Below are 54,008 nucleotides of genomic sequence, written 5' to 3' on the forward strand. Positions count from 1 at the left end.
CGCTTCGCCATCCGCGAAGGCGGCCGCACCGTCGGCGCGGGCGTCGTGTCGAAAATCATCAAGTGATCGCATGTAGGATGGGCAATATTGCCCATCCTACGGGGCCGCCCTTCGTGGCGGCCCTTTTGCGTTCCCCGCGAGATTGACGATTCGCCGGGTGCGGTCCAAGATCGCCCCTCGCACTGTCATCCGATGGGGAGAGCGGACCATGTGCCAGATCTTTGCCGGGCAGAACCCCGCCCGCTACGCATCCGAAACCCGCCGTCTGCGGCTGAACGGTCAATCGACCTCGATCCGGCTGGAACGCGCCTTCTGGCGCATCCTCGACGACATCGCCGCGAAAGAGGGGCTGTCCACGCCCGCCTTCATCTCCCGGCTGCATTCCGAGGTGCTTGAGCTTCATGGCGAGGCGCCGAACTTCACCTCGCTTCTGCGCTGCGCCTGCACCATCCACCTTGGCGAGTATGAGATGGAAGAGGGTGCGCGGCTTGCGGCCGAATAGCGGGGCGAATATCGCGCTGTAGTATCCCGCTACTACCACGCCGCCGAATTGGTCATCTAACCTTACCAGATCAGACAGATTTGGAGGGCCGATGGCCAAGATGATCCATTCGATGATCCGTGTTCTCGATGAGGCGCGATCGGTCGATTTCTATTCCCGTGCCTTCGGGCTCAATGTCGCCGACAGGCTCGACTTTGACGGCTTCACGCTGATCTATCTGTCGAATGCCGACAGCACGTTCGAGCTTGAGCTGACCGTCAACAAGGGCCGGAGCGAACCCTATGACCTTGGCGATGGCTACGGCCATCTTGCCGTCTCGGTCGCGGATGTGGACACACTCCACGCCCGGCTTGAGGGCGAGGGCCTTGGCCCCCGCAAGCTCGTCGATTTCCGCAATGGCGATACGCTCGTCGCGCGGTTTTTCTTCATCGCCGACCCCGACGGTTACCAGATCGAGGTCATCCAGCGTGGCGGCCGCTTCCTCTGAAGCGCCGCCATCCATCGTTTCAGGGAGGAGAAGATGGAAAGACTGAACAAGACGGGGCTGACCCGGCGCGCGCTTCTGTCGCGCGCGGTGGCGGCCGGCGCGCTGTGCGTCACGGGGGCGGGCTTTATCGCCGCGCCCGATGCCGCCTGGGCGCTTGAGGTGACCACGATCACCGAGCATGAGATGGCGACGCTGGTGCAGATGGCGCGCGACATCTACCCGCATGACCGGCTGGTGGACCAGTATTACGTCACCGCCGTCAAGGGCTATGACGCGGAGGACAAGAAGCAGATGGTGGCCGAAGGCATCGCCGCGCTTGATGCCGCCGCGAAAGAGGCGGGCTTTGCCGATTATGCCTCGGTCGGCTGGGAAGAGGACCGGGTGAAGCTCTTGCAGGCGATGGAGGACACGCCCTTCTTCCAGACGGTGCGGGGCGGTCTTGTGACCGGCCTCTATAACCAGAAGGAGATCTGGCCGCTTTTTGGCTATGAGGGGGAGTCCTTTTCCAAGGGCGGTTACATCGACCGCGGCTTCAATGACATCGACTGGCTGTGAGGGGGGAACGTCATGGCTGAGGCAGCGAAATTCGATCTGAACGACGACTCGGTGGTCGTCATCGTGGGCACCGGCGCCGGTGGCGGGGTGCTGGCCAACGAACTGGCGCAGAAGGGGGTCAAGGTCGTGGCCCTTGAGGCGGGCGGGCGCTATCTGCCCGAGGATTACATCAACGACGAATGGGAAAGCTTCGGGCAGCTTGCCTGGACCGATCCCCGGACGACGTCGGGCGACTGGCGCGTCGCAAAGGACTTTTCCGGCCTTCCGGCCTGGATCGTCAAGGCCGTGGGCGGCACCTCGATCCACTGGGCGGGCGCGTCGCTGCGGTTTCAGGATCATGAGTGGAAGGCGCTGACGAATTATGGCGCGGTCGAGGGGGCGAACCTGCTCGACTGGCCGATCGACGCCGCCGAGATGGCGCCCTGGTACGACAGGGCCGAGGCCAAGCTGGGCGTCGCCGGTGTCGGCGGGCGGCCGCGCCTGCCCGGCAATAACAACTACAAGGTCTTCGAGGCGGGCGCCCATGCGCTTGGTTACAAGGAAGTCCATACCGGCAACATGGCGATCAACAGCGTCGACTATGACGGCCGGATTTCCTGCCAGCAGACCGGCTTTTGCTTCCAGGGTTGCAAATGGGGCGCCAAGTGGTCCTCGGCCTATACCGACATCCCGCGCGGCGAGGCGACCGGCAACCTTGAGGTGCGCGATCACGCCCATGCGGCGCGCATCCTGCATGACGACAGCGGCAAGGTGACGGGGGTCGAATATTTCGACAAGGACGGCAACCTTCAGATGCAGAAGGCGCGCGTGGTCTGCGTCGCGGGCAACTCGTTCGAAAGCCCGCGCCTGCTGCTGAACTCCGCCTCCGCGATGTTCCCTGACGGGCTGGCGAACTCCTCCGGTCAGGTCGGGCGCAACTACATGCGGCATATGACCGGCTCGGTCTATGCGACCTTCGAGAAGCCGGTGAAGATGTGGCGCGGCACCACCATGGCCGGGATCGTCCGGGATGAGGCGCGCCACGACCCCGCGCGTGGCTTCGTCGGCGGGTATGAGCTTGAGACGCTGAGCCTTGGTCTCCCGTTCATGGCGGCCTTCCTCAACCCCGGCGGCTGGGGGCGCAGCTTTACCACCGCGCTTGATGCCTATGAGAACATGGCAGGCATGTGGATCGTGGGTGAGGATATGCCGCAGGAGACGAACCGCGTGACGCTGTCCGAGGTGAAGGACCAGTGGGGCCTGCCAGTGGCGAACGTCAATTTCTCCGACCATGCCAACGACATCGCCATGCGCAGCCATGCCTATGCGCAGGGGGAGGCGATCTACAAGGCCGTGGGGGCAACCCGCGTCTTTCCGACGCCGCCTTACCCCTCGACCCACAACCTCGGCACCAACCGGATGTCCGAACGGCCCGAGGACGGCGTGGTGAACAAGCATGGCCAAAGCCACGACATCGCCAACCTCTTCGTCTCCGACGGCAGTCAGTTCACCACAGGCGCGGCAGAGAACCCGACGCTGACCATCGTGGCGCTGGCGATCCGTCAGGCCGATTACATCGCCGGGCAGATGACCGCGCAGGCGATCTGAGCCTGATATACGCAGCAGGGAAGGGGCGTTCCGGGCGACCGGGGCGCCCTTTTCCGCTGCGCCGCGCTTCCCCATATTAAGCAAACCACATCGGGAGACGACAGATGAAGATCATCCGCAACGGCAGCCGCCCCTCCTCCACGGGACCGGCGGACTGGTTCACCGGCCGCGTCCGCATCGACCCGCTGGCCGAGGCGACAGAGCCCGCCCGCGCCGCCGCGGCGCTGGTGACGTTCGAACCCGGCGCGCGCACCGCCTGGCACACGCACCCGCTTGGCCAGACGCTGATCGTCACCTCCGGCCTTGGCCGCGCACAGCGCGACGGCGGCCCGGTGGAGGAATTGCGGCCCGGCGACGTGGTCTGGTTCGAGCCGGGCGAACGACATTGGCACGGCGCCGGCCCCGCTACGGGGATGAGCCATATCGCCATCCACGAACGGCTGGACGGCAAGACGGTCGACTGGCTCGACCCCGTGGCGGATGCCGATTACCTGGGTTGAGGCGCCGCGCCTTCCCGCCGCAAAGCCCATGGCCGGGGCGGGATGAATTGATCCGCCCTTGCCGCAAAACCCCGCTTGATTTCGCCGTCGCGGCGTCGTAGGTGACAGTCCGGCCTTAGGGGTATAGCTCAGCTGGTAGAGCGACGGTCTCCAAAACCGTAGGTCGCGGGTTCGAACCCTGCTGCCCCTGCCAGGCCACCTTCCACCAGATCGCCAACGACCCGGCCACGCCGACCCCTATTCGGGATCGGTGCGGAAGATCAGCCGTTCGTCGCAGGGCGCCACGCGCAGGATGTTGGTCGATCCGGTGACGTTGAAGGGCACGCCCGCCGTGACGACGATCTGATCCTTATCGGTCGCGAAGCCATAGACCCGCGCTGCCCGTGCCGCGTTGACGACGGCCATCTTGAAGCGGTCGATGATTTCGGTGGTCAGCACGCAATGGACCCCCCAGCTCAGGCAAAGCCGCCGCACCGTCCGTTCCATCGGCGACAGCGCGATGATCGGGACCGAGGGGCGTTCGCGCGCGACAAGGGCCGCGGTGGTGCCGGAATGGGTAAAGCAGCAGATCGCGTGGATGTCGGTCGCCTCGGCGATCTCGCGCGCGGCGGCGACGATGCCGTCGGCCACGCTCCTGCGGTCCACCTTGCGCGAGCTTTCGATGACCTCGCGATAGGTCGGGTCGCTTTCGACCGACTGGGCGACATTGTCCATCGTCTCGACCGCGGCGACCGGGTAATTGCCCGCCGCACTTTCGGCCGACAGCATCACGGCGTCGGCGCCCTCATAGATCGCGGTGGCAACGTCCGAGACCTCGGCCCGCGTCGGCATCGGGCTTTCGATCATGCTTTCCAGCATCTGGGTCGCGACGATCACCGGCTTGGCCTGCGCCCGCGCAGCGCGCACAAGGCGCTTCTGGATCGGCGGCACCGAATGGACCGGCAGTTCCACCCCCAGATCGCCCCGCGCCACCATGATCCCGTCCGAGGCGTCGAGGATCGCGGCAAAGGCCTTCACCGCCGCGGGCTTCTCGATCTTCGACAGGATCGCGGCGCGTCCGCGCGCAAGCCCGCGCGCCTCGATCACGTCCTCGGGGCGCTGCACGAAGGACAGCGCAAGCCAGTCGACGCCCAGTTCGCAGGCGAATTCCAGATCGCTGCGGTCCTTTTCCGACAGTGCGGCCAGCGGCAGCACCACGTCGGGGACGTTCACGCCCTTGCGGTTGGAAATCGTGCCGCCCGTGGTCACGGTACAGTCGGCGAAATCCTCGCCGCAGCGTTCGACGCGCAGGCGGATCTTGCCGTCATTGACCAGAAGCGCGGCACCGGGTTCCAGCGCCGCGAAAATCTCCGGGTGGGGCAGGTTCACGCGATTGCCGTCGCCCTCGGCAGGGTCGAGGTCGAAGCGGAAGGCATCGCCTTCTTCAAGGTCATGGGCGCCCGCCGCGAAGGTCCCGACCCGCAGCTTCGGCCCCTGAAGGTCGGCAAGGATCGCGATCGGGCGGCCGGTATCGGCCTCGATCTTGCGGATGATCGCATGGCGCGCCGCCTGTTCGGCATGGGTGCCATGGCTCATGTTCAGGCGGAAAACATCCGCCCCGGCCTCGAACAGCGCGCGGATGGTTTCATAATCGCTTGAGGCTGGCCCCAGCGTGGCCACGATCTTCACGTTGCGGAGTCGTCTCATCGGATAGTCCTCGGTTCTCGGGCGCAAGTGGTGTTTGCGCTATCGTGGGTCCCGCGCTGTATGCCGCAATCCGGCGCTTACGACAACTGGCGCTTTCCCCGCGGGTCGTCTAATTGTGGATTTCAACGCCCAAGATCACATTAACATGACAGATCAGCCCTTTCACATTCATCATGGCGACCGCGCCTCGCGCTGGCTCGTCACTTGCGATCATGCCACCAACCGGGTGCCGGATTGCGTCGGCGGCGGGTCCCTTGGCATCGCGCCCACCGACATGGGGCGCCACATCGCCTATGACGTCGGCGCCGCCGGGTTGACGCGGCACCTGGCCGACCGTCTGGGCGCGCCCGCGATCCTGACCGATTTCTCGCGCCTCGTGATCGACCCCAACCGGGGCGAAGATGACCCGACACTGGTGATGAAGCTTTATGACGGCACGGTCATTCCCACCAACCGCCACGTCGATGCGGCCGAGGTCGAACGGCGGCTGAACGCCTTCCACCGGCCCTATCACGACGCGCTTGCAGGGCTGGCCGCGCGGCAGGTCGATACGGTGATCTGCGCCATCCACAGCTTTACCCCCCGGCTCGTCGGGCGGGCCGACCGGCCCTGGCATGTCGGCATCCTCTATTCCCATCTCGATACCCGTCTGGCGCTGCCGCTCCTCGACCTCCTGCGCCGCGAAGCCGGTATCGTGGTGGGGGAGAACGAACCCTATGGCGGCCATCTCGAAGGCGATTCCATCGACCGACATGCGCTTCGCCCCGGCCGTCCCAACGTGCTGATCGAGCTGCGCCACGACCTGATCGCGGCCGAGGACGGGCAGATCGCCTGGGCAGATCGTCTGGCGCCGATCCTTGAAGCAGCGCTTGCCGCCGCCAATCTCTGATCCGAAGGAGGACACCCGATGGACGACCAGACAAGGATAGAGCTTGAGGCCGCCGCCTTTCGCGCGCTGCGCCACCACCTGATCGACAAGCGCCCCGACGTGCAGAACATTGACCTGATGAACCTTGGCGGTTTCTGCCGCAACTGCCTGTCGCGCTGGTATCAGGAGGCCGCGAACGACCGCGGGATCGAGATGTCGAAGGAAGCCGCGCGCGAGGTCTTCTATGGCATGCCCTATGACGACTGGAAGGCAGCCCACCAGACCGAGGCGGACGCCGAAAAGCAGGCGGCGTTCAAGGTCGCCTTCCGCGAGAATGTCGGCGGAAAACCGTAAGCGGGCGGCGGCCCCGGCCCGCCCCCGGTTGTCCCGGCGCGGGCCACGGCCTATCCTGTCCGCCTTCCAAAGACGGGGAATGACATGCGCAGCCTTGCCCGCTGTCTCGGCCTGACGGCCCTGACCCTTGCCCTCGCCGGATGCGTGACCGAACCCGGCCCCCTTGCCGGAACCGTCGCCAGGGACGGGCGCAGCGCCGACCGCGCGGTTCCGGTCTCGGGCGTCGATGCGGAATATGCCTGGCTTGCCGCCAACCGCCCCGGCTGGCACCTCGACCGGCAGGACCTTCAGATCGGGCTTTTCGGCCGCCCCTACACGGTTTTCACCATCAGCCGGGGCGCCGAGGTCCAGAAGGTCTATTTCGATATATCGAGCTTTTACGGCAAACCGGCCTGACCCCGGCCCACACGCATTTGTGTCCCCCCGGAAACGCAGTGTTCACGCTCTTTGCTACTGGTCGGGGCCAAAGCGGTGCTACCATTCCCCATCATGCGGCTTCTTGAGACACGCCACAGCTACACCCGCTCCGAACGGCGTTCGGACGCGGTGATCCATGTCTCGGGCCTTGTCCTTGTCCTGATCGCGGTGCCGGTCCTCATTACGCTGGCCGCGTTCCTCAGGGGCGATTTCACCGCGCTCTTCGGCATCTCGGTCTATGGCGCGGCGCTGGCGGCGATGATCCTCTTCTCGGCGCTTTACAACATGATCCTGCATCCGGGCTGGGCCTGGCTTCTGAAACGGCTCGACCATTCCGCGATCTATGTGAAGATCGCCGGTACCTACACGCCCTTCACGCTGCTGAGCGGGCAGGGCGGCTGGCTTCTCGCCGGGATCTGGGGCGCGGCGCTGACCGGGGTGGGGCTGAAGATCCTTTCCCCCGACCGCTTCCGCTGGCTGACGCTTGCGCTTTATCTCGGCATGGGCTGGGCGGGGCTTCTGGCGGGCGGGGCCTTCTTCGCCACGCTCTCGACGCCGGTGATCGTCCTGATCGCCACCGGCGGCGCGCTCTATACGCTGGGCGTCCTCTTCTACCTCTTCGAGCGGCTGCCCTTCCACTACACGATCTGGCACATCCTCGTGCTGACGGCGAGTGTTGTTTTCTACGCTGCCGTGACGCTGCACCTCGTGCAAACCGCCTGATCGCGCCCGGCTTCTTCGTTGTTGAAATACTCTCCGGGGGTCCGGGGGTGGAAAACCCCCGGCGCGCGCCTCAGACGGCGACCTTGCGGCTTTCCTCGATATAGATCTCGCGCAGCCGCGCTGCGATCGGGCCGGGCTTGCCGGAGCCGAGCGTGGCGCCGTCGATCTCCACCACCGGCATCACGAAGGCCGAGGCGGAGGTGACGAAGGCCTCATCCGCGTCCTTCGCCTCCTCGATGGTGAAGGAGCGTTCCTCCACCTCAAGCTGGGCTTCCTTCGCCATGCGCAGCACGGCGGCGCGGGTGATGCCGTGCAGGATGTCATGGCTCAGCGCGCGGGTGATGATCCTGCGGCCCTTGACGATATAGGCATTGTTCGAGGTGCCTTCCGTCACGAACCCGTCCTCGACCAGCCAGGCATCGTCCACGCCCGCCTTCTTGGCCATCATCTTGCCCAGCGAGGGGTAAAGAAGCTGCGTCGTCTTGATGTCGCGCCGCCCCCAGCGCTCATCGGGGATGGAGATGATCTTCCACCCCGCCTTCGCCGCGGGTGCATCCGCCAGGCCGGGCTTGGACTGGGTGAAGAGGAACAGCCCCGGCTTCACGGCCGGGTTCGGAAAGGCAAAGTCGCGGTCGCCGGGATTGCCGCGCGTGACCTGAAGATAGACCAGCCCGTCGGTGATGCCGTTGCGCTTCACCAGTTCGCGGTGGATCTCCAGCAGTTCGTCATCCGTGACCGGCGCGTCCATCTGAAGCTCGGTCAGCGACCGGCCAAGGCGCGCCCGGTGGCCCGCGAAGTCGATCAGCTTGCCGTCCAGCACGCTTGTCACCTCATAGACCGCGTCGGCCATCAGGAAGCCGCGGTCGAAGATCGACACCTTCGCTTCTTCCTCCGGCACATAGTCCCCGTTGACATAGACGATGCGGCTCATGGGCGGTCTCCTGATTGAACGGCCTACTCATCCGCCCTCACCGCCCCAAGGTCAAGGGCGGGATGATCGTCCGGCCGCGCGCCGCCCCTGCCGCCTTACCCCCAAAGCGCTGCCTCAGGCACCCCCATCGTGGACCCCTCGTAGCGGATCGCGGCCGCCCGGTCGCGCGCCAGCAGAAGCGGCCCGTCAAGGTCCACAAAGGCCGCGCCCTGCGCCACCAGCGCCGCCGGCGCCATGGAGAGCGACGAGCCGACCATGCAGCCGACCATCACCCTGAACCCCGCCGTAACCGCCGCCTCGCGCAGCGCCAGCGCCTCGGTCAGCCCGCCAGTCTTGTCGAGCTTGATGTTGACCACGTCGTATTTGCCCCGCAGCGCCGTCAGCGTCGCGCGGTCGTGGCAGCTTTCATCGGCGCAGACCGGCACCGGCCGCGCGATCTCTGCCAGTATCCCGTCCTGACCGGCGGGCAGCGGCTGTTCCACCAGCGCGACGCCAAGGCGGATGAGATGCGGGGCGAGGTCGGCATAGATATCGGCCGTCCAGCCTTCGTTCGCATCGACGATGATCGTCGCCCCCGGTGCGCCCGCCCGCACCGCCTCAAGCCGGGCCATGTCGTCGGCTGTGCCAAGCTTGATCTTCAGGACGGGCCGCGCCGCGTTCCGGGCCGCCGCCGCCCGCATCCGGTCGGGCGTATCCAGCGACAGGGTATAGGCCGTCACCAGAGGCCCCGGCGCGGGCAGCCCGGCCACCTGCCACACCCGCTTGCCCGCTTTCTTGGCCTCCAGGTCCCACAGCGCGCAATCGACGGCGTTGCGCGCCGCGCCGGGGGGCAGCAGGTCTTGCAATGCCGCGCGTGTCACGCTTTCGGGCAGGGTCGCGATCTGGTCCGCCACGCTGTCCATGCTCTCGCCATAGCGGGCATAGGGAACGCATTCGCCGCGCCCCGTTGCGCCGTCGCGCGCCACCGTTACGGTCAGGACCCGCGCCTCGGTCTTCGATCCGCGCGCGATGGTAAAGACCTCGGCCAGCGGAAAGGCGTCATGTGTCAGGGTGAGGGTCATGGGCGGGGTCCTGAGCGGTGTGGCGGTTGGCCCGCGTATCTTTCGCCGCGGGGGGCGAAGGTCAAGCGCCCCGCCCGACGATGTAGCTACAGATGCCCTACGCCGATCCTACGCGGTCCCTACGACTTCCCGACGCGGTTTTTCTGCGCCTGCAAAGCCGTGCTTGCGCGCCGCAGCGCAATATTCTATCTCCGCTGCGATATGTCACGAAACTTCATTGCCGAAGGAAACTGCCGATGAGCTTCCGTCTCCAGCCCGCCGCGCCCGCCCGTCCGAACCGCTGCCAGCTTTTCGGTCCCGGCTCCCGCCCCGCGATCTTCGAGAAGATGGCGGCTTCGGCGGCGGATGTCATCAACCTTGATCTTGAGGATTCCGTGGCCCCCGACGACAAGCCCGAGGCGCGCAAGAACATCATCCAGGCGATCGGTGATGTGGACTGGGGCAACAAGACCTTGTCGGTTCGAATCAACGGTCTAGACACGCCCTACTGGTATCGCGACGTGGTCGATCTTCTGGAACAGGCGGGCGACCGGCTGGACCAGATCATGATCCCGAAAGTGGGCTGCGCGGCGGATGTCTATGCCGTCGATGCGCTGGTGACGGCCGCCGAGGCCGCGAAGGGGCGCAAGAAGCGTATCTCGCTTGAGGTCATCATCGAATCCGCCGCCGGTATCGCCCATGTGGAAGAGATCGCGGCCTCTAGCCCCCGGCTTCAGGCGATGAGCCTGGGTGCCGCCGACTTTGCCGCCTCCATGGGGATGCAGACCACCGGGATCGGCGGGACGCAGGAGAATTATTATATGTTTCATCAGGGGGTTAAGCATTGGTCCGATCCCTGGCACTGGGCGCAGGCGGCGATTGTCGCGGCCTGCCGGACGCATGGGGTTCTGCCCGTTGACGGCCCGTTCGGGGATTTCTCGGATGATGAGGGCTTCCGCGCCCAGGCCCGCCGCTCTGCCACGCTGGGCATGGTCGGAAAATGGGCGATCCACCCCAAGCAGGTGACGCTGGCCAATGAGGTTTTCACCCCGTCGGAAGAGGCCGTCGCAGAGGCGCGCGAAATCCTTGCCGCCATGGAGGCCGCCAAGGCGCGGGGCGAGGGGGCGACGGTCTACAAGGGCCGTCTGGTGGACATCGCCTCGATCAAGCAGGCCGAGGTGATCGTGCGTCAGGCGGAGATGATCGCGAAGGGCTGACTGGGCGCCCGACCACCCCGCGCCAAAATGCCGCGCCGGGTGGGCGGCGCGGTTTGACATGGGTCATGGTCCGAACCTTCCACCGCTGGAAGGTTTCCCGCATCAATCTTTGAAGGAAGGACCCTGACCTTGATGAGAACGCTTCTCATGTCCGCCGCGCTGGTCGCGGCAACCGCCTTGTCCGCCCCGGCGCAAGAGGCGAACGGGCTGTCGAAACCCGTCGTCGCGCTGACCGGCGTGCTGGCCAAGAATGCCGACACGCTGGCCCTGACCGAGGCGCAGCGCGCCGCGCTGAAGGATTGGCTGGCCGTGATGCCCGCGCAGCGCAAGGCGCTGGAGGGTGAAGCCATCGGCCTGCGGGCAGAGCTTCGCGCCGCCATCCTTGGCAATGCGCCGGTCGCGGACCGTCAGGCGCTGGCCGACAGAATCGGCGAAACCGAAGCCGCGCTTGTGATGATGCGGTCGAACTGTACCGACCACTGGCGTTCCGTCCTGACGCCAGAGCAGTTCGCCCAGCTTCTCACGCTTGCCGGGCTTGGTTAGGCCGGTCGTGCCGCCCCATCCCGGCGTTGCAAATCCGGGGTGGGGCGGTCATATAGCCTCTGACATCGCCCGTCGGAGGACCGCATGAATTACCTCGAGTTCGAGAAGCCGCTGGCCGAGATCGAAGGCAAGGCCGAGGAGTTGCGCGCGCTTGCCCGCAAGAGCGAGGGCATGAACGTCGAGAAAGAGGCCGCCGCGCTGGACAAGAAGGCGGCCGACATGCTCAAGGATCTTTACAAGAACCTCGATCCGTGGCGCAAATGCCAGGTCGCGCGCCATCCCGACCGGCCGCATTGCAAGGACTATATCGAGGCGCTGTTTTCCGAATACACGCCGCTTGCCGGGGACCGCAACTTTGCCGAGGATCACGCGATCATGGGCGGGCTGGCGCGGCTGAACGATCAGCCGGTGGTGGTGATCGGGCAGGAGAAGGGGTCCGACACCAAGACCCGGATCGAGCGCAATTTCGGCATGGCGCGGCCCGAAGGCTATCGCAAGGCGATCCGGCTGATGGACCTTGCCAATCGTTTCAAGCTGCCGGTCGTTACTCTGGTCGATACGCCGGGCGCCTATCCGGGCAAGGGCGCGGAGGAGCGCGGGCAGTCCGAGGCGATCGCGCGCTGCACGCAGAAATGCCTTGAGATCGGCGTGCCGCTGATTTCGGTCATCATCGGTGAGGGCGGGTCGGGCGGCGCGGTCGCGCTGGCCACTGCGAACCGGGTCGCGATGCTGGAGCATTCGATCTATTCCGTCATCACGCCCGAGGGCTGCGCCTCGATCCTGTGGAAGGATGCCGAGCGCATGAAAGAGGCCGCGATGGCGCTGCGGCTGACCGCGCAGGACCTGCTGAAGCTGGGCGTGATCGACCGCATCATCACCGAACCGGCGGGCGGGGCGCAGCGCGACAAGGACGCCGCGATCAAGGCGGTCGGCAAGGAGCTTGCCGCGATGTTGAAGGACCTGTCGGGCAGGAAACCAGCGGATCTGGTCAAGGACCGGCGGCAGAAGTTCCTGGCGATGGGCGAGAAGGGGCTGGCGGCCTGAGGCCGGAAGGCGCGGTCGTATTGCCGGGCGGCGGCCGACCGTGGGTGGGCGCCAAGACGGGGTCGTCTGGCACTTTATGGTGCCGTGTCATCCAACTTTAGTGGTCCATGGGGCGGTGCAGAAGCGCCGGCCCGGGGGGCGGTCGGGCGCTGCCCGGCGGCGCGCGTTCCGCGCGCCTTGTTTCCGGGCCTTGGTCTTGAACGGCGATGCGCGGCGGCGCAAGCGCCGCTGTTTCGCGCAAGGTGCTTGGGTCCAGTTTCTCGCCGAACCCCGTGGGCGCCGCTATAGCATTTCGGGTTTACACTGAATCAGAATTTGAACTTATTTTGTTCGAATTCTGATACTTACTTTCTCAACGTAAACCCGAAACGCTCTAAAGCGCGCCCTGCCAGTCGCGCACCGCATCAAGCGGCCAGATCAGCATCAGGACGTTCAGCGCGAGGCCGTCGCGGATCAGCCATGTCGTCAGGATCTCGAAGAACAGGATCAGCGTGACGCTGGCCCAAAGCGGCGCCTTCCGCGCGATCCAGAAGCCGACCATCATGGCGAGGATGTCGGCGACCGAGTTGATGACGCTGTCACCGTAATAGTCGAGCGATATCGTGACCGCGCGGTAACGGTCGATGATGATGGGGGAGTTTTCGAGGATCTCCCACCCCGCTTCGATCAGCGTCGCGATCAAGAGCCGCCAGCCGACCGAAAGCCGCCGCGCCACCAGCCAGAGCGCGCCGTAGAACAGCAGCCCGTGGATGATATGCGACGGCGTGTACCAGTCGCTCAGGTGCTGGGAATTCTCGCTCGACATGGTCTCGCCGTGCCAGAGCTTGACGTAGCCGCAGGCGCAGATTGGAAGGCGCCCCATCGCGTAAAGGATCGTGGCGGCCAGAAGGACAGTCAGGCCCGTCAGCAGCCAGGGCAGTTTACGGTTCTTTACCACAGCGATGCCTTCGCCCGGCCGGGCCAGTCCCGGTCATAGCCCGCGCCGTCGAAGCGGCCCTCGGTCATTTCTTTCAGGATGTCGCCGACGCTCGGCAGACCTTCGGAAGCATCCTCGCCCGACCACATCCCGGCCCGCATCAGGGCGCGGGCGCATTGGGTATAGATCTCGGCAATCTCGATCAGGATCACGGTGCGGGGCAGCTTGTCTCCCTTGGCGAAGGTCTCGCGCAGGGGGGCGTCCGCCGTGACCCTGGCGCGGCCGTTCACGCGGACCACGTTGTTCGATCCGGGGACGAGGAACATCAGGCTGACGCGTGGGTCGCGGACGATGTTGCGCAAGCTGTCGATGCGTTCGTTCCCGCGCCAGTCGGGCAGGGCAAGCGAGCCGGGGTCGATCTCGGCCACCACCGGGCCGTCGTCGCCACGCGGGCTGGCATCGGTCCCTTCCGGCCCGACGGTGGAGAGGATGCAAAAGCGGGCGCGGGCGATCCATGCGCGGTAGGCGGGTGTCATCCGCCGCGCGACCTTGGCCAGCGACGCCTCGCCCGGTGTGCCGTAAAGCGCCTCGAGCGCGGGGAGGGTGGTGATGAACTCCATGGATCAGTCCTTTACCATCAGCCCCGCCTCGGCCATCAGGCGGTTCGAGGCGGTTTCGACGACGGGGGCGATTTCGGCCATAAAGGCCTCGACGCCTTGGCCAGCCGGGATGCGCGGCAGGAATTCCACCACCGCAAGGCCCGGCTTGCGGTAGATGCCGTGGCGCGGCCAGAAGACGCCGACATTGGTCGCGGCAGGTACGCAGTCCTGCCCGAGTTCGTTGTAAAGAACGCCGACGCCGACCTTGTAGGGCTTCTTCGCCCCGGCGGCGACGCGGGTGCCTTGCGGGTAGATGATCAGCTGGCCGGGCTCTGCTGTCCCCGCCTTCACATCGGCCACCATCTTCTTCATCGCCTCGCTGCGCCGCCCGCGGTCGACGGGGACGCAGCCGATCTTGCGGGCGTACCAGCCCAGGATCGGCGCCCAGAGCAGTTCCTTCTTCATGATGAACTTTGGGCGCGGCACGGCCGAGACGATGATGATGATGTCGAAGAAGGACTGATGCTTGGCCGCGATGATGCATTCGTCCTGCGGCACCTCGCCCCTGACCTCGGACTTCAGCCCGATCAGCACGGCGGCCGAGGCGCGGACCCAGTTGCAATAGGCGTGGACCGCATCAAAGGCGGCATCCTTGCGGAAGAGGACGAAGGGCGTCCAGTAAAGCGCGAGGATCGCCATGGCGAGGTACATCTGGACGATGAAGATCAGCGACAGGAGGTATTGCAGCGCGGTTCTCATAGCACGGTCCTCAGCGAACGAAGCGCGGCGGTGCGGGTCGCCACGAAGGCCACGATAGCGGCAAGCGGCGGGATCGTCAGCGGCCAGAGCCATTCGGCACCCTGAAAGGCGATGTCGGTCAGAAACCCGCCCGCATCCCCGGCCGACGGCATCAGCGCGATGGCGGTCATGGCGACCGCGGTTCCGGCCGCCGCCCCGGTCAGGGTGCGGGTGGTGAAGCGGCGCACGAAGGCGCGGGCGACATAACCGTCGCGCGCCCCGATCAGGCGCAGGGTGCGGATCACCTGCCCGTTGGCGGACAGGGCCGCCATCGCCGCCAGCGTCACCATCGCCGCCATGGCCGCGCCGATCAGCGCAAGGGAAATCAGCCCCAGCATCCGCATCCGGTCCGCCGCCGCGACCAGCGGGCGGCGCCAGCGCTGATGATCGTCGAGCGTCGCCCCCGGCACCTCGGCCGACAGGCGCAGCCGCAAGCCTTCGGCATCGAAGCCCTGGGGCGTTTCCTGAATGTCGATCAGTTGCGGGATCGGCAGGCTTGCCACCGGCAGGTCGGGGCCGAACCAGGGCGACAGCAGCGCCTGGGTTTCCGCCGGGTCCAGCGCGCGGGCGGTTTCCACGCCCGGCGTCACGGAAAGGATATCCAGAACGCGCTGGGTCTGCGTGGCCATCTGGTCGGCCGGGGCGGAGATGCGGACGGTGGCGCCATTGGCCAGCGCCTCGGACCAGCGGTCGGCCAGCCGTCCGGTCGCGACCGACAGGGCCAGCGCGAAGACCGCGAGGAAGGCCATCGCGGCGGCGGTCAGAAGCGTCAGCCAGGCGGCCGCGCCCGATGGCGGCACGACGCGGTCGGTGCGGGTATCGCGGCCGAACAGCCGAAACTTGCGGGGCAGGGGCGCTTTCACAGATCGGCCCCCGCGTGCTGGACCGTGCGGTCGCGGATGCGCAGCACCCGTGCCGCGACCTGCGACTTGGCGGTGCGGATCAGGTTCATGTCATGGGTCGCGATCAGGATCGTCTTGCCCATGCGGTTCAGTTCGACCAGCAGGGTCAGAAGGCGCTGCGACATGTCCCAGTCGAGGTTGCCGGTCGGTTCATCGGCCAGAACCATCTCGGGCGCGGTGATGACGGCGCGGGCCAGGGCCGCGCGCTGGCGTTCGCCCCCCGACAGCGACGGCGGGCGCGCCCTGGCATGGCCGGAAAGGCCGACCCAGGCCAGAAGCTCCTTCAACTCCTCCGGGTTCGCCTCGCGCCCCGCGACGGTCAGGGGCAGGGCGACGTTGTCGGCCAGCGGCAGGTGGTCAAGGAACTGGCAGTCCTGATGGACGACGCCGATCTTGCGCCGGGCCATCGCCACCGCGTCGCGCGACATGTGGCTGACATCCTGGCCAAAGATCTCGACCGTGCCGGCGATCGGCATCAGTTCACGGTAACAAAGCTTGAGAAAGGTGGACTTGCCCGCGCCCGACGGGCCGGTCAGGAAATGGAACGATCCGGGCGGAAGCGTCAGCGACACGTCCGACAGAAGCGGGCCGTCGCCATAGCCATGGGTCACGTTTCGGAATGCGATCACTGCCCGTTCTCCGCCCGCCGATGCCAATCTGCCGCGCGTTCCGACGAAATTTCAGCGGTTGCGACAAACACTTGGACGATTGTTTGTTGCTTGCTACAACAGGTTAACAAGAATGGCCAGAAAGGCGTGAGTATGCCTGACGTGAGGCTGAAGGTACGGGTAGAGACGACATGCGCTTGATATGTCCCAGTTGCGGCGCGCAATACGAAGTGGATGAAAGCGTCATCCCGGATGCGGGCCGTGACGTGCAATGCTCCAATTGCGGCAATGCCTGGTTCCAGATGTCGGCGGCCCAGCTGAAGGCCGAAGAGGCCCGCGCGGCGGAAGCCGAAGCGGCGGGCGCCGAGGTCGATGAGACGGAAGACTGGGTCGAGGAGGCACCTGAAGAGGTCGCCGAGGCCGATGAGCCGCCGCTGGAGATTGAGCCTTCGCAAGAGGTTGCGGCCGAGGAGACCGAGGAAGATTGGGGCGCGGCGGAGGACGTGGCCGAGGACACCGCCGATGCGGTGGAGGAACCCGAGGCCGCGCCAGCGCCCGAGGAACCCGCCCCCGCGCCGAAGCGCAAGACGCTCGATGATGCGGTGATGAACGTGCTGCGCGAAGAGGCCGACCGCGAGCGTCGCGCGCGCGAGGCCGAGGGCAGCCTGATCGAGACCCAGCCCGATCTGGGCATTCCCGCCGAAGCCGCCGCCGCGTCGGTCGCCGCCGCCGTTGCGGCCGCGCAAGACGACGATGCGCCGGAGGTCGAGGACGAGGTCTACGACCCCGAGAATGAGGACTCCGTCGTCTCGCGCGCCGCCCGGAAAGAGCTTTTGCCGGATATCGAGGAGATCAACTCCTCCCTCCGCGCGACCTCGGACCGGGGGGGCGAGGCGGCTTCGGTCGATGCGCCCGCGACCTTGCGGCGTCGGCGCAGCGGCTTCCGCATGGGCTTTGTCACCGCCATCGTGATCGCCGTGATCCTGTTGCTGGTCTATGCCTTCGCGCCCGCGATTTCCTCTGCCGTGCCTGCCGCGTCGGGCGCGATGGAGGCCTATGTCGCAGGCGTCGACGGGGCGCGCAGCTGGCTGGATGCCACCTTGCAGGGGCTGACCGCGTCAATGACGGATGGCGAGACCTGACCGCCGCCCTATAGCATTTCGGGTTTGCACTGACTCAGAATTCGAACGTATTTCGTTCGAATTCTGATACTTGCTCTCTCAACGAAAACCCGAAACGCTTTAGCCAGGGTCAGAAGCGTTCGAGCAGCCGCTTGAGGTAGTCGAGTTCGACCGTCGGCCGGGTCTGGTCGGCAGAGCGGCGGCGGATTTCATCCAGAAGATTGCGCGCGCGGCGATAGACATCCTCACCCCCGAGCATCGCCTGGTCGGTGCCGACGCGGCCCGATTGCCCGGTCGAGCGGCCAAGCGGATCGCGGGACGTGTCGCGGCGGGCCTCGCGGGTCGTCTGGCCCTGATCGGATTCCGTGCCTTCGCCGTTCCGGGCCATCGCCTGACCCAGGTTGCGCATCCCTTCACGCAGGTTCTCGATCGCGTCGGCCTGCCGTTCGATGGCGCCCGCCGTGTCGCCGCGCCGCAGCGCCTCTTCGGCGCCGTCCATGGCGCGGCCCGCATCGTTCAGCGCCTGCCGCGCCGCATCGCCTTCGGCCGAAGGGCTGCCGGGCAGGTTGCCCTCTTGCTGGCGCAACATCTCGCGCAGCGCATTCTGGCGGTCCGCAAGGCTGCCGCCGGGGCGCTGCCGGGTGCCGTTCTGGCCCTGATCGCCGCCGCCCTGATCGCCGGACATGCCGCCGTCTCGGCCCGCCTGCCCCTGCTGATCGCCGGGCTGGCCATCCTGCCCGTCGCCGCCGGGCTGCCCCTGTTGGCCCTGACCGCCTTCGGGGTTGCCGAACTGGCGCTGAAGGTCGCGGAAGGTGTCGTCGGACAGGCCCTGCTGGCCGCGCAGCGTGTCGCGCAGGCCGTTCATCGCCTGATCGCCCGGCCCCTGCTGCCCCTGACCGCCCTGACCTTCGGTCACGCGAAGGTTCTGCATCATGCGCGACAGTTGATCGAGCAGTTCCTGCGCCTCGGCCATGCGGCCCTCTTCCATCAGGCGCTGGATTTCGTCCATCATCTGCTGAAGCTGGTCGCCGGTGATCTGCTGGCCGGAATTGTCGGCCTGCTGGTTCGGCTCATCCGCGCCCTTGCGCTCCATGTTCTCGGCCAGTTTGCGGATATAGTCGTCGGTCGCTTGCCGAAGCTCATCCATCAGCTTCTGGATTTCCTCGGGCGAGGCGCCGTTGCGGATCGCCTCGGACAGGCGTTCCTGCGCCTGCTGCATGCGCTCAAGCGCGCTCGACAGACCGCCATCCTCGATCAGAAGCGCGATGTCCCAAAGCGCGTCGGCGGTTTCGTCGCGCAGATCGGCGCTCAGCGGGCCCTGCGCCAGCGCGGCGTCCAGCCGCCGCATGGCGACGCGCAGCATCAGATAGGCGCGTTCGTTGCGCAAAAGCCCTTCGGGCCGGTGGGTCATCGCGTGCAGAAGCTGCGAGGTGCGCGGGCCGTTGTCGCGGGTCCAGAGAAGGTCGCGGCGCAGTTCCACGACGGCGTTCGCCACCGGGTCGAAGAAGCGGCGACCGGGCAGCGCAAGGTCTACCGTATAGCTGGCGCCGGTCTGGTTGCGACCGTCCGTCACCTCAAACGTCATGCGGACGGGAAGGTTCGACCAGGCGTGTTTCGACGCATCCTCGACCAGTGTTTCGGAGAACGCCGCGCGTGAGCCGGTGATGGGAAGCGGCAGGTCATAGGTCAGCGGGTCGCGCGCCTCGGGCGCGGGGGTCAGGCCATAGCGGCGGTCCACCTTGTCCATGTCGAGCGTGATGACCGCCCGCCCGGTGGTGACGGCGTAGTCATCGGCCGCGCTGAAGGGCTGCGACATGGCGCCTTCTGCATCGCGCATGACCGCGCCGTCGATCTTCACGGTGGGCGGGGCGTCGGGCAGGACGGTCAACTGCCAGTCGCGTGGGGTTGGCCCGGTGATGGAAAGGCGGCCCGACCGGATCGCCTCGAACTCGACCGCCTGAAGGGCGGTGTCGGGGTCGGGCGCGGGGGCGGTGTCGGCTGGCAGGTCCGCGATGTCCTGGGTCACCGCGATGTCGCCGGGCTTGCCGTAAAGCCGCAGGATGATGCGGCTGCCTTCGGGCAGGGTGAGGGCATCGCCTTCGACGGCGTTCAGGTAGACGCTGGGCTTGCCGGTATAGGCGGGCGGTTCGGCCCAGCCTTCCCACGAAGGCCCGGCGGCCAGCGCCCCGCCGGTGCCGCCCGTCATCGCGACCCGTGGCGCATCGGCGACGCGCCAGAGCGATCCGAAGCCTATCGCCATCACCAGCGCGGTCAGCGCGGCATAGCGCAGCGCGAAGGGGTCGCGCGTGGCAAGCCGCAGATCGGGCATCTTCGGCCGCGCGGCCCTGGCCCGTTCGGCCATCCGCGCGATATGGGCGCGCCAGACGGCAAGCGAGCCTGCATCGCCCGCGCCAAGCGCCTGCGCATCGGTCAGCGCCGCGATGGGCCGCCCCGGCAGGCTGGCATCCAGCCGTTCCAGCGCCTCGGCCCGCGTCGGCCAGCGGAACTGCCGCACGCCGCGCACCAGCGACCAGACCAGAACCGCCAGAACGGCGAGCGAGCCGATCCACAGCACCTCGACCGGAAGCCAGTCATGCAGGCCGAAGGCAAGGGCGGCGATAACGGCGAAAAGAAGCGTCCAGACCGGCCAGAAGCCCCGCGTGATCCGTTCGGCCAGCATTCCGGCCCGCGTCAGGCGCACGGGCCATGAGAGGCGGCGAAGCGTCTCTTCCGGGCTGGCGTTCGGGTCGGTCATCGGCCTTGGGTATCGCCCCCGCATCAGGCCGCCGCGCGGGATTGCGCGGTCAGAGCCACACGGGGATGTTATCGCGCTTTATCATCTCGTCATAGGTGGGCCGGGCGCGGATGACAGCGAATTGATCCCCCTTGACCAGAACCTCGGGGATCAGCGGCCTTGTGTTGTATTCCGACGCCATGACCGCGCCATAGGCCCCGGCCGATCGGAAGGCGACCAGATCGTCGGCCTGCATCACCGGCAGGTGGCGCTGCTTGGCGAAGGTGTCGCCGGTTTCGCAGACCGGACCCACGACGTCATAGGGATGCGGCAGGTCGCCGGGGGCGGGTTCGTCGACCGGGACGATGTCGTGATGCGCGCCGTACATCGACGGGCGCACAAGATCGTTCATCGCGGCGTCGAGGATCAGGAAATCCCGCTCCTCCCCCGACTTCACATAGATGACGCGTGAGACGAGGAGACCCGCATTGCCCGCGATCAGGCGGCCCGGCTCGATCTCGACCTCGCAGCCCAGATGGCCGAGCGTGTCGCGGATGACGGCGCCGTATTCGATCGGCAAGGGCGGGGCAGAGTTCGAGCGTTCGTAGGGAATGCCCAGGCCCCCGCCAAGGTCGAGACGGCGGATGTCATGGCCATCGGCGCGCAGCTCTGCCGTCAGATCGGCGACCTTGCGATAGGCCTCGGCAAAGGGCGTCAGGTCGGTCAACTGGCTGCCGATATGGACGTCGATGCCGACGACCTCGATCCCCGGCAGGGCGGCGGCTTCGGCATAGACCGCGCGGGCGCGGGTAATGGGGATGCCGAACTTGTTTTCCTTCTTGCCGGTGGCGATCTTCTCATGCGTCTTGGCGTCCACGTCGGGGTTCACGCGGATGGTGACCGGCGCTTTGGTCCCCATGGCGCTGGCGACTTCGGACAGGGCGCGCAGTTCCGGCTCGCTTTCCACGTTGAACTGGCGGATGCCGCCTTCCAGCGCCACGCGCATCTCCTCGCGCGTTTTGCCGACGCCGGAAAAGACGATGCGGTCGCCGGGGACGCCCGCCGCCTTCGCCTTGAGGTATTCGCCGATGGAGACGACGTCGGCCCCCGCACCGAGGAGAGCCAAGGTGCGCATCACGGCGGTGTTCGACGCCGCCTTCATCGCGAAGCAGATCAGGTGGTCCATGCCCTCCAGCGCCTCTTCGAACAGGCGATAATGCCGTTCCAGCGTGGCGGTGGAGTAGACGTAAAAGGGCGTTCCGACCGCTTGCGCGATGTCGGCGATGGCCACGTCCTCGGCAAAAAGCGCGCCGTCACGGTAGAGGAAATGGTCCATTGGCCTGCCGTCCTTCCTGCTCGCGTTCCTTTGCGCGATGTAGCCTATCGGGCCGGACAGGGGAAGCAGGCAAGGGGCCGCTTGATTTCAATCAATCGTTTGATTTACTATAGCACAGGAGAATCGCCCATGACTGAACCGAGCGCACCCCCGAAACCCGAAGGCACCGCTGCCGACCTGATCGCGGCGGGGCTGAAGCTGTTCGGGCAGAAGGGGTTTGCCGCCACTTCGACGCGCGAGATCGCGGCAGAGGCGGGGGCCAACATCGCCTCGATCGCCTATCATTTCGGCAACAAGGACGGGCTGCGCCTGGCCTGCGGGCATGAGGTGCGGCGGCGGATCGGCGGCACGGTCGCGGCGGTGCTTGAGGGGCCGGCCGATGCCCCGCCGCCGTCGCCCGATGAGGCGATGATGCAGATCGAAGCGGCGATCCGCGCGATGACGGCGTTCCTTCTGACCCAGCGCGCGGCAGAGGATGTCGTGCCTTTCATGCTGCGCGAGGTCGCGGAAAACGGCGCCAACCTCGACATGCTCTATGACGGCATGATCGTCCCCGCCCATGGCCGTTTCTGCGCGCTTTGGGCGGCCGCGACCGGCAACGCCCCGGACAGTGAGCGCACCCGGCTGATCGTCTTTTCGGCCATCGGGCAGATCCTTTATTTCCGCATCGGCCGGCCCATCGTCGAACGCAGGCTTGGCTGGACCGAATGGGGGGCGGAGCGGGCGCGCCAGACCGCCGATGTCATCGTGTCGAATGTCCGGGCCATGATCGAAAGGGAAAGACGTCCATGAGCAGTTTCATTTGTGCCGTCCCGGTCATTTCGGCCCTTTTCAACGCCTGCGCGCCGGTCCCGCCCTTCGCCACCGGCTATGTCGAGGGGGAATATGTGCTGGTGGCCCCTGTCGCGGTGGCGCAGATCGCCGCGCTCTCCGTCAAGCGCGGGGATCGGGTCGAGGCGGGGCAGACGCTGGTGGAGATGGAGCGGCGGGATGCCGAGATCGCGCTGAGCCAGGCCGAGGCGGCGCGGGCGCAGGCCGAAAGCCAGCTTGCCAACCTGCTTGAGGGGCGGCGGCCGGAGGAAATCCGGGTGATCGAGGCGACACTGGCATCCGCGCGCGCCCAGCTGGCCGAGGCAGAGCGGACCGAGGCGCGGCTGCAAAGCCTGGCCGACCGCGGATCGGCCACCACCGCGCAGGCCGAGGATGCCGCCACCGCCGCCAGCATCGCCCGCGCCCGCGTGGCCGAGGCGGAGGCGAACCTTGCAGTGGCGAAGCTGCCCGCGCGGCCGCAGGAAATCGCCGCCGCCGAGGCGGCCGTCGCGGGGGCCAAGGCCACCGTGGATCAGGCGGCCTGGAACCTGTCGCAGCGCCGTCTGGCCTCTGCCGCCGACGGGGTGATCTTCGACGTGATCCGCGACGCGGGCGAACTTGCCGGGCCTTCCGCCCCGGTCCTGTCGATGCTTCCCGACGGCGCGGTGAAGCTGCGCCTTTACATCCCCGAACCGGAACTGGCCGATGTGTCGATCGGATCGAAACTGACGGTTCATTGCGACGGTTGCGGGGCGGGGCAGACGGCGCTGGTCACCTATATCTCCGACAGTCCCGAATTCACCCCGCCGGTGATCTATTCGCTTCAGAACCGCCAGACGCTCGTCTACCTGATCGAGGCCCGCCCCGATCCCGGCAGCGCCGCGCTGAAACCGGGCCAGATCGTCGATGTCGACCTGCCGGGCAGCGCGAAATGACCGAGGCTGCGGCCATCGAGGTCCATGACCTCGTCAAGCGCTTCGGCGGCAGGGCGGTTGTCGATCATGTCTCATTGACCGTCGCGACGGGGGAGATTGCGGGCTTTCTCGGCCCGAACGGGTCGGGCAAGACGACGACGATCCGTCTGATGTGCGGCCTCTTGACCCCGGATGAGGGGGCGGGCCGCGTGCTGGGCCATGACATTCGGACCGAGGGGAACGCCATCAAGCGCGAGGTCGGCTATATGACCCAGCGCTTTTCCTTCTATGAGGACCTGACGATCGCGGAAAACCTCGCCTTCGTCGCGGGGCTTTACCGCCTGCCGCAGAGCGCCGTCGCCGATACGCTCGCCGATCTTGGCCTGACCTCGCGCAAGGGGCAGCTTGCTGGGTCGCTGTCGGGCGGCTGGAAGCAGCGGCTGGCGCTGGCGGCCTGCATCATGCACAAGCCCCGGCTTCTGATGCTGGATGAGCCGACCGCCGGGGTCGATCCCAAGGCGCGGCGCGATTTCTGGGACGAGATCCATCTGCGCGCGGCCGAGGGGCTGACCGTCCTTGTTTCCACGCATTACATGGACGAGGCGGAGCGCTGCCACCGGATCAACTACATCTCCTACGGGCGGCTGGTCGCCCAAGGGACGGTGGCCGAGGTCGTCCGCGATGCCGGGCTGACGACGGTGGTGCTTGAGGGCAAGGGGGTCAGCCGGGCGGCGGAGTCGCTGCGCGGCCAGCCGGGGGTGGAACAGATCGCGCCCTTCGGCAACACGCTGCATGTGGTCGGCAAGGACGGCGCCGCGCTGCGCGCCTCGGCCCGCAAGGTGGCCGACGATACCGGCGTTCGGCTTTCCGAGGCCGAGACGAGCCTTGAGGATGTGTTCATCCAGTTGATGGGCGAAGCGAAGGACAACATGGAATGATGGGGCGCTTCTTTTCCCTCGGCCGGCTGCTCGCGCTTCTGAAAAAGGAAGTGATCCAGATGCGGCGCGACCGGATCACCTTCGCGATGATGCTGGGGATACCGCTGATCCAGCTTATGCTCTTCGGCTTTGCCATCAACTCCGACCCCAAGGGCCTGCCCGCCGCGCTGGTCGCCCCGACCGAGGATCGCTTTACCCGCGCCATCGTCTCGGCGCTGGAACTGACGGGGTATTACCGCTTTGACTATCCCCATGCCTCGGCCGCCGAGGCAGAGGCGCTGATCACGCGCGGAGAGGTGTCCTTTGTCGTGACGATCCCGTCGGATTTCGGCCGCCGCGTGATGCGCGGTGACAAGCCCCAGATCCTGATCGAGGCGGATGCCACCGACCCTTCGGTCGCGTCCGGCGCCATATCGACCCTTGGCACCGTCGCGGCCGAGGCATTGTTGCGCGAAACCGGGGCCGAGGCGCAGGCGGTCGAGGCAGCGGCGGCACAGATGCAGGTCGTCGTCCACCGGCGCTATAACCCCGAAGGGATTACGCAATACAACATCGTTCCCGGCCTTCTGGGCGTGATCCTGCAAATGACCATGGTGATGATGACCGCCATGGCGCTGACGCGCGAGGTTGAACGGGGGACGATGGAGAACCTGCTGTCCATGCCCGCGACGCCGGTGGAGATCATGCTGGGCAAGGTGCTGCCCTATCTGGGTGTCGGGGCGGTGCAGGTGGCGGTGGTTCTGACGGCGTCGAAGCTGATCTTCAGCGTGCCGTTCATGGGGGCGATGTGGCTGCTGCTTCTGGGCGTCTTCATCTTCGTCTCGTCGCTGGTGATCCTTGGCTACCTGATCTCCACCGCGTCGCGGACGCAGATGCAGGCGATGCAGTTGACCTTCTTCTTCTTCCTGCCCTCGCTGCTGCTGTCGGGCTTCATGTTCCCCTATCGCGGGATGCCGGGATGGGCGCAGGCGCTGGGCGAGATCTTTCCGCTGACGCATTTCCTGCGCCTGATCCGGGCGGTCATGCTGAAAGGCGCGGATTACGCGGGCGTCGCGCAGCCGATGGCGGCGCTGACGCTGTTCGTCATCCTTTACGCGGTGCTGGCGCTGCTGCGGTTCCGCCGGACGCTGGACTGAACGGGCGGCTCAGAGCTTGCCGGACACGCCGACGGCAACCTCGCCCGAAACGGCGACATTCGGCTTGGCGGGCGGGGCGGTCGGCTCCCCGTCGGCGCCACAGGCGGCGAGAAGGGCGAGAAGGCTGAAAGAGGCAATCAGGCGTGTCATTGGCTTACCGATACTCCGATCCCGGCGATGGTTGTCGACAGCGACGGCGCGACCCTGACGCCATCGGGCGTGACGCGCAAGGCTGCATGGGCGCGCGGCTGCGAACAGGCGGCGAGCATCAGGCAGAAACCCGCCGAAAGGATCACGCGGGCGCGGGTCATCCAAGACGTGCCTTCCAGGCTGCGACCTGTTCGCGCACCCGGTCGGGCGAGGTGCCGCCGAAGCTTTTCCGCGAGGCGACGGAGTTCTGGACGCCAAGGACCGAATAGACGTCTTCAGTGATCGCCGGATGGACGGAGGTCATGTCGGCAATCGACAGGTCCGGTAGGTCGCAGCCCTTCTTTTCGGCCATCGCCACCAAAGCGCCGGTGACATGGTGGGCGTCGCGGAACGGTAGCCCCGCCTCGCGCACCAGCCAGTCGGCAAGATCGGTGGCGGTGGAAAAGCCCGAGGCGGCGGCCTTTTCCAGGTTGGCGCGGTTCGCGGTCATGTCGCTGACCATGCCGGTCATGGCCGCCAGCGCGAGCATCAGCGTATCGGCGGCGTCGAAGACCTGTTCCTTGTCTTCCTGCATGTCCTTGGAATAGGCCAGCGGCAGCCCTTTCATCACGGTGAACAGCGCCACCGCCGCACCAAGGACACGGCCGATCTTGGCGCGGATCAGCTCTGCCGCGTCGGGGTTCTTCTTCTGCGGCATGATCGAGGAGCCGGTGGAGAAGCGGTCCGACAGCGTGACGAACCGGAACTGGGCCGAGGACCAGATCACCAGCTCTTCGGCCAGCCGCGACAGGTGGACGGCGCAGATCGCCGAGGCCGACAGGAATTCCAGCGCAAAGTCGCGGTCGCTGACCGCATCCAGCGAATTGGCCATCGGCCGGTCAAAGCCAAGCGCCTTTGCCGTCATGTCCCGGTTGATGGCAAAGCCGGTCCCGGCCAGCGCCGCCGCACCCAGGGGGCTTTCGTTCATCCGCTTGCGGGCGTCCGAAAACCGCCCGATGTCGCGCGCGGTCATCTCGACATAGGCCAGCATGTGGTGGCCCCAGGTTACCGGCTGCGCGGTCTGAAGGTGGGTGAAGCCGGGCATGACCCAGTCGGCCCCGGCCTCGGCCTGCGCCAGAAGCGCCTGTTGCAGCGCGACAAGCCCGCCGACCGCCGCGTCGCATTGATCGCGCACCCAGAGGCGGAAGTCGGTCGCCACCTGGTCGTTGCGGCTGCGTGCCGTGTGGAGCCGCCCGGCCGGTTCGCCGATGATCTCTTTCAGCCGCGCCTCCACATTCATGTGGATGTCTTCCAGCGCGGTCGAAAAGGCGAAGTTTCCGCCTTCAATCTCTGACAAGACCGTGAGGAGGCCTTCCCGGATCGCCTCGGCATCTTTATCGCTGATGATGCCTGTGGCGGCGAGCATGGCCGCATGGGCGCGGGACCCTGCGATGTCCTGGGCGTAAAGCCGCCTGTCGAAGCCGATCGAGGCGTTGATCGCCTCCATGATCGCGTCCGGCCCGGCGGCGAAACGCCCGCCCCACATTGCGTTCTGGGTCTTGTCGGTCATCTCGTGTCCCCGGAGGCTTTCATGCGCACTTTCCTGTCCGCCGTTCTCTATACGGCCCTTGCCTTCGGTGCAAATACCGCCTTTGGCGCGGACATTGCCGATCTGCGCGACGGCTCGATGATGAAGCTTGCCGTGCATGAGGCGCCGGTTGAGGTGTCGGCCGCGACCTTCACCGACCGGGATGGCGGCGAACATGCGCTGGCCGACTGGAAGGGCAAGATCACGCTGGTGAATTTCTGGGCCGTCTGGTGCGCGCCCTGCCGCAAGGAGCTGCCCGCGCTGGATGCGCTGAACCGCGATCTGGGGGGCGATGCGTTCGAGGTTGTGACCATCGCGGCGGGGCGCAATGCGCTGCCCGGCATCACCCGGCTGTTCGATGAGGTGGGGGTGAAGACGCTGCCGGTCTATCTGGACCCGAAGCTGAAACTCTCGCGCGAGATGGGGGTGATGGGGCTGCCCGTCTCGATCCTTCTGGACCGCGATGGGCGGGAGATTGCGCGCATGTCGGGCGATGCGGAATGGGACAGCGACAGCGCCCGCGCGATCGTGGCCGCGCTGACCGGCGACGCGGGCTGACCCCTTTCCGACGGCTCAGCCCTTCGCCAATGCCGCCACGCGGTCATGGGCCGGGCAGGTGACGATATGGTCGTTGACCATGCCCACGGCCTGCATGAAGGCATAGGTGATTGTCGGGCCGCAGAAACGGAACCCCGCCTTCTTCAGATCCTTCGAGATGCGTTCTGACAGCGGGGTCGAGGCCGGCACCTCGGCCATGCTGGAGAAACGGTTCTGAAGCGGCGCGCCGTCCATATAGCGCCAAAGGAACTGGTCGAACCCCTCGCGCCCTTCGATCGCAAGATAGGCGCGGGCATTGCCGATCGTCGCCTCGATCTTCGACCGGGATCGCACGATGCCGGGATCGTTCAGAAGCCGGGTCACGTCGGCCTCGCCCCAGTTCGCGATCACCTCCGGGCGGAAACCGTCGAAGGCCGCGCGGAAGTTGTCGCGCTTCTTCAGGATGGTGTACCAGCTTAACCCGGCCTGGAACCCGTCGAGGATCAGCTTTTCCCAAAGCGCGCGGCCGTCGCGTTCGGGAACGCCCCATTCATGGTCGTGGTAATCGACATAAAGTTGATCGGTTCCGCACCAGCCACATCTGTCACTCATCCTGCCCTCATCCGTCTTTACCGCTTCTTATCGCTTCCCGTGCAGGCTGCCAGCAGCGGATACGGAGAGCAAGATGGCAGGCGCAGGGATCAGACGAAAACGGATTTTCGAGGCGGACCATGACAGCCCGCTGAATTCTGCGGTGACGCAGCGGGGGCAGAACATCGTCCAGCTTGTCGAGGACGCGGTGCGGCGGGGGAACGTTTTCCTTGCCTTCCAGCCGGTGGTGCAGACCCGGAAAACCGGCACGCCCGCCTTTTACGAAGGGCTGATCCGCGTCACCGATACCAATGGCACCGTCATTCCCGCGCGGGATTTCTTTCCGGCGGTGGAGACGATGGAAATCGGGCGGGAGCTTGACTGCCGCGCGCTGGGAATGGCGCTTGGCGCGCTGTCGCGCGACGCCTCGCTGCGGCTGTCGGTGAACATGTCGGCGCGCTCCATCGGGTATCCGAAGTTCACGCGGGTGCTGACCCACGGGCTGAAATCCTGCGCCACGGCGGGGGAACGGCTGATCCTTGAAATCAGCGAAAGCTCGGCCATGATGATGCCAGAACTGGTGACGACCTTCATGGCGCGGCTGCAACCGGACGGGATCACCTTCGCGCTGGACAATTTCGGCGCCGGGCAGACCTCTTTCCGGCATCTGCGGGATTTCTACTTCGACCTCATCAAGATCGACGGCAGCTTCATTCGCGGTGTCGCGGACAGTACCGACAACCAGATCCTGACACAGGCGCTTCTGGCCGTGGCGCGGCAGTTCGACATGTTCGCGGTCGCCGAATCGGTCGAGACGGCGCGCGACGCGGAATACCTGACCTCCATCGGGATGGACTGCATGCAGGGGTATTATTTCGGCGCGCCGACGGTCACGCCGCCCTGGAAGATGCCCGCGCCGCGCAAGACCGCGTGACCGAGCGGGCGGGGCTGGGCGGCTGTTGGCGGCGATGATGGCGCAACCATAACCCCGCGCGCGGGCGGTTGCACTTGACGCGGGGCCTCCTATCGTCATGCTGCATAGCGGCAAAGGGGCTTGCCGCCCCCTTTCGCCACGCTCATCGCCGCTCGGGAGGATCATCCAGATGACCAATGTCGTAATCGTATCTGCCGGCCGCACGGCCGTGGGAAGTTTCAATGGCTCGTTCGCCAACACGCCCGCCCATGCGCTGGGTGCCGCGGTTCTTGCAGGCGTCGTCGAACGCGCCGGGATCGACAAGGCCGAGGTGAGCGAGACCATCCTGGGTCAGGTCCTGACCGCCGCGCAGGGCCAGAACCCGGCGCGTCAGGCGCATATCAACGCGGGCCTGCCGATGGAAAGCGCCGCCTGGTCGCTGAACCAGGTCTGCGGTTCGGGCCTGCGCGCCGTCGCGCTGGCCGCGCAGCATGTCCAGCTTGGCGATGCCGCCATCGTGCTGGCGGGCGGGCAGGAAAGCATGTCGCTTTCCCCCCATGCCGCGCATCTGCGCGCCGGGCAGAAGATGGGCGACCTGAACTTCATCGACACGATGATCAAGGACGGGCTGTGGGACGCGTTCAACGGCTATCACATGGGGACGACGGCCGAAAACGTCGCGAACCAGTGGCAGATCAGCCGCGAACAGCAGGACGAATTCGCGCTCGCCAGCCAGAACAAGGCCGAGGCGGCGCAGAAGGCCGGCAAGTTCAAGGATGAGATCATTCCCTTCGTGGTCAAGACCCGCAAGGGCGAGACTGTCGTCGATCAGGACGAATACATCCGCCATGGCGCCACGATCGAGGCGATGCAGAAGCTGCGCCCCGCCTTCGCCAAGGACGGCAGCGTGACGGCGGCCAATGCGTCGGGCATCAATGACGGCGCGGCGGCGGTTCTGGTCATGTCGGAAGAAGAGGCGGCCAAGCGCGGGCTGAAGCCCATCGCGCGGATCGCGTCCTACGCGACGGCCGGTCTTGACCCGTCGATCATGGGCGTCGGCCCGATCTATGCCTCGCGCAAGGCGCTTGAGAAGGCAGGCTGGAAGGCGGGCGATCTTGACCTGATCGAGGCGAATGAGGCCTTCGCGGCGCAGGCCTGCGCGGTCAACAAGGACATGGGCTGGGACCCGGCGAAGGTGAACGTGAACGGCGGCGCCATCGCCATCGGCCACCCGATCGGCGCCTCCGGCGCGCGCATCCTCAACACGCTTCTGTTTGAGATGCAGCGCTCGGGCGCGAACAAGGGCCTTGCCACGCTGTGCATCGGCGGTGGCATGGGCGTGGCCATGTGCCTTGAGCGTGCCTGAGCCCGGACGGTAATTTTTCTGCAAATGCAAAAAACAGGGCGCAACAATGTTGCGCCCTGTTGTTCATTTAGGTAACAGGATTTCAGCGGCCATTTCCAAAGAGGAGGAATCATGTCGAGAGTTGCTTTGGTCACCGGAGGCTCGCGCGGGATCGGCGCGGCGATTTCCGTCGCCCTGAAGAACGCGGGCTACACCGTCGCCGCGAACTATGCCGGCAATGACGAGGCCGCCGCCGCCTTCACCAAGGACACCGGCATCCCGACCTATAAGTGGAACGTCGGCGACTACGATGCCTCCAAGGCCGGGATCGCCAAGGTCGAGGCCGATCTGGGGCCGGTCGACATCGTCGTTGCCAATGCCGGGATCACCCGCGACGCGCCGTTCCACAAGATGACGCCGGAACAGTGGCATCAGGTCATCGACACCAACCTGACCGGCGTCTTCAATACCGTCCACCCGGTCTGGCCGGGGATGCGGGAACGCAAGTTCGGCCGCGTCGTGGTGATTTCCTCGATCAACGGGCAGAAGGGCCAGTTCGGTCAGGTCAACTATGCCGCCACGAAGGCCGGTGACCTTGGCATCATCAAGAGCCTGGCGCAGGAAGGCGCGCGGGCCGGGATCACCGCCAATGCGGTCTGCCCCGGCTATATCGCGACCGAGATGGTGATGGCGGTACCGGAAAAGGTGCGCGAGTCGATCATCGCCAATATCCCCGCCGGCCGGTTGGGCGAACCGGAAGAGATTGCCCGCTGCGTGGCCTTCCTCGTCTCCGAAGATGCGGGCTTCGTCAACGGGTCGACGATTTCGGCCAACGGGGCGCAGTTCTTCGTCTGACGGACTTTCCGCGAAATCAAAGGGGGCCGGTCCTGCGGGGTCGGCCCTTTTCTTTCGCCCGCCCGCTGGCTATGCGATGGGCAAGGCAAGCGAGGGGCAGGAATGACACGGGGCAGGGCGACGGCGGTCGGGTTCGTGGCGGTGCTTCTCTGGGCGCTGCTGGCGCTTCTGACCGTGGGATCGGCGCCAGTGCCGCCGCTATTGCTCAACGCCATCACCTTCGCGGTCGGCGGTGCGTTGGGCGTTGTCTGGACGCTGGCCAACGGGACGTGGAGGCAGTTGGCCTCGGTGCCTGTCGGGGTCTATGTCTTTGGCATTGCGGGGCTTTGCGGCTATCACCTTCTGTACTTCTCGGCGTTGCGCCTTGCCCCCCCGGCGGAGGCGAGCCTGATCGCCTATCTCTGGCCACTGTTCATCGTCCTGATGTCCGGCCTTCTGCCGGGGGAGAGGTTGCGCGCGGGCCATGTGATCGGGGCGCTTTTGTCCTTCGCGGGGGCGGCGCTGATCGTGATGCGCTCCGGGTCGGGCTTCGATCCGGCGCATGTGAAGGGGCTAGCGCTGGCCTTCCTCGCCGCGCTGACATGGGCAACCTATTCGGTCGTCTCGCGCCGTTTCGGGGCGGTCCCGACGGCGTCGGTGACGATCTTCTGCCTTGGGACCGCCGTTCTGTCGGCGGCCGCGCATTTGGGGTTCGAGACGACCGCATGGCCCGCCAGCCCGCTGGGCTGGGCGTCATGTATCGCGCTTGGCCTTGGGCCGGTGGGCCTGGCCTTCTATGTCTGGGATATCGGCGTGAAGCAGGGCGACATCCAACTGCTTGGCGTCACGGCCTATGCCGCCCCGCTTTTGTCCACGCTGATCCTGATTGCCGCTGGATTGGCGCCTGCCACGCCGCGCATCGCTGTCGCCGCCCTTCTGATTACGGGCGGCGCGCTGGTCGCTGCACGGGCAGGCGCGTCGAGGGCCGACCTCAGTTCTGGCTGAGGCGCGAGATTTCTTCCTTGATCCGAAGCTTCTGCTTCTTCATTTCAGCGATCGCGAGATCGTCATAGCCGGGATGGCGAAGCGCCTCTTCCACGGCGTCTGACAAATGCTGATGCTTCTTGCGAAGTTCCTGCAGGTGCGAACCAAGCGACATCGGGGTCTCCTCTCCTGTGAACTCTGTCACAATTCCATCACAGAACCCGAGTCGTGTCACGCCTTAGAAGCGCGTCATCCGACCGCAGTGCCGAATGCGCCTGAAAAACGGGCATTCATGGGGGTTTCTTTTATAATACCAATGGCTTGGCGTCGCGCAGGATTGCGCGCGCGGCGGTGCTTTGATCGTCGCCATCGCGCAGGTGGGTGGTGCCGTCATGGATCACCAGCGGCGCCAGAAGGCGAAAGGCGCCGCGACCGCCCTTGCGGGTCTGAAGAATGACCCGCCCGGCGGGCCGTCCGGCACGCGGCGCGATGGGCAGGATCACGGTGCTGCCGGTGCCGGGACCGAGGCCGGAAAGAAGGTCGGGCAGCCGGTCGGCGGACTGGATCACGGTCAGCCAGCCGCCGGGGCGCAGACGTTTCAGCCCGATCCGAAGCCAGTCGGCCAGGGGCAGCGCCTCGCGCTGGGCCATCTCGCGGCCACCGTCGCGGGCGGGTGTGCCGCCGCCTTTGGGGAAATAGGGCGGGTTGGCAAGGACATGGTCGAAGGCGCTGTGGCGCAGCGCGTCGGGCAGGTGTGCAAGGTTGCCGTCGATCACGGTCAGGGGCAGGTCGTTCCGGTCGGCATTGCGGCGGGCGAGGTCGGCATAGGGCGCCTGCACCTCAAGCCCCGTGACATGCAGCCCCGGCACCCGATGCGCCAGGCAGAGGCCGGCCACCCCCGCGCCGCAGCCAAGTTCCAGAGCTGCTTCACCCGCCTTGGCCGGGACGGCGGCGGCGAGCAGCACCGGGTCCATCGCGGCGCGGTAGCCGTCCTTCGGTTGAAGGATGTTCAGCCGCCCGTCAAGAAAGCGGTCGGCGGTCAGCGCGCCTTCGGCAAACATGTCAGTCCCCGGTGGCGATGCCGTTGTCGCGCAGAATCGCGCGGGCGATGAACAGATCCTGATCCCGCACCATGATCCTGCGCGGCAATATGCCTAGGGACCCTTCAAGCACGCTCATGTGGACGTCCATCTGAAAGGCGGCTATACCCTCTCCGTCAAGAAGGGCGGTCGCGAATGCGATTACGGTCGGGTCGTTGGTGCGCAGAAGCTCTTTCATAATCCAAGTCTTAAGGACAGGCCGCCGGGTTTGTCGAGTAAGCACGGGACCACGATGAGCCTGGACGAGACGTCACATAAACCCCACGACCGTCTTGCGGCCTTCCTTGCCGAGGATATGGCCGCGGTCAACACGCTGATCCGGGACCGCATGGCCTCGGAACACGCGCCGCGCATCCCCGAGGTCACGGCCCATCTGGTCGAGGCGGGGGGCAAGCGGCTGCGCCCGATGCTGACGCTGGCGGCGGCACGGCTTTGCGGCTACGCGGGCGCGCATCACGTGCGCCTTGCCGCGACGGTGGAGTTCATCCACACGGCGACGCTGCTGCATGACGATGTGGTCGATGAAAGCCGCCAGCGGCGCGGGCGGCCGACGGCGAACCTGCTGTGGGACAACAAGTCTTCCGTCCTTGTCGGGGACTACCTTTTCGCGCGTTCGTTTCAGTTGATGGTCGAAACCGGATCGCTTCGGGTTCTCGATATCCTCGCCAATGCCTCGGCCACGATTGCCGAGGGCGAGGTGCTGCAACTGACGGCGGCGCAGGACTTGCGCACGGATGAAGGCATCTATCTTCAGGTGGTGCGCGGCAAGACGGCGGCGCTTTTTTCTGCCGCGACCGAGGCGGGTGGCGTGATTGCCGCCGCGCCCGAGGATCAGGTCCGCGCGCTCCATGTCTATGGCGATGCGCTGGGGATCGCCTTCCAGATCGTCGACGACCTGCTGGATTACGGCGGGTCGAGCGCGGTGATCGGCAAGAACACCGGCGACGATTTCCGCGAACGCAAGCTGACGCTGCCGGTCATCAAGGCGGTCGCCGATGCGAGCGAGGCCGAGATGGCGTTCTGGCGGCGTACCATCGAGAAGGGCCATCAGGGTGACGGCGATCTGGCCGAGGCGCTGGCGATCATGGCACGGCACGGCGCGATGGAACGGACGCGGGACGATGCGCTGGCCTGGGCGGACAAGGCGAAGGCTGCGCTGGCCGTTCTGCCGCCGCATGACCTGCGCGACATGCTGTCCGATCTGGCCGATTACGTCGTCAGCCGGGTGAACTGACCCCGGTCAGAGCATTTCGGGTTTTCACTGACTCAGAATTCGAACTTATTTCGTTCGAATTCTGATACTTGCGTTCTCAACGGAAACCCGAAACGCTTTAAAGCTGCGGGAAGCGGTCAAGCGCCTGGCGGAAGATGCCGGGATCGACATTGCCGCCCGAAGCGACGGCGATGACGGCGTCGCCTTCTACCTCATCCTTGTGAAAGAGCGCCGCGGCCAGTGCGACCGCGCCGCCGGGTTCCAGAACGATCCTCAACCGGCTGAACGCGGCGGCGATGGCCGCCAGCGCCTCATCATCGCTGACCGCGATACCGGGGCCGCAGAGGCGGGACATGATCGGGAAGGTCAGGTCGCCCGGTTGCGGCGTGATGATCGCGTCGCAGATCGACCCGTCCATGCGGGGGTTGCGTTCGATCCGTCCGGCGGCGAGCGAACGTTTCGCGTCATCGAACCCCTCGGGCTCTGCCGGTCTTGCGCGCAGGCCGGGGGCGTGCGCCTCAAACGCCAGCGCGATGCCCGACGTCAGGCCGCCCCCGCCGCAGCAGACAAGGACATCGGCGCGATCCACCCCCGCCTCGGCTGCCTGGCGCGCGATTTCAAGCCCGGTGGTGCCTTGACCGGCGATCACCTGCGGTTCGTCGAAGGGCTTGATAAGGGTCAGCCCGCGATCCTCGGCCAGGGCGCCGCCGATGGCGTCGCGGTCGCCGGTGGCGCGGTCGTAAAGCACCACCTCGGCCCCCAGCGCGCGGGTGTTGTCGATCTTAACGCGCGGCGCGTCAGAGGGCATCAGGATCACGCAAGGCGCGCCATGTTCGCGCGCGGCCAGCGCCACGCCCTGCGCGTGGTTGCCCGAGGAAAAGGCGATGACGCCCTGCGCGCGGGTTTCCGGCGGCAGGGCGGAGACCGCCGACCAGCCGCCGCGAAACTTGAAAGATCCGGTCTTTTGCAGGCATTCGGCCTTTACGAAAACCCGCCGCCCGGCCATTTCGTCAAGGAAGGGGGAGGTCAAAAGCGGTGTCAGCGTTGCATGGCCCTTCAGCCGTTCGGCCGCGGCCTCGATCATCCCGATATTCATCGCATCAGCTCCAGCCAGTTGCGGATCGCGGCAAGGCTTTCCGGTTCGTCAAGAAAGGGGACATGGGCGCGGTCGGGGACCTCGGCAAAGACCATGTCGGGCCGCCGCCGCCGCATCTCGGCGGCCGAGGCGGGGGAGAGGAGGTCGGAATTCGCGCCCCGGATGAGGGCCAGCGGCAGGCCCGCGCAGGCATCGAAGAGCGGCCAGAGATCGACCTCTGGCCCCTCGAAGGCGGCGAGGAAGCTGGTGCGAAGCTCAGGGTCATAACGGATCTGAAGACCGTTTTCGGTTTCCGCGTAAAGCCGCTCGGCGAAGGCGCGCCAGCGGCCGTCGGGGACATTCGCAAAGCCCGGCATGGTGCGGGGCATTCGGGCGACAAGGTCGTCCATGGTCTTCGCGGCGGGGTTGCGGCCGACATAGTCGAAGATCTTTTCAAGCCCCGCGCGTTCGATCACCGGGCCGATGTCGTTGAAGCAGATCCCCAAAAGCCGGTCATGCGCGGTCGCGGCCAGCATCATCGCGATCAACCCACCGCGCGAGGTGCCGATGATCGCCGCCTGTTCGATGCCGAGATGGTCAAGGAGGTCCAGCGCATCCTTCGCCTCTTGCGGGACGGTATAGGTCGCGGCGCCGGTCCATTCCGACCCGCCGCGCCCGCGATAATCGGCCCGGATCAGGCGGAGGCCGGGCAGATGGGGGGCGAGAAAGTCGAAATCGGTCCCCGCGCGGGTCAGCCCGGCAAGGCAGAGGACCGGCAGCCCCTCGCCCTCATCCCGGTAGGCAAGGCGGGCGCCGTCCGGGGCGGTGAAATGCTGAAGGTTCATGCAAGAAGCTCCGGTAGCCGGGAAAGGTCGGGCAGGATATGGTGCGGCGCGGCGGGCAGGCGGTCTTGTGGCAGGCCGGCGCGGTTGACCCAGGTGGTGGTGAACCCGAAGGCCGAGGCCCCGGCCGCGTCCCAGCCGTTCGAGGAGATGAACATCACCTGATCGCGCGCACAGCCGAAGCGGTCGGTGACAAGGGCATAGACGCGGGCATCGGGCTTGAAAACTCCCACGCTTTCGACCGACAGAACGTCGTCGAGAAGCCCGCCGATCCCCGCCGACCGTACCGCTCCCTGAAGCATGTCGGGGGAGCCGTTGGAGAGGATCGCGGTGTTGAAACCGCCTTCCTTCAGTGTCGCCAGCATCGCCGGAACCTCGGGGTAGGCCGCAAGTTCCCAGTAAAGTGCGAGAAGGCGTTCGCGAAGGTCGGGGTCGGTCAGCCCCGCCGCCTCCATCGCCCAGTCGAGGCCGTCCTGCGTCACCTGCCAGAAGTCGCAATGCGCGCCCATGACGGCGCGGAGCCAGGAATATTCAAGCTGTTTGCGGCGCCAGTTTTCGGCAAGCGTCGGCCAGATGTCGGCCAGCGCCTCGCGCCCCGGCTCGGCCGCGGCGATGCGCGCGGCTGCGGTGACGTCGAACAGCGTGCCATAGGCGTCGAAGATGCAGGTGGTAACGGTCATGCGGCCCTCCGCCCGCCAGACTGGCGCGGGCCGGGGCGGGGGGCAAGGGTGGAAATGTGCGGGGGACAATGGCCCGAACCGCGCAGGGGCATTTGACACGCGCCCCGCAGATGGCGCTACGATCCCGGCAGAAGCGATAAGGAGCGTAGCATGACCGCCCCGTCCCCCGTCGAACGTCTGAAAGAGGCCCTGCGCGCCCTTGAGGCCGAGATCGACGCCGAGCTTGACCAAAGCCGCGACAGGCTGCGCTACCGGATCGAGCGCGGGCGGATCAGATTTGACCGCGAGGTGCTGGCCCGCCACCGGGCGGCGAAGGTGCGATTGCGCGAATTCCTTGGCGCCGCTCGGCCGATGGTGATCCTGACCGCGCCGGTGATCTATTCGCTGATCCTTCCCTTCGCGCTTCTGGACCTGTTCGTGAGCCTGTATCAGGCGATCTGCTTCCCGGTTTACGGCATCGCCAAGGTGCGCCGCGCCGACCATATCGCCTTCGACCGGCAGCATCTGGCCTATCTGAACGGGCTTCAGAAGCTGAACTGCGTCTATTGCGGCTATTGCAACGGGTTGATTTCCTTCGTCCGCGAGGTGGCGGGGCGGACCGAGCAATACTGGTGTCCGATCAAGCACGCCCGCCGCATGGCCGGGAGGCATGAGCAATACGGCGATTTCGTCGCCTATGGCGATGCCGAGGGGTTCCGCGAGGGGAGCGAGGGGTTGAGGGAGCGGTTGAAGGCGGGGAGGGAGTAGAGGGACACGTCCCGGACTTGATCCGGGACCTCTGGCCCCGGCCGTCGAGGTCCCGGATCAAGTCCGGGACGGGGTAATTGACCGACCTGCCGCCCGCCTACAGGTTCTCTTGCTGCGGCATGCCCAGCACATGATAGCCGCCGTCGACGCGGATGATCTCACCCGTGGTGCAGGCACCGTAGTCGGACAGAAGATAGACCGCCGTCCCGCCGATTGCCTCAAGCGTGGCATTGGCGCGCATCGGGGCGTTGGCCTCGGTATGGCGGAAGGTGGCGCGCGCGCCGCCGATGGCGGCCCCGGCCAGCGTCTTCATCGGGCCGGGAGAGATCGCGTTGACGCGGACCTTCTGCGGGCCGAGGTCATTGGCCAGATAGCGCGTGGTGCTTTCCAGCGCGGCCTTGGCGACGCCCATCACATTGTAATTCGGCGTTACCCGGTTCGACCCGCCATAGGTCAGCGTCACAAGGCTGCCACCCTCGGGCATCAGTTCGGACGCGCGCTTTGCCACGTCGATGAAGGAATAGCAGGAGATGGTCAGCGAATTGGCGAAATTCCCGCGCGTGGTGTTGATGAAGCGGCCGGTCAGCTCGTTCTTGTCGGAATAGGCGATGGCGTGGACAAGGAAATCCATGCGCCCCCAACGGTCCTTCAGCGCGGCAAAGCAGGCATCCATGCTGGCGTCGTCGGTGACGTCCACATCGACGAGGAAATCGGACCCGACGGACGCGGCCAGAGGTTCCACCCGCTTGCCGAAGGCTTCGCCCTGATAGGAAAAGGCCAGTTCCGCGCCCTCGGCGGCCAGTGCCGAGGCGATGCCCCAGGCAATCGAGCGTTCATTCGCGACGCCCATGACAAGGCCGCGCTTGCCCTTCATCAGTTCGGCCATGCCGCGTTACTCCTGAAACTTGCTCATCACGAGCGTCGCGTTGGTGCCGCCGAAGCCGAAGGAGTTGGAAAGCACGCTGTCGAGTTTTACGCCCTCGCGCAGCTCTGTCACGATCTCGGCCGGGTCGAGCGCGGGGTCAAGCTGGGTCACGTTGGCCGAGGCCGCGATGAAATCCTTGTTCAGCATGATGAGGGAATAGATCGCCTCATGCACGCCGGTGGCGCCAAGCGAGTGGCCGGTAAGGGATTTGGTCGAGGCGACGGGCGGGGTGGAGCCCTTGCCGAAGACGCGGCGCACTGCCTCCATCTCGGTCACGTCACCGACCGAGGTCGAGGTGCCGTGGCTGTTGATGTAGTCGATCTTGCGCCCCTCGGGCAGCGTCGCCAGCGCAAGGCGCATCGACCGTTCGCCGCCTTCGCCCGAGGGCGCGACCATGTCGTAGCCGTCCGAGGTCGCGCCATAGCCGGTGACCTCGGCATAGATCTTCGCGCCGCGCGCCCTGGCGTGTTCCAGTTCCTCAAGCACCACGACACCGCCGCCGCCTGCGATGACAAAGCCGTCGCGCGTCGCGTCATAGGGGCGCGAGGCGGTTTCGGGCGTGTCGTTGTACTTGGACGACATCGCGCCCATCGCGTCGAAGAGGCACGAGAGCGTCCAGTCCAGTTCCTCGCCCCCGCCGGCAAAGACGATGTCCTGCTTGCCCATCTGGATCTGTTCGACACCGTTGCCGATGCAATGGGCCGAGGTGGAGCAGGCCGAGGTGATGGAATAGTTCACGCCCTTGATCTTGAACGGCGTGGCCAGGCAGGCAGAGTTCGTGGAAGACATGCAGCGCGTCACCATGAACGGCCCCATCCGCTTCGGCGCGCCCTTTTCGATCACGATTTGATGGGCTTCGAAGAAGTTCGATGTGGACGGCCCGCCCGACCCCATGATGAGGCCGGTACGCGGGTTGGAGACCTCACCCTCCTCAAGCCCGCTGTCGGCGATGGCCTGCTGCATGGCGAGGAAGTTGTAGGCCGCCCCCGGCCCCATGAAGCGGAGGTTCCGCTTGTCGATATGGTCCTCAAGCACGATCTGGGGCTGGCCCTTCACCTGGCTGCGGAACCCGTGTTCGGCGTAATCGGGGGCAAAGACGATGCCGGACTTGCCGGCGCGCAAGGATGCCTCGACCTCGGCGACGGAGTTGCCGATGGGCGAGATGATCCCCATTCCGGTAATGACGACGCGGCGCATGGGCGCTCTCCTTCTCTGCGGGTCAGCTCTCGGAGAGAGCGACCTTCATGTCTTTCACAAGATAAATCGTCTCGCCATCCGCTTCCACCCGGCCATCGGCCACGCCCATGGTCAGGCGGCGGGTCTGGACGGCCTTGGTGAAATCGACGTGATAGGTCAGCATCTTGCGGTCCGGGCGTACCATGCCGGTCAGCTTTACCTCGCCCACGCCAAGCGCATAGCCGCGCCCCAGCCAGCCGCGCCAGCCAAGGTTGAAGCCGGTCAGCTGCCAGAGCCCGTCAAGGCCAAGGCAGCCGGGCATGATCGGGTTGCCGGGGAAGTGGCAGTCAAAGAACCACAGGTCGGGGGTGATGTCGAATTCGGCGGTGACGTGGCCCTTGCCATGTTCGCCGCGATCGTCGGAAATGTCGGTGATCCGGTCCATCATCAGCATCGGCGGAGCGGGCAGTTGGGCATTGCCCGGCCCGAACAACTCGCCGCGCGCGCATTTCAGCAAGTCGTCCTTGTCGAAGCTGCTTGGATATAGACCCATATTCTCCCGCCCCCTGTCTGTGCCTTCAGGCATTGAATCCCTCTACCATCGGCCTCGGTCAGAGGGCAAGCCTACTGCCTTCCGGCCGGGCTGTGCGCTGGCGTTGAAAATTCCCGATCCGGTCTTTTATACTGTGGTGGTGAATGAAAAGGGTCATGGTGTGATGACACGGGCAGCCGAAACGAAGCGGGGCGCGCGCTGGCTTATGCAGGCGGGCCTGAGGCCGACGCGCCAGCGCCTGTGCCTGGCCGAGCTTCTGGTGGGCGACGGGCGTGACCGCCATGTCACCGCCGAAGGGCTTCACGCCGCCGCCGGGGCCTGTGGAGAGCCGGTGTCGCTGGCCACGGTCTACAACACGCTGAAGGCGTTCTGCGACGCCGGGCTTGTCAACGAGATCTCTGTCGATGGCAGCCGCAGCTATTTCGACACGCGGCTGGACGACCACCCGCATTTCTACTGGGAAGACGACGGTTTCCTGACCGACGCGCCCGCCGACCAGCTGAAGATCGCGCAACTGCCGCAACTGCCCGAGGGCGCGGAACTGTCGCGCGTGGATGTGGTGATCCGGTTGAAGCGGCCGGACAACTGACCCGCCACAGGCGCGACGGCGCCTAAAACCACTGCCCCGGCTCCATCAGTCCGAGGTCCATCAACTGCTGCGGCGACCAATCGAACCTGACCGAATGGTGCCAGTGGAAGTTCACGATGTCGAACATGCTGCCCGGATTGGACTTCAGAGCCTTCGCGGTTCGGAACGAGGCGACGGCGGCGGTCAGGTTGTGGTGCCAGGGGCAGGCGTAGGTGTTGTATTCCTCGTCATCGAAGGTGTGGTCGGGGTGCAGGTGAAGCCCCGGCTTGGCGCGAAACAGCGCGATGCGGTCGATGCGGCGGCGTTCCCATGGCACATGCTCCTCATACCGCCAGCGCAACCCGCCGAAGAAATCGAGCTGCCGCTCTTTCGCTTCGCCGGTCACCGCGTCGGTGCGGGCCAGTGCGTAGTACCCGCCCCGGTCCAGATGTGCGCTGTCGCGGTCGACGGCATTCGGGTGGCGGGAGAGGTCGTCGCTGTAGATGTCGACGACATAGGTCAGCATCGCGTCGCGCCGTTCCTCGGTGTGGAAGGCCAGCATCTCGCCAATGGTGCGGTGGTCGCAGAAGGGGAAGAAGAGGTATTCGGCGTTATAGCCGTAATAGAACCATGTGCCGGGGGCGGCGGCGATGACTGCGTTGACGGCGGCGGGCAGGGCGCCGGGGGCGTGGGTGTCGTGGCGCACCCAATGGGCGCGGTCCCTGACCTCATCGGGCGGGGCGACGCCGTCGGGCAGGAACACGATCACCGCGCGAAAGCCCAGATCGGCGTGATGGCGCACGGTCGAGGCGATCTCGGCCATGTCCTCGACAAGGATCAGGGCAACCGGCCCCTTGGCCAAAAGCGCCTTGCCCCTGCCGCACAACTCGTCAAGCGAAGTGAAATCCATACCGTCCGTACCTTCGGTCCCTGCCGCAAAATCCGCCACCCGGCGCGCAAATGCAATCCCGGCGTGGCGTCTGCACGGTTGTCCGGCGGGCGTGACGCAGGTCGGAAACCCGGTTCGGCGCGCCGCATTCCTCTCCTGTAAGTCGGCCCGTCGGGGATAGAGTTCACAGCAAGCGAAACGAGTCATCCAATCAGGGGGCGGGAATGGCTAGCGGTGGTTGTCTTTGCGGTCGGGTTACATATGAGACCGAGGCACCGCTTCGTGACGTGGTCTTTTGCCACTGCGAACAATGCCGCCGACAGACCGGGTTGTACTATGCCGCCACAGCGGCGCCATGGGATAGCCTAAAGATCACCGGACAGGACGACCTGCGCTGGTATGCGGCATCCGGCTTCGCCCACCGCGGGTTTTGTGGCACTTGCGGCTCCGCCCTGTTCTGGAAGCCGAACGACCACCCGCATGTGGCCATCCTTGCCGGGTCTCTGGATGAGACGACGACCCTGAAAGCCTCCTGCCATATCTTCACCGAGCAAAGACCGGGTTATTACGGTATCGAAGACGGTTTGCCGCAGTTCCAGCGCGATCATCCGGGCCTGCCGGTTGACGCGGGCTGAGCGCCGTTGCGCTGAGAGTGCCTAGCCTGTAGAGCAATGCCACCATTTTTCGGGAGCCGGGCGTGGCGGACACGAAGAAGCTTTTCATCAAGACCTATGGCTGTCAGATGAACGTCTATGACAGCGAGCGCATGGCCGAGGCCATGGGCACAGAGGGCTATGTCACGACCGAGGTGATGGAAGAGGCCGACATGGTCCTTCTCAACACCTGCCATATCCGTGAGAAGGCGGCAGAGAAGGTCTATTCCGATCTGGGGCGGCTGAAGCCCCTGAAGGCGGAGAAGCCGAACCTGAAGGTCGGCGTCGCGGGCTGCGTCGCGCAGGCCGAGGGGGAGGAGATCCTGCGGCGGATGCCCCTGGTCGATCTGGTGGTGGGGCCGCAAAGCTACCACCGCCTGCCCGCGATGGCCAAGGCGGCGGAGGCGGGGGAAAAGACGGTCGATACCGATTTCCCCGAAGAGGACAAGTTCGACCACCTGCCCGACCGGCCGAAGGCCACGATCCGGCCCACGGCCTTCCTGACCGTGCAGGAGGGCTGCGACAAGTTCTGCGCCTTCTGTGTGGTCCCCTATACGCGTGGGGCCGAAGTGTCGCGCCCGGCCGAACGGATCATGGCCGAGGCGCGCGGGCTGGTGGAAAAGGGCGTGCGCGAGATCACGCTGCTGGGGCAGAACGTGAATGCCTATCATGGGGCCGGGGCGGAGGGCGACTGGACCCTGGCGCGGCTGGTGCGGGCGCTGGCGAAGATCGACGGGCTGGACCGCATCCGCTACACCACCTCTCACCCCAACGACATGGGCGATGACCTGATCGCCGCGCATGGCGAGGAACCAAAGCTGATGCCCTATCTGCATCTGCCGGTGCAGTCCGGGTCCGACCGCATCCTGAAGGCGATGAACCGCAAGCATAAGGCCGAGGATTACTTGCGCCTGATCGAGCGTATCCGTGCCGCAAGGCCCGACATGATGATGTCGGGCGACTTCATCGTCGGCTTCCCCGGTGAGACGGACGCAGAGTTCGAGGCGACGCTGGACCTGATCCGCGCGGTCAAGTACGGCATGGCCTATTCGTTCAAGTACTCCGCCCGGCCCGGCACGCCCGCCGCCGAAAAAACGCCTGTCGCGGCCGAGGTGGCCGATGTGCGGCTTCAGACCTTGCAGGCGCTCATCACCGAACAGCAGCGCGCGGCACAGGACGCGATGGTGGGGCGCGAGGTTTCGGTCCTGTTTGAAAAGCCGGGGCGGCTGGCCGGTCAGATGGTGGGCAAGTCGGATTATCTTCAGGCGGTTCATGTCGCGGCACCCGACCTGCGGGCGGGCGACCTTGCCCGCGTGCGGATCACCGGCACCGCGCCGAATTCCCTTGCCGGGGTGCTTGTCGGCGGCTGAGGGGCGCGGGATTGTTACAATCTGCGTGCTAAGCCTGCGACATGGGCCGCTTGCTGCACAATTTTTCACTTTCTGGCGTGAACCCGCGCTCGGCGCTTGCGTTGAAAGGGGTGTGGCTGCACCATACCTAGTAGGAACCCTGCTTTGAGGAGACGTTCTTGGGCATCAGCGCCTTGACCCCGCCGCCGCATCCCGAAGACTTGCATGAGACTCTTCTGGAGTTTTCCGACAATCGCCTGCTGATCGACCTCTGCGGTGAGTTTGACCGCAACCTGGCGCAGGTGGAGCATCAGTTGGGGGTTCACATCCTGCGCCGCGGAAATCAGATCGCGGTGGTAGGAAGCGCCGAGGCGCGGGGCCACGCGGCGGCCGTTCTCCAGACGCTTTACGCCAAGCTTGAAGCCGGGCGGCCGATCGACGCCGGGGAAATCGACGCCGTGCTGCGGATGGGCGAGGGCGGCGGGGGCGCGCCCTTCACGCTGGACGAACAGCTTGAGATGTTCGCGGGCGGCAAGTTCGAGCTGCGCACCCGCAAGAAGCAGGTCGAACCGCGCACCGAGGCGCAAAAGGCCTATGTGAAGAACCTGTTCCAGCACGAAATGGCCTTTGGCATCGGTCCGGCAGGCACCGGCAAGACCTATCTGGCGGTGGCTGTGGGCGTGACGATGCTGATCGGCGGCCATGTCGACAAGATCATCCTGTCCCGTCCCGCCGTCGAGGCGGGGGAGCGTCTGGGCTTTCTGCCCGGCGACATGAAGGACAAGGTCGACCCCTACATGCAGCCGCTTTACGACGCGCTGAACGATTTCCTGCCCGCCAAGCAGCTTGCCAAGCTGATGGAGGAAAAGCGGATCGAGATCGCGCCGCTGGCCTTCATGCGCGGGCGGACGCTGTCCAACGCCTTCGTGGTGCTGGATGAGGCGCAGAACGCCACGACGATGCAGATGAAGATGTTCCTGACCCGGCTTGGCGAAGGCAGCCGGATGGTCATCACGGGCGACCGCAGTCAGGTGGACCTGCCAAGGGGGCAAATGTCGGGTCTGTCGGATGCCGAGCGGATTCTTGACGGCGTGAAGGGGATCAGCTTCAACTACTTCACTGCGAAGGATGTCGTTCGCCATCAGCTTGTGGCGCGGATAATCGAGGCCTATGACCGCGACGATGGAGCCGCTGGTTGATACATTGATCGAGGATGCCCGGTGGAATTCCGCCGGTATCGAGGATCTGGCAGAAGCCGCGGCCCGCGCGGTCATGGAGACGCATGGCCTGCCGCCGGAAGGATATGAGATCAGCCTTCTGGCCTGCGACGACCGGCGCATCGCGGCGCTGAACGAGGATTTCCGGGGCAAGCCGGTGCCGACCAACGTCCTGTCCTGGCCATCGGAGGAACGCGGGGCGGAGGCGGACGGCGCCACGCCCCATCCGCCCCGGCGCGGGGTCGGGGGGATGCCGGCAGAGCTTGGCGACATCGCGATTGCCTATGAGACCTGCGCGCGCGAGGCGGAGGAACACGGCAAGGCGATGGCCGATCACGTCACGCATCTTCTGGTCCACGGCATGCTGCATCTGTTGGGATACGATCACATTCGCGACCGTGACGGCGACCTGATGGAGGCCACCGAGGTCAGGATACTTGCGAAGCTGGGTGTGAACGACCCATATGAGTGGACCGGCGCAAGGCGTGCGCCGGATGAACTGGAAAGAGATGATGGGCGATAGCTTGGACGGGTCACCATCGGCGCAGGACGCGTCGGAACCCTCGGACAGTAGCGGGCAACGCGGTTTCTTCGGGCGGATTTTCGACGCCTTCTCGACGGGTGACAGCGATGAGGAGGGCGTGGCGCGGGACGATAACGGCCTCGCGCGGCCTTCGACCCCGCTGCCGGGGATCGGCAACCTTCGCCGGATGCGGGTTGAGGATGTGGCGATCCCGAAGGCGGAAATCGTGGCGGTGCCGGTCAACGCCAGGCTGGAAGACCTTGTTACCGCGTTCCGCGACAGCGGTTTTTCGCGCCTGCCTGTGTTCAAGGGAACGCTCGACGCGCCGCTGGGCCTGATCCACCTGAAGGACCTTGCGCTTCAGCAGGCGTTCACCGACCCCAAGCCACGCTTCAACCTGCGCAAGATGCTGCGGCCGTTGCTGTACGCGCCGCCCTCGATGCCCATCGGCGTCCTGTTGCAGAAGATGCAGTCCGAACGCATCCACATGGCGCTGGTGATCGACGAATATGGCGGCGTCGATGGCCTTGTGACGATCGAGGACCTGATCGAGACCGTGATCGGTGAGATCGAGGACGAACACGATACGTCCGAAGACGGTCTCTGGGTTCTGGAGAAACCGGGGCAGTACCTTGCGCAGGCGCGCGCGCCGCTGGGCGAGTTCGAGGCGGAGATCGGCCTGAAGCTTGCCGATGAGGCCGAGGATGAAGAGGTCGATACGCTGGGCGGGCTTCTTTTCATGTGGCTTGGTCGGGTACCCGCGCGGGGCGAGGTCATTCCCCATGAAAGCGGGGCGGAGTTCGAGGTGGTCGATGCCGACCCGCGCCGGATCAAGCGGCTGAGGGTCCGCTTGCCGCAGGCCGGGGCGTGATCCCTTGGCGTTCGGCCTGCGCGCCGGGCTGAGGCCGCCCGCCCGGCCCCCTCTGTCGATCCTTGGCCTATGCGTGGTGCTGGGCGCGCTGGCTGCGGCGGGGCAGGCGCCGTTGGGCTATTGGCCGGTCACGCTGGCCGCGCTTGCGGTGCTGGCCGAGATCATGGTGCGGCATGCCGGGGCCGGGCAGATGATCTGGACCGGATGGGCCGCCGGGACGGGGTATTTCGCGGCGGCGCTTTTCTGGATCTATGAGCCGTTTCAGGTCGAGGCCGACATCTACGGCTGGATGGCGCCCTTTGCGGTGGTGCTGATGGCGGTGGGCATGGCGCTTTTCTGGGCGCTTGCCGGGGGCATCGCGGCCTTGGGGCGCGGGCGCGTGGGGCGCGCGCTGGGCTTTGCGATCGGCCTGACCGCGACGGACCTGCTGCGCGGCTATATCTTCACCGGCTTCCCCTGGGCCTTGGCGGGGCATGTCTGGATCGACACGCCCGTGGCGCAGATCGCCGCCTTCACCGGGCCGATTGGCCTGTCCGCGCTGACCCTGCTGGCGGCGGTGCTGCCGGTGATGGCGGTTCCGCTCTGGCGGCGTGTCGGGCTGGGCGTCGCGGGCCTTGCCCTGGTCGCGGCCTGCTGGGGTTTCGGCGCCGCGCGGCTGGCAGACCCGATCCCGCCGCGCAGCCCCGAAGTTCACGTCCGCCTCGTCCAGCCGAATGCACGGCAAGAGACGAAGTGGCAGCCCGAGGCGTGGCAGGCCAATCTTGACCGTATGCTGGGTGACAGCGCGCCGGGGCAGGGGACGCGGCCCGATCTGATCGTCTGGCCGGAAACCGCTATTCCCTTCCTGCTGGATCGCGCGGGGCCGCTTCTGGAGGACATGGCGATGGTCTCGGCGGGCGTCCCCATCGCCACCGGCATCCAGCGGCAGGAGGGCGCGCGCTATTACAACAGCCTTGCCGTGATCGGTGCAGGCGGGACGGTGCGGGCGACCTATGACAAATGGCACCTCGTTCCGTTCGGCGAATATGTCCCGCTTGTCGACCGGATCGCGGATCTTGGGATTTCGGCCTTCGCCGCGCAGGTCGGCCTAGGCTATTCCGCCGGGCCGGGCGCGCGGGTGCTTGATCTTGGCGCGGCCGGAAAGGTGCTGCCGCTGATTTGTTATGAGGCGGTCTTTCCCCAGGACCTGAACGCCGCGCCTGAGCGGGCGGACTGGATCTTGCAGATCACCAACGATGCGTGGTTCGGCAATCTCTCAGGCCCCTATCAGCACCTTGCGCAGGCCCGGCTGCGGGCGATCGAGCAGGGTTTGCCGTTGCTGCGGGCCGCGAATACGGGCGTTTCGGCGGTGATCGACGCGCGCGGGCGGGTGCTGCACGCGCTGGCGCTGAACACCGACGGGGTGATCGACGCGGCCGTGCCGGGGGCGCTGCCCCGGACGCTTTATTCCCGCACGGGTGATGTCCCGGCAACAATCCTTGTCCTCGCGGCGGGATTGGCGCTTCTCCTTTCCGGGCGTCGCAAACGCGATTGACCCCGAGGGGGCGACGGGGTAGGCAAAGCGGCACACCTGCCACAACGGCTTCCTGGCGTGGCGGGGCTGACCCCCTAATGGAGCATTTTCATGTCCCGACAAAACTACGTCTTTACCTCGGAAAGCGTTTCCGAAGGGCATCCCGACAAGGTCTGCGACCGGATTTCGGATGCCGTGCTTGATGCGTTCCTTACCGAAGATCCCCATTCCCGTGTCGCCTGCGAAACCTTCGCGACCACCGACCGCGTCGTCATCGGCGGCGAGGTGCGCGGCCCCGGCGCCGTCATCGAGCGGGTGGAGGAGATCGCCCGCGAATGCGTCAAGGACATCGGCTATGAGCAGGATGGCTTTCACTGGGCCAACCTGAAGGTCGACAGCTACCTGCACGCCCAGTCCGCCGACATCGCCCAGGGCGTCGATGCCTCGGGCAACAAGGATGAGGGCGCGGGCGATCAGGGCATCATGTTCGGCTATGCCGTGGATGAGACGCCGGAGCTGATGCCGGCGCCGATCCTTTATGCCCACGCGATGCTGCGCCGCCTGGCCGAGGTGCGCAAGAACGGGACCGAGCCGAAGCTTGGCCCCGATGCCAAGTCGCAGCTTTCGATCCGGTACGAGGGCGGCAAGCCGGTCGGGGTGACCTCGCTGGTGCTGTCGACCCAGCATATCGACCCGGCGCTGAGTTCGGCCGATGTGCGCGCGATCGTCGAGCCGCATATCCGCGACGTGCTGCCCGAGGGCTGGCTGACGGCCGAGACCGAATGGCATGTGAACCCGACCGGCAAGTTCGTGATCGGCGGGCCGGATGGCGATGCGGGCCTGACCGGGCGCAAGATCATCGTGGATACCTATGGCGGCGCCGCGCCGCACGGGGGCGGTGCGTTTTCGGGCAAGGACCCGACCAAGGTGGATCGCTCGGCCGCCTATGCGGCGCGCTATCTGGCGAAGAACGTCGTCGCCGCCGGCCTGGCCACGCGCTGCACGCTGCAACTGTCCTATGCGATCGGCGTGGCGAAACCCTTGTCGATCTACGTCGACACCCATGGCACCGGCATGGTGGACGAGGCCGCGATCGAGCGTGCCGTGGCGCAGGCGATGGACCTGACCCCGCGCGGCATCCGCACCCATCTGGGTCTGAACAAGCCGATCTACCAGCGCACCGCCGCCTATGGCCATTTCGGGCGCGCGCCCGAAGCGGATGGCGGCTTCAGCTGGGAGAAGACCGATCTGGCCGAGGTGCTGAAAAAGTCGGTCTGAGGAATGCGGGACCGGGCCATCGCGGCCCGGTCCTTTTCGTTTCCGTCAGACTTGATTTGATCGTCCTGTCGCTGGTTTCATAAGCGTCGTGCTGTCCCCCCGCCCCTCGGAAAGGCCCGTTCCGCGCACGTCCGGTTGCCCAGGTACACGAAAAACGGGTGTTCGCACTTGATCCGAAAGGCGGTCGCGGCGAAACATGGGGCAGTTCGTGGGATCAAAGGTACAGACGGCCAGGCCGTCTCCGGCGTAGCAATGGGATGTCGGTAACATGTATGGTGGTTATGGCGGGGATGCGGTGCGGGACGGTGTCGGTGTCGGGCATGACGCGGGCCTGAATGCCGCCCGCCGGATTCCGCGCAAGTTGACCATTGTCCTGATCAACGGCCAGAAGCTGCGCCTGTCCTTCGGCGATTTCTGGCAGATCATCACCGACCGCTATTCGCTTATCTACTTTCTGGTCGCGGACGGGTTGGTAGCCTATCTCTACCCGGTGGAAAGACTCATCGGGCTGCCGTGGTGGCATGTCGTGACCGTATTCGTGGTCATGGCTTTCGTGGTTATCGCGGCCCTGACGGGCCTTTTCGCGATCCTGCTGCGCTTTCTGCACCGCTTCGACCGGCTGGTGATCCCCGGCCCGCTCCTGATGTTCTGCGCCGTCGCTGTCATGGAGATGGTCAAGTGGGAATATGTCTATTACGTCTGGGGGCCGCACTGGCCTTATTTCGGCGGGCTTTTCGAAGCTTTTGTGAGCGAATATGTCTATTTCCTGATGCTTGAGGTTCTTTATTCCATCTTTGTGATCCCCCATGCGCGGGCCTATTCCGGTGTCTTGGTCGGCCCGCGCGTTTCGCCGGGCGCCGATGTCGCGGGGCATCGGTCACAGGCGGTCATTCCCTTTCGTCCCCGCCCCCGCGCCGAGGCGCCGCTGCGCCCGGCGCCCCCGCCGGTGGAGGCGCCAAGACCCAGGGCCGCGGCGCCGAAGCCCGCCGCGAACAGGGCCAGCGCGCCGGTCAAGGCAACGCCCCCTTCGACCAGCATCACGCTTGCCGGGGAGAGGATCGACCTGCGCAAGCTTGAAACGATCCGCGCCGAAGAACATTACATCCGCGTCACCACCTCTGAGGGCGAGAGGATGCTGCGCCACCGGATCAAGGACGCGGTTGCCCTGATACCTGACGCCTACGGGCTTCAGGTGCATCGCTCGCTCTGGATCGCTTTCCCGACGGTGGAGCGCTGCGCGCCGTCGCCCGATGGCAAGTTGCTGATCGTCCTGAGGGACGGCAGCGAGATCGGCGTTCCGCGTGCGCGCCGCCGTGCGGTTGAAGCCCGGCTGAAAGAGGGGCGTCGCTTCACGTCCCCGGCGGCGCCGACCTGACTGGCGGGGCTATGACCGGCAGGCTGCCGGGGTCAATTGGCGACAGATAGGCTGACGCCAACGGGCGCGGCCCGTCAGTTCAAGACAATTCCCGACGATTGATGCCCCGATTCTGGCGCGAAGGCGAAATGCGGCCTATCGCGCGGCAACCGTTCGCGAACGGCTGTAACAATCATCGGGAGGACCACATGCTGAAAACCATCTACGCTCCGCTTCTGATTGCAACCCTGGCCGTGTCCGGCTGTGTCGATGAGGGTGGCGGGAACTCCGGCCCGCGTTCCGGCAGCGCCATGCCGGGCGATATGGTGTTGAACGTGACCCACACCGAGGTGATGCCGAACATTCTGGGCGGAAAGGATGTTTTTGGTCGGACCCGCGACACCGGCAAGACGATGGTGATCCTTGACTCGGCCGCGAATGGCAAGGCGGTGTTCCGGCGCCAGGACGTGGCCATCCTCAGTTCCAAGAACACCGGCAATATCTCCCCCACCGTCATCAATACCGGCAAGAAGGCGTCGGATGTGATCGTCCTCCCGTCGATGGCGCCGAAGGACGAGATTGGTCCGATGCGTGAGACCTCGTTCACCCTGACGGCGGCGCCGGGGAACAATGCGATCACGATCGACGGCCATACGCTGACGGTTCTGTCCGTTCAGAATGGCATCATCAACTATAGCGCCAACTGAGGCGCGCCATGTGTGAGGCCTGCAATCCGGCCCGGACACCCCAGCGGTACAGGCACCGCTGGGAGATGCCGATGGTCGTGACGGCCTGGATGATTTCGCTGTTGGCGGTCGGGGTAAGCCTGACCGCCACCGACGATATAGTCGCCAGCGCCAGGGCAAACGACGTCGAGTGGCTGCTGAACCTTGGCTATCTCGTCCTGTTCACGCCGATCATGGCGCTGATTACGCGGTTCTACCGGGCCGCGAAGGAGCGGTCGAACGGGATCAAGGTCGGGCCGCAGCAGTTTTCCCATATCTGGGATATCTATACCGATCTCCTGACGCGGTTCGACCTGCCGACCGCGCCCGCGCTTTATGTCGTCAACGGCAATGGCGCGGTGAACGCCTATGCCATGTCCTGTTCGCTGCGCCGCAAATATGTGGTGCTGAACGCCGAGATCGCCGGTCTTGGGCAGCACGACCCGGAGCTTGTTCGCTTTGTGCTGGCCCATGAGCTTGCGCATCACAAGCTTGGCCATGTCGCTTTGGTGCGCATTTCCATTGCGGCGGTCATGCATGCGCTGTTCCTGCCCGGAAAGGCCATGATCCGCGCGCAGGAATATTCGGCCGACCGGCTGGCCATGGCGGTCTGCCCCGAGGCCGCCGATACGCTGGTCTTCCTGTCGGTCGGGCCATGGATGGCGCAGCAGTTGAATGCCGAGGCTTATGTCGACCAGATGGTCGAGGATAGCCGCGGATTGATGGTGCGCGTCGTGAATATGGCCAGCGATCACGCGGTGATGAGCAAGCGCTACAAGGCGCTGCGCGACATTGCCAAACATGGTTTTGACAAGCATGGCGAGATGTTCTGAGTACGCCCGTGATGGGTTCTGCGACAAGGCGAGTTGATGTGGTTTCAGGTTGATGCCGTTTCGAGTTGATGTGTTTTGAGCTAAAGTGTTTCGGGTTTTCGTTGAGAAAGTAAGTATCAGAATTTGAACGAAATAAGTTCGAATTCTGAGTCAGTGTAAACCCGAAATGCCATAATTCGTTCCGAGTTGATGTCATTCGTCCTGTGGCGGCATCGCCTGTCTTTGCGGCAGGCGATGCTTGACCCACCACCGGGGCGGGCGGTAAAGGCGCCCGACCCTTGGGATGACCGATGACCGACGACACCCCCCCTTCCGCCGAATGGCGCAATTTCTATGGCCGCATCCATGGCAAGACCCTGCGCCCGGCGCAGAAGGTCTATCTGTCCGAGGATCTGGCAAGCCTGCGCCCGGCGGGTGTGACGCGCGAGGACAACCCGGCGCGCGATCCGATCGACCCGGCGGGCATCTTCGGCGATGATCGCCCGATCTGGCTTGAGATCGGGTTCGGCGGCGGCGAACACCTTGTCCACATGGCGGCGCGCTATCCCGAAATCGGGATCGTCGGGTGTGAGCCTTTCGTGAACGGTGTCGCCATGCTTCTGGGCAAGATCCGGCAGGCGGGGGTGACGAACCTTGCCGTCCACCCCGGCGATGCGCGCGACCTGATGGAGGTGTTGCCCGATGCCTCGGTCGCGAAGGCGTTCCTGAACTATCCCGACCCCTGGCCGAAGCGCCGCCACCACCGCCGCCGTTTTGTGACCCAGGATCACCTGCGGTCGCTGGCGCGGGTGATGCAGCCGGGGGCGGAGTTCCGTGTCGCGACCGATATTCCCGATTATGTGCGCCAGACCCTGAAAGAGGTGCCGCAGGCCGGGTTCGACCTTGTCGGCGAGGGGGGCGTGGCCTGGGGTGACTGGCTGTCCACCCGCTATGAGCAGAAGGCGCTGCGCGAGGGGCGGGTGCCGCATTACGTGACCTTCCGCCGCCGGTAAGGGCGGGATGCCTCCGTCGGAGGTATTTCGGGCAAGATGAATGGGCATGGACCCACCGGGGCGCTTGCGCTATCAGCGGAACGGTTTTTCGACGGAGACGCCCATGTCCGGCCACGGCACCCCCATTCCGATGTCAGCGCGCAAATCCGGCCCCCTGAAGGGCCGTGCGGAGGTGCCGGGCGACAAGTCGATCTCCCACCGCTCATTGATCCTTGGCGCGATGGCCGTGGGGGAGACGAAGGTGACCGGGCTTCTGGAAGGGCAGGACGTGTTGGACACCGCCGCCGCGATGCGTGCCTTCGGGGCCGAGGTCACGCGGCATGGGGAGGGGGACTGGTCGGTGCATGGCGTCGGCGTGGGCGGCTTTGCGGAACCCGAGCAGGTGATCGACTGCGGCAATTCCGGGACCGGCGTCCGGCTGATCATGGGGGCGATGGCCACCACGGCGATGAGCGCGACCTTCGCCGGCGATGCCTCGCTTCGCAAGCGGCCGATGGGCCGCGTGACCGATCCGCTGGCGCTTTTCGGGGCGCGGGCCTATGGGCGGCAGGGGGGGCGTTTGCCGATGACCATCGTCGGCGCGGCGGACCCGGTGCCGGTGCGCTATGTCGTCCCCGTACCTTCGGCGCAGGTGAAATCGGCGGTGCTGCTGGCGGGGCTGAACGCGCCGGGGCAGACGGTCGTGATCGAGAGGGAGCCGACGCGCGATCATTCGGAGCGGATGCTCAGGGGTTTTGGCGCCGAG

At 66.0% G+C, this 54,008-nt stretch carries 62 protein-coding genes, 1 tRNA gene and 1 riboswitch (1 of these 64 running past the window's edge); of the genes, 39 read left to right on the top strand and 24 right to left on the bottom strand.

What is annotated here, in order from left to right; translation table 11 throughout:
• From LX70_RS11890 to LX70_RS11920, 7 genes are all read left to right on the top strand, one after another.
• Positions 1-66, top strand: a 66-nt coding sequence (locus LX70_RS11890; RefSeq protein ID WP_143706740.1) for an EF-Tu C-terminal domain-related protein, incomplete at its 5' end; no start/stop codon positions are given.
• 142 nt (positions 67-208) lie between these two features.
• The gene (locus LX70_RS11895) at positions 209-502 is read left to right on the top strand and encodes a ribbon-helix-helix domain-containing protein (protein ID WP_105515006.1); all 294 of its coding nucleotides are present in this window, start codon (positions 209-211) and stop codon (positions 500-502) included.
• 91 nt (positions 503-593) lie between these two features.
• Positions 594-989, top strand: a complete 396-nt coding sequence (locus tag LX70_RS11900; protein ID WP_105515007.1) for a VOC family protein — start codon at positions 594-596, stop codon at positions 987-989.
• Positions 990-1,022: 33 nt separating this feature from the next.
• The gene (locus tag LX70_RS11905) at positions 1,023-1,544 is read left to right on the top strand and encodes a Twin-arginine translocation pathway signal (RefSeq protein ID WP_105515008.1); all 522 of its coding nucleotides are present in this window, start codon (positions 1,023-1,025) and stop codon (positions 1,542-1,544) included.
• Positions 1,545-1,556: 12 nt separating this feature from the next.
• On the top strand, positions 1,557-3,131 hold the full coding sequence (locus LX70_RS11910; protein ID WP_105515009.1) for a GMC family oxidoreductase: 1,575 nt from the start codon (positions 1,557-1,559) through the stop codon (positions 3,129-3,131).
• 104 nt (positions 3,132-3,235) lie between these two features.
• Positions 3,236-3,631: a (R)-mandelonitrile lyase gene (locus LX70_RS11915; RefSeq protein ID WP_105515010.1), complete on the top strand. Its 396-nt coding sequence runs from the start codon at positions 3,236-3,238 to the stop codon at positions 3,629-3,631.
• 117 nt (positions 3,632-3,748) lie between these two features.
• A tRNA-Trp gene (locus LX70_RS11920) sits at positions 3,749-3,824 on the top strand.
• A gap of 44 nt (positions 3,825-3,868) precedes the next feature.
• On the opposite strand, the gene pyk is transcribed toward LX70_RS11920, so the two are convergent.
• Complete coding sequence (gene pyk / locus LX70_RS11925; RefSeq protein WP_105515011.1) at positions 3,869-5,317, bottom strand: pyruvate kinase; 1,449 nt, start codon at positions 5,315-5,317, stop codon at positions 3,869-3,871.
• A 145-nt stretch (positions 5,318-5,462) separates the two neighbouring features.
• On the opposite strand from pyk, the gene LX70_RS11930 reads away from it, so the two are divergent.
• From LX70_RS11930 to trhA, 4 genes are all read left to right on the top strand, one after another.
• Positions 5,463-6,206 (top strand): N-formylglutamate amidohydrolase, encoded by a 744-nt coding sequence (locus tag LX70_RS11930; protein ID WP_105515012.1) that lies wholly within the window; start codon positions 5,463-5,465, stop codon positions 6,204-6,206.
• A gap of 18 nt (positions 6,207-6,224) precedes the next feature.
• Positions 6,225-6,539: a DUF1244 domain-containing protein gene (locus tag LX70_RS11935; protein WP_105515013.1), complete on the top strand. Its 315-nt coding sequence runs from the start codon at positions 6,225-6,227 to the stop codon at positions 6,537-6,539.
• A gap of 84 nt (positions 6,540-6,623) precedes the next feature.
• Entirely contained in the window at positions 6,624-6,935 is a 312-nt protein-coding gene (locus LX70_RS11940; protein ID WP_105515014.1) for a hypothetical protein, read from the top strand.
• A gap of 93 nt (positions 6,936-7,028) precedes the next feature.
• Positions 7,029-7,679, top strand: a complete 651-nt coding sequence (gene trhA / locus LX70_RS11945) for a PAQR family membrane homeostasis protein TrhA (RefSeq protein ID WP_105515015.1) — start codon at positions 7,029-7,031, stop codon at positions 7,677-7,679.
• A 70-nt stretch (positions 7,680-7,749) separates the two neighbouring features.
• Here the strand turns inward: trhA and LX70_RS11950 are convergent, their stop codons facing one another.
• A complete protein-coding gene (locus LX70_RS11950) occupies positions 7,750-8,610 on the bottom strand; it encodes a D-amino-acid transaminase (protein WP_105515016.1) in 861 nt (286 codons plus the stop codon).
• A gap of 95 nt (positions 8,611-8,705) precedes the next feature.
• On the bottom strand, positions 8,706-9,671 hold the full coding sequence (dgcA, locus tag LX70_RS11955) for an N-acetyl-D-Glu racemase DgcA (RefSeq protein WP_105515017.1): 966 nt from the start codon (positions 9,669-9,671) through the stop codon (positions 8,706-8,708).
• 236 nt (positions 9,672-9,907) lie between these two features.
• On the opposite strand from dgcA, the gene LX70_RS11960 reads away from it, so the two are divergent.
• The 3 genes from LX70_RS11960 to LX70_RS11970 all read left to right on the top strand — a co-directional run bounded on the left by LX70_RS11960 (position 9,908) and on the right by LX70_RS11970 (position 12,454).
• The gene (locus LX70_RS11960; RefSeq protein ID WP_105515018.1) at positions 9,908-10,867 is read left to right on the top strand and encodes an L-malyl-CoA/beta-methylmalyl-CoA lyase; all 960 of its coding nucleotides are present in this window, start codon (positions 9,908-9,910) and stop codon (positions 10,865-10,867) included.
• 132 nt (positions 10,868-10,999) lie between these two features.
• Complete coding sequence (locus LX70_RS11965; protein ID WP_105515019.1) at positions 11,000-11,410, top strand: Spy/CpxP family protein refolding chaperone; 411 nt, start codon at positions 11,000-11,002, stop codon at positions 11,408-11,410.
• Positions 11,411-11,494: 84 nt separating this feature from the next.
• Entirely contained in the window at positions 11,495-12,454 is a 960-nt protein-coding gene (locus LX70_RS11970; RefSeq protein ID WP_105515020.1) for an acetyl-CoA carboxylase carboxyltransferase subunit alpha, read from the top strand.
• A gap of 373 nt (positions 12,455-12,827) precedes the next feature.
• On the opposite strand, the gene LX70_RS11975 is transcribed toward LX70_RS11970, so the two are convergent.
• Genes LX70_RS11975 through LX70_RS11995 form a run of 5 tightly spaced genes read right to left on the bottom strand, consistent with a single transcriptional unit; the run spans position 12,828 to position 16,298 of the window.
• The gene (locus LX70_RS11975) at positions 12,828-13,391 is read right to left on the bottom strand and encodes a DUF2585 domain-containing protein (protein ID WP_105515021.1); all 564 of its coding nucleotides are present in this window, start codon (positions 13,389-13,391) and stop codon (positions 12,828-12,830) included.
• Positions 13,385-13,990, bottom strand: a complete 606-nt coding sequence (locus LX70_RS11980) for a pyridoxamine 5'-phosphate oxidase family protein (protein WP_105515022.1) — start codon at positions 13,988-13,990, stop codon at positions 13,385-13,387. Before LX70_RS11980 ends, LX70_RS11975 begins: the two co-directional genes overlap by 7 nt.
• A gap of 3 nt (positions 13,991-13,993) precedes the next feature.
• Positions 13,994-14,728: a lysophospholipid acyltransferase family protein gene (locus LX70_RS11985; protein WP_105515023.1), complete on the bottom strand. Its 735-nt coding sequence runs from the start codon at positions 14,726-14,728 to the stop codon at positions 13,994-13,996.
• The gene (locus LX70_RS11990) at positions 14,725-15,630 is read right to left on the bottom strand and encodes a cell division protein FtsX (protein WP_245885065.1); all 906 of its coding nucleotides are present in this window, start codon (positions 15,628-15,630) and stop codon (positions 14,725-14,727) included. The genes LX70_RS11985 and LX70_RS11990 overlap by 4 nt, the downstream gene beginning before the upstream one ends.
• Positions 15,627-16,298, bottom strand: coding sequence for a cell division ATP-binding protein FtsE (locus LX70_RS11995; RefSeq protein ID WP_105515024.1), 672 nt, complete (start codon positions 16,296-16,298; stop codon positions 15,627-15,629). The genes LX70_RS11990 and LX70_RS11995 overlap by 4 nt, the downstream gene beginning before the upstream one ends.
• Positions 16,299-16,468: 170 nt before the next feature.
• Between LX70_RS11995 and LX70_RS12000 the strand changes: the two genes are divergently transcribed.
• Positions 16,469-17,419: a zinc-ribbon domain-containing protein gene (locus tag LX70_RS12000; protein WP_105515025.1), complete on the top strand. Its 951-nt coding sequence runs from the start codon at positions 16,469-16,471 to the stop codon at positions 17,417-17,419.
• A gap of 109 nt (positions 17,420-17,528) precedes the next feature.
• On the opposite strand, the gene LX70_RS12005 is transcribed toward LX70_RS12000, so the two are convergent.
• The gene (locus LX70_RS12005; protein ID WP_105515026.1) at positions 17,529-20,153 is read right to left on the bottom strand and encodes a TIGR02302 family protein; all 2,625 of its coding nucleotides are present in this window, start codon (positions 20,151-20,153) and stop codon (positions 17,529-17,531) included.
• Between the two features lie 49 nt (positions 20,154-20,202).
• Positions 20,203-21,468 (bottom strand): diaminopimelate decarboxylase, encoded by a 1,266-nt coding sequence (gene lysA, locus LX70_RS12010; RefSeq protein WP_105515027.1) that lies wholly within the window; start codon positions 21,466-21,468, stop codon positions 20,203-20,205.
• Positions 21,469-21,597: 129 nt separating this feature from the next.
• On the opposite strand from lysA, the gene LX70_RS12015 reads away from it, so the two are divergent.
• From LX70_RS12015 to LX70_RS12030, 4 genes are read left to right on the top strand one after another with little or no spacing between them, the layout of a single operon-like run.
• The gene (locus LX70_RS12015) at positions 21,598-22,260 is read left to right on the top strand and encodes a CerR family C-terminal domain-containing protein (protein ID WP_170076182.1); all 663 of its coding nucleotides are present in this window, start codon (positions 21,598-21,600) and stop codon (positions 22,258-22,260) included.
• A complete protein-coding gene (locus LX70_RS12020) occupies positions 22,257-23,213 on the top strand; it encodes an HlyD family secretion protein (protein WP_105515029.1) in 957 nt (318 codons plus the stop codon). Before LX70_RS12015 ends, LX70_RS12020 begins: the two co-directional genes overlap by 4 nt.
• On the top strand, positions 23,210-24,130 hold the full coding sequence (locus LX70_RS12025; RefSeq protein ID WP_105515030.1) for an ABC transporter ATP-binding protein: 921 nt from the start codon (positions 23,210-23,212) through the stop codon (positions 24,128-24,130). The genes LX70_RS12020 and LX70_RS12025 overlap by 4 nt, the downstream gene beginning before the upstream one ends.
• Positions 24,130-25,266: an ABC transporter permease gene (locus LX70_RS12030; RefSeq protein WP_105515305.1), complete on the top strand. Its 1,137-nt coding sequence runs from the start codon at positions 24,130-24,132 to the stop codon at positions 25,264-25,266. The genes LX70_RS12025 and LX70_RS12030 overlap by 1 nt, the downstream gene beginning before the upstream one ends.
• Positions 25,267-25,275: 9 nt before the next feature.
• Here LX70_RS12030 and LX70_RS12035 read toward each other — a convergent pair whose 3' ends face one another.
• From LX70_RS12035 to argH, 3 genes are read right to left on the bottom strand one after another with little or no spacing between them, the layout of a single operon-like run.
• A complete protein-coding gene (locus tag LX70_RS12035; protein WP_105515031.1) occupies positions 25,276-25,416 on the bottom strand; it encodes an argininosuccinate lyase in 141 nt (46 codons plus the stop codon).
• A complete protein-coding gene (locus tag LX70_RS20760) occupies positions 25,413-25,577 on the bottom strand; it encodes a hypothetical protein (protein ID WP_170076183.1) in 165 nt (54 codons plus the stop codon). The genes LX70_RS12035 and LX70_RS20760 overlap by 4 nt, the downstream gene beginning before the upstream one ends.
• On the bottom strand, positions 25,574-26,965 hold the full coding sequence (gene argH / locus LX70_RS12040; RefSeq protein WP_105515032.1) for an argininosuccinate lyase: 1,392 nt from the start codon (positions 26,963-26,965) through the stop codon (positions 25,574-25,576). The genes LX70_RS20760 and argH overlap by 4 nt, the downstream gene beginning before the upstream one ends.
• Positions 26,966-26,986: 21 nt before the next feature.
• Between argH and LX70_RS12045 the strand changes: the two genes are divergently transcribed.
• Positions 26,987-27,541, top strand: coding sequence for a TlpA family protein disulfide reductase (locus LX70_RS12045; protein WP_105515033.1), 555 nt, complete (start codon positions 26,987-26,989; stop codon positions 27,539-27,541).
• A 15-nt stretch (positions 27,542-27,556) separates the two neighbouring features.
• On the opposite strand, the gene LX70_RS12050 is transcribed toward LX70_RS12045, so the two are convergent.
• Positions 27,557-28,132, bottom strand: a complete 576-nt coding sequence (locus LX70_RS12050) for a DNA-3-methyladenine glycosylase I (RefSeq protein WP_105515034.1) — start codon at positions 28,130-28,132, stop codon at positions 27,557-27,559.
• Between the two features lie 73 nt (positions 28,133-28,205).
• On the opposite strand from LX70_RS12050, the gene LX70_RS12055 reads away from it, so the two are divergent.
• From LX70_RS12055 to yddG, 4 genes are all read left to right on the top strand, one after another.
• Positions 28,206-29,045 carry an EAL domain-containing protein gene (locus LX70_RS12055; RefSeq protein WP_105515035.1) on the top strand — a complete coding sequence of 280 codons (840 nt, stop codon included), beginning with the start codon at positions 28,206-28,208 and terminating at the stop codon, positions 29,043-29,045.
• A gap of 169 nt (positions 29,046-29,214) precedes the next feature.
• Positions 29,215-30,390, top strand: a complete 1,176-nt coding sequence (locus LX70_RS12060) for an acetyl-CoA C-acetyltransferase (protein ID WP_105515036.1) — start codon at positions 29,215-29,217, stop codon at positions 30,388-30,390.
• A gap of 111 nt (positions 30,391-30,501) precedes the next feature.
• The gene (phbB, locus tag LX70_RS12065; protein ID WP_105515037.1) at positions 30,502-31,224 is read left to right on the top strand and encodes an acetoacetyl-CoA reductase; all 723 of its coding nucleotides are present in this window, start codon (positions 30,502-30,504) and stop codon (positions 31,222-31,224) included.
• Between the two features lie 102 nt (positions 31,225-31,326).
• On the top strand, positions 31,327-32,208 hold the full coding sequence (gene yddG / locus LX70_RS12070; protein ID WP_105515038.1) for an aromatic amino acid exporter YddG: 882 nt from the start codon (positions 31,327-31,329) through the stop codon (positions 32,206-32,208).
• Here the strand turns inward: yddG and LX70_RS12075 are convergent.
• The 3 genes from LX70_RS12075 to LX70_RS12085 form a co-directional block, all read right to left on the bottom strand.
• The gene (locus LX70_RS12075) at positions 32,195-32,362 is read right to left on the bottom strand and encodes a YdcH family protein (RefSeq protein ID WP_105515039.1); all 168 of its coding nucleotides are present in this window, start codon (positions 32,360-32,362) and stop codon (positions 32,195-32,197) included. The two genes, yddG and LX70_RS12075, sit on opposite strands and share 14 nt — an antisense overlap.
• Positions 32,363-32,492: 130 nt before the next feature.
• Positions 32,493-33,248, bottom strand: coding sequence for a tRNA1(Val) (adenine(37)-N6)-methyltransferase (locus LX70_RS12080; RefSeq protein WP_105515040.1), 756 nt, complete (start codon positions 33,246-33,248; stop codon positions 32,493-32,495).
• A 1-nt stretch (position 33,249) separates the two neighbouring features.
• Positions 33,250-33,465, bottom strand: coding sequence for a putative signal transducing protein (locus LX70_RS12085; protein WP_105515041.1), 216 nt, complete (start codon positions 33,463-33,465; stop codon positions 33,250-33,252).
• A 54-nt stretch (positions 33,466-33,519) separates the two neighbouring features.
• Here LX70_RS12085 and LX70_RS12090 point away from each other — a divergent pair, with 54 nt between their 5' ends.
• Positions 33,520-34,521 (top strand): polyprenyl synthetase family protein, encoded by a 1,002-nt coding sequence (locus LX70_RS12090; protein ID WP_105515042.1) that lies wholly within the window; start codon positions 33,520-33,522, stop codon positions 34,519-34,521.
• A gap of 97 nt (positions 34,522-34,618) precedes the next feature.
• On the opposite strand, the gene LX70_RS12095 is transcribed toward LX70_RS12090, so the two are convergent.
• Genes LX70_RS12095 through LX70_RS12105 form a run of 3 tightly spaced genes read right to left on the bottom strand, consistent with a single transcriptional unit; the run spans position 34,619 to position 37,097 of the window.
• Complete coding sequence (locus LX70_RS12095; RefSeq protein WP_105515043.1) at positions 34,619-35,596, bottom strand: threonine ammonia-lyase; 978 nt, start codon at positions 35,594-35,596, stop codon at positions 34,619-34,621.
• Positions 35,593-36,420, bottom strand: a complete 828-nt coding sequence (locus tag LX70_RS12100; RefSeq protein WP_105515044.1) for an alpha/beta fold hydrolase — start codon at positions 36,418-36,420, stop codon at positions 35,593-35,595. Before LX70_RS12100 ends, LX70_RS12095 begins: the two co-directional genes overlap by 4 nt.
• On the bottom strand, positions 36,417-37,097 hold the full coding sequence (locus LX70_RS12105) for a haloacid dehalogenase type II (protein ID WP_105515045.1): 681 nt from the start codon (positions 37,095-37,097) through the stop codon (positions 36,417-36,419). The genes LX70_RS12100 and LX70_RS12105 overlap by 4 nt, the downstream gene beginning before the upstream one ends.
• A gap of 150 nt (positions 37,098-37,247) precedes the next feature.
• Between LX70_RS12105 and LX70_RS12110 the strand changes: the two genes are divergently transcribed.
• Complete coding sequence (locus LX70_RS12110) at positions 37,248-37,844, top strand: hypothetical protein (protein ID WP_105515046.1); 597 nt, start codon at positions 37,248-37,250, stop codon at positions 37,842-37,844.
• 97 nt (positions 37,845-37,941) lie between these two features.
• Here LX70_RS12110 and LX70_RS12115 read toward each other — a convergent pair whose 3' ends face one another.
• From LX70_RS12115 to fabA, 3 genes are read right to left on the bottom strand one after another with little or no spacing between them, the layout of a single operon-like run.
• Positions 37,942-38,730 carry an enoyl-ACP reductase FabI gene (locus tag LX70_RS12115; protein ID WP_105515047.1) on the bottom strand — a complete coding sequence of 263 codons (789 nt, stop codon included), beginning with the start codon at positions 38,728-38,730 and terminating at the stop codon, positions 37,942-37,944.
• 6 nt (positions 38,731-38,736) lie between these two features.
• A complete protein-coding gene (fabB, locus tag LX70_RS12120; RefSeq protein ID WP_105515048.1) occupies positions 38,737-39,966 on the bottom strand; it encodes a beta-ketoacyl-ACP synthase I in 1,230 nt (409 codons plus the stop codon).
• A 22-nt stretch (positions 39,967-39,988) separates the two neighbouring features.
• Positions 39,989-40,498, bottom strand: coding sequence for a bifunctional 3-hydroxydecanoyl-ACP dehydratase/trans-2-decenoyl-ACP isomerase (fabA, locus tag LX70_RS12125; RefSeq protein WP_105515049.1), 510 nt, complete (start codon positions 40,496-40,498; stop codon positions 39,989-39,991).
• A 163-nt stretch (positions 40,499-40,661) separates the two neighbouring features.
• On the opposite strand from fabA, the gene irrA reads away from it, so the two are divergent.
• On the top strand, positions 40,662-41,087 hold the full coding sequence (irrA, locus tag LX70_RS12130) for an iron response transcriptional regulator IrrA (protein WP_105515306.1): 426 nt from the start codon (positions 40,662-40,664) through the stop codon (positions 41,085-41,087).
• A gap of 22 nt (positions 41,088-41,109) precedes the next feature.
• On the opposite strand, the gene LX70_RS12135 is transcribed toward irrA, so the two are convergent.
• The gene (locus LX70_RS12135; protein WP_105515050.1) at positions 41,110-41,976 is read right to left on the bottom strand and encodes a hypothetical protein; all 867 of its coding nucleotides are present in this window, start codon (positions 41,974-41,976) and stop codon (positions 41,110-41,112) included.
• Positions 41,977-42,179: 203 nt separating this feature from the next.
• On the opposite strand from LX70_RS12135, the gene LX70_RS12140 reads away from it, so the two are divergent.
• The 12 genes from LX70_RS12140 to aroA all read left to right on the top strand — a co-directional run.
• Positions 42,180-42,590 carry a GFA family protein gene (locus tag LX70_RS12140; RefSeq protein ID WP_105515051.1) on the top strand — a complete coding sequence of 137 codons (411 nt, stop codon included), beginning with the start codon at positions 42,180-42,182 and terminating at the stop codon, positions 42,588-42,590.
• A gap of 62 nt (positions 42,591-42,652) precedes the next feature.
• A complete protein-coding gene (gene miaB, locus LX70_RS12145; protein WP_105515052.1) occupies positions 42,653-43,978 on the top strand; it encodes a tRNA (N6-isopentenyl adenosine(37)-C2)-methylthiotransferase MiaB in 1,326 nt (441 codons plus the stop codon).
• 158 nt (positions 43,979-44,136) lie between these two features.
• Positions 44,137-45,156, top strand: a complete 1,020-nt coding sequence (locus LX70_RS12150) for a PhoH family protein (protein ID WP_105515053.1) — start codon at positions 44,137-44,139, stop codon at positions 45,154-45,156.
• Complete coding sequence (gene ybeY / locus LX70_RS12155; protein WP_105515307.1) at positions 45,140-45,697, top strand: rRNA maturation RNase YbeY; 558 nt, start codon at positions 45,140-45,142, stop codon at positions 45,695-45,697. Before LX70_RS12150 ends, ybeY begins: the two co-directional genes overlap by 17 nt.
• On the top strand, positions 45,687-46,568 hold the full coding sequence (locus LX70_RS12160; RefSeq protein WP_105515054.1) for a hemolysin family protein: 882 nt from the start codon (positions 45,687-45,689) through the stop codon (positions 46,566-46,568). The genes ybeY and LX70_RS12160 overlap by 11 nt, the downstream gene beginning before the upstream one ends.
• 4 nt (positions 46,569-46,572) lie before the next feature.
• Positions 46,573-48,102 (top strand): apolipoprotein N-acyltransferase, encoded by a 1,530-nt coding sequence (gene lnt / locus LX70_RS12165; protein ID WP_245885067.1) that lies wholly within the window; start codon positions 46,573-46,575, stop codon positions 48,100-48,102.
• 33 nt (positions 48,103-48,135) lie between these two features.
• Positions 48,136-48,187: riboswitch (SAM-SAH riboswitch) on the top strand.
• A 5-nt stretch (positions 48,188-48,192) separates the two neighbouring features.
• Positions 48,193-49,359 (top strand): methionine adenosyltransferase, encoded by a 1,167-nt coding sequence (gene metK, locus LX70_RS12170; protein ID WP_105515055.1) that lies wholly within the window; start codon positions 48,193-48,195, stop codon positions 49,357-49,359.
• Between the two features lie 268 nt (positions 49,360-49,627).
• The gene (locus LX70_RS12175) at positions 49,628-50,734 is read left to right on the top strand and encodes a LytTR family DNA-binding domain-containing protein (protein WP_105515056.1); all 1,107 of its coding nucleotides are present in this window, start codon (positions 49,628-49,630) and stop codon (positions 50,732-50,734) included.
• Positions 50,735-50,922: 188 nt separating this feature from the next.
• Entirely contained in the window at positions 50,923-51,420 is a 498-nt protein-coding gene (locus LX70_RS12180; RefSeq protein WP_146111594.1) for a hypothetical protein, read from the top strand.
• Between the two features lie 71 nt (positions 51,421-51,491).
• Positions 51,492-52,271 (top strand): M48 family metallopeptidase, encoded by a 780-nt coding sequence (locus tag LX70_RS12185; protein WP_170076184.1) that lies wholly within the window; start codon positions 51,492-51,494, stop codon positions 52,269-52,271.
• Positions 52,272-52,561: 290 nt separating this feature from the next.
• Positions 52,562-53,263, top strand: a complete 702-nt coding sequence (gene trmB / locus LX70_RS12190; protein WP_105515059.1) for a tRNA (guanosine(46)-N7)-methyltransferase TrmB — start codon at positions 52,562-52,564, stop codon at positions 53,261-53,263.
• Between the two features lie 103 nt (positions 53,264-53,366).
• On the top strand, positions 53,367-54,008 hold the 5' portion of the coding sequence (gene aroA, locus LX70_RS12195; RefSeq protein ID WP_105515309.1) for a 3-phosphoshikimate 1-carboxyvinyltransferase. 708 nt of this gene lie beyond the right edge of the window; the window shows 642 of its 1,350 coding nt (coding positions 1-642); it begins with the start codon at positions 53,367-53,369; its stop codon lies beyond the right edge, outside the window.

The sequence above is a fragment of the Albidovulum denitrificans genome, from assembly GCF_002973535.1.
Classification (GTDB): Bacteria; Pseudomonadota; Alphaproteobacteria; order Rhodobacterales; family Rhodobacteraceae; genus Albidovulum; species Albidovulum denitrificans.

Coding starts and splice junctions, on each gene's coding strand:
- LX70_RS11895 (WP_105515006.1), top strand. CDS start 209: ATGTGCCAGATCTTTGCCGGGCAGAACCCCGCCCGCTACGCATCCGAA.
- LX70_RS11900 (WP_105515007.1), top strand. CDS start 594: ATGGCCAAGATGATCCATTCGATGATCCGTGTTCTCGATGAGGCGCGA.
- LX70_RS11905 (WP_105515008.1), top strand. CDS start 1,023: ATGGAAAGACTGAACAAGACGGGGCTGACCCGGCGCGCGCTTCTGTCG.
- LX70_RS11910 (WP_105515009.1), top strand. CDS start 1,557: ATGGCTGAGGCAGCGAAATTCGATCTGAACGACGACTCGGTGGTCGTC.
- LX70_RS11915 (WP_105515010.1), top strand. CDS start 3,236: ATGAAGATCATCCGCAACGGCAGCCGCCCCTCCTCCACGGGACCGGCG.
- pyk (WP_105515011.1), bottom strand. CDS start 5,317: ATGAGACGACTCCGCAACGTGAAGATCGTGGCCACGCTGGGGCCAGCC.
- LX70_RS11930 (WP_105515012.1), top strand. CDS start 5,463: ATGACAGATCAGCCCTTTCACATTCATCATGGCGACCGCGCCTCGCGC.
- LX70_RS11935 (WP_105515013.1), top strand. CDS start 6,225: ATGGACGACCAGACAAGGATAGAGCTTGAGGCCGCCGCCTTTCGCGCG.
- LX70_RS11940 (WP_105515014.1), top strand. CDS start 6,624: ATGCGCAGCCTTGCCCGCTGTCTCGGCCTGACGGCCCTGACCCTTGCC.
- trhA (WP_105515015.1), top strand. CDS start 7,029: ATGCGGCTTCTTGAGACACGCCACAGCTACACCCGCTCCGAACGGCGT.
- LX70_RS11950 (WP_105515016.1), bottom strand. CDS start 8,610: ATGAGCCGCATCGTCTATGTCAACGGGGACTATGTGCCGGAGGAAGAA.
- dgcA (WP_105515017.1), bottom strand. CDS start 9,671: ATGACCCTCACCCTGACACATGACGCCTTTCCGCTGGCCGAGGTCTTT.
- LX70_RS11960 (WP_105515018.1), top strand. CDS start 9,908: ATGAGCTTCCGTCTCCAGCCCGCCGCGCCCGCCCGTCCGAACCGCTGC.
- LX70_RS11965 (WP_105515019.1), top strand. CDS start 11,000: ATGAGAACGCTTCTCATGTCCGCCGCGCTGGTCGCGGCAACCGCCTTG.
- LX70_RS11970 (WP_105515020.1), top strand. CDS start 11,495: ATGAATTACCTCGAGTTCGAGAAGCCGCTGGCCGAGATCGAAGGCAAG.
- LX70_RS11980 (WP_105515022.1), bottom strand. CDS start 13,990: ATGGAGTTCATCACCACCCTCCCCGCGCTCGAGGCGCTTTACGGCACA.
- LX70_RS11985 (WP_105515023.1), bottom strand. CDS start 14,728: ATGAGAACCGCGCTGCAATACCTCCTGTCGCTGATCTTCATCGTCCAG.
- LX70_RS12000 (WP_105515025.1), top strand. CDS start 16,469: ATGCGCTTGATATGTCCCAGTTGCGGCGCGCAATACGAAGTGGATGAA.
- LX70_RS12005 (WP_105515026.1), bottom strand. CDS start 20,153: ATGACCGACCCGAACGCCAGCCCGGAAGAGACGCTTCGCCGCCTCTCA.
- lysA (WP_105515027.1), bottom strand. CDS start 21,468: ATGGACCATTTCCTCTACCGTGACGGCGCGCTTTTTGCCGAGGACGTG.
- LX70_RS12015 (WP_170076182.1), top strand. CDS start 21,598: ATGACTGAACCGAGCGCACCCCCGAAACCCGAAGGCACCGCTGCCGAC.
- LX70_RS12020 (WP_105515029.1), top strand. CDS start 22,257: ATGAGCAGTTTCATTTGTGCCGTCCCGGTCATTTCGGCCCTTTTCAAC.
- LX70_RS12025 (WP_105515030.1), top strand. CDS start 23,210: ATGACCGAGGCTGCGGCCATCGAGGTCCATGACCTCGTCAAGCGCTTC.
- LX70_RS12030 (WP_105515305.1), top strand. CDS start 24,130: ATGGGGCGCTTCTTTTCCCTCGGCCGGCTGCTCGCGCTTCTGAAAAAG.
- LX70_RS12035 (WP_105515031.1), bottom strand. CDS start 25,416: ATGACACGCCTGATTGCCTCTTTCAGCCTTCTCGCCCTTCTCGCCGCC.
- LX70_RS20760 (WP_170076183.1), bottom strand. CDS start 25,577: ATGACCCGCGCCCGCGTGATCCTTTCGGCGGGTTTCTGCCTGATGCTC.
- argH (WP_105515032.1), bottom strand. CDS start 26,965: ATGACCGACAAGACCCAGAACGCAATGTGGGGCGGGCGTTTCGCCGCC.
- LX70_RS12045 (WP_105515033.1), top strand. CDS start 26,987: ATGCGCACTTTCCTGTCCGCCGTTCTCTATACGGCCCTTGCCTTCGGT.
- LX70_RS12050 (WP_105515034.1), bottom strand. CDS start 28,132: ATGAGTGACAGATGTGGCTGGTGCGGAACCGATCAACTTTATGTCGAT.
- LX70_RS12055 (WP_105515035.1), top strand. CDS start 28,206: ATGGCAGGCGCAGGGATCAGACGAAAACGGATTTTCGAGGCGGACCAT.
- LX70_RS12060 (WP_105515036.1), top strand. CDS start 29,215: ATGACCAATGTCGTAATCGTATCTGCCGGCCGCACGGCCGTGGGAAGT.
- phbB (WP_105515037.1), top strand. CDS start 30,502: ATGTCGAGAGTTGCTTTGGTCACCGGAGGCTCGCGCGGGATCGGCGCG.
- yddG (WP_105515038.1), top strand. CDS start 31,327: ATGACACGGGGCAGGGCGACGGCGGTCGGGTTCGTGGCGGTGCTTCTC.
- LX70_RS12075 (WP_105515039.1), bottom strand. CDS start 32,362: ATGTCGCTTGGTTCGCACCTGCAGGAACTTCGCAAGAAGCATCAGCAT.
- LX70_RS12080 (WP_105515040.1), bottom strand. CDS start 33,248: ATGTTTGCCGAAGGCGCGCTGACCGCCGACCGCTTTCTTGACGGGCGG.
- LX70_RS12085 (WP_105515041.1), bottom strand. CDS start 33,465: ATGAAAGAGCTTCTGCGCACCAACGACCCGACCGTAATCGCATTCGCG.
- LX70_RS12090 (WP_105515042.1), top strand. CDS start 33,520: ATGAGCCTGGACGAGACGTCACATAAACCCCACGACCGTCTTGCGGCC.
- LX70_RS12095 (WP_105515043.1), bottom strand. CDS start 35,596: ATGAATATCGGGATGATCGAGGCCGCGGCCGAACGGCTGAAGGGCCAT.
- LX70_RS12100 (WP_105515044.1), bottom strand. CDS start 36,420: ATGAACCTTCAGCATTTCACCGCCCCGGACGGCGCCCGCCTTGCCTAC.
- LX70_RS12105 (WP_105515045.1), bottom strand. CDS start 37,097: ATGACCGTTACCACCTGCATCTTCGACGCCTATGGCACGCTGTTCGAC.
- LX70_RS12110 (WP_105515046.1), top strand. CDS start 37,248: ATGACCGCCCCGTCCCCCGTCGAACGTCTGAAAGAGGCCCTGCGCGCC.
- LX70_RS12115 (WP_105515047.1), bottom strand. CDS start 38,730: ATGGCCGAACTGATGAAGGGCAAGCGCGGCCTTGTCATGGGCGTCGCG.
- fabB (WP_105515048.1), bottom strand. CDS start 39,966: ATGCGCCGCGTCGTCATTACCGGAATGGGGATCATCTCGCCCATCGGC.
- fabA (WP_105515049.1), bottom strand. CDS start 40,498: ATGGGTCTATATCCAAGCAGCTTCGACAAGGACGACTTGCTGAAATGC.
- irrA (WP_105515306.1), top strand. CDS start 40,662: ATGACACGGGCAGCCGAAACGAAGCGGGGCGCGCGCTGGCTTATGCAG.
- LX70_RS12135 (WP_105515050.1), bottom strand. CDS start 41,976: ATGGATTTCACTTCGCTTGACGAGTTGTGCGGCAGGGGCAAGGCGCTT.
- LX70_RS12140 (WP_105515051.1), top strand. CDS start 42,180: ATGGCTAGCGGTGGTTGTCTTTGCGGTCGGGTTACATATGAGACCGAG.
- ybeY (WP_105515307.1), top strand. CDS start 45,140: ATGGAGCCGCTGGTTGATACATTGATCGAGGATGCCCGGTGGAATTCC.
- LX70_RS12160 (WP_105515054.1), top strand. CDS start 45,687: ATGGGCGATAGCTTGGACGGGTCACCATCGGCGCAGGACGCGTCGGAA.
- metK (WP_105515055.1), top strand. CDS start 48,193: ATGTCCCGACAAAACTACGTCTTTACCTCGGAAAGCGTTTCCGAAGGG.
- LX70_RS12175 (WP_105515056.1), top strand. CDS start 49,628: ATGTATGGTGGTTATGGCGGGGATGCGGTGCGGGACGGTGTCGGTGTC.
- LX70_RS12180 (WP_146111594.1), top strand. CDS start 50,923: ATGCTGAAAACCATCTACGCTCCGCTTCTGATTGCAACCCTGGCCGTG.
- LX70_RS12185 (WP_170076184.1), top strand. CDS start 51,492: ATGGTCGTGACGGCCTGGATGATTTCGCTGTTGGCGGTCGGGGTAAGC.
- trmB (WP_105515059.1), top strand. CDS start 52,562: ATGACCGACGACACCCCCCCTTCCGCCGAATGGCGCAATTTCTATGGC.